39 protein-coding genes (2 of these 39 only partly in view) are annotated in these 45,893 nt (G+C 73.4%); 15 read left to right on the top strand and 24 right to left on the bottom strand.

From position 1 onward, the window contains the following. The 3 genes from ABZO31_RS24810 to thyX form a co-directional block, all read right to left on the bottom strand. Nucleotides 1-265: the 5' end (the start) of a ribonuclease J gene (locus ABZO31_RS24810; protein WP_406863483.1), read on the bottom strand. The gene continues 1,421 nt to the left of window position 1, outside the view; the window shows 265 of its 1,686 coding nt (coding positions 1-265); its start codon is at nucleotides 263-265; its stop codon lies beyond the left edge, outside the window. 120 nt (nucleotides 266-385) lie between these two features. Beyond that, nucleotides 386-1,285 carry a 4-hydroxy-tetrahydrodipicolinate synthase gene (dapA, locus tag ABZO31_RS24805; RefSeq protein WP_406863482.1) on the bottom strand — a complete coding sequence of 300 codons (900 nt, stop codon included), beginning with the start codon at nucleotides 1,283-1,285 and terminating at the stop codon, nucleotides 386-388. A gap of 208 nt (nucleotides 1,286-1,493) precedes the next feature. Beyond that, nucleotides 1,494-2,234 (bottom strand): FAD-dependent thymidylate synthase, encoded by a 741-nt coding sequence (gene thyX / locus ABZO31_RS24800; protein WP_406863481.1) that lies wholly within the window; start codon nucleotides 2,232-2,234, stop codon nucleotides 1,494-1,496. A gap of 157 nt (nucleotides 2,235-2,391) precedes the next feature. On the opposite strand from thyX, the gene ABZO31_RS24795 reads away from it, so the two are divergent. Then, a complete protein-coding gene (locus tag ABZO31_RS24795; protein ID WP_406863480.1) occupies nucleotides 2,392-2,631 on the top strand; it encodes a hypothetical protein in 240 nt (79 codons plus the stop codon). A gap of 52 nt (nucleotides 2,632-2,683) precedes the next feature. Next, nucleotides 2,684-3,232, top strand: a complete 549-nt coding sequence (locus tag ABZO31_RS24790) for a hypothetical protein (RefSeq protein ID WP_406863479.1) — start codon at nucleotides 2,684-2,686, stop codon at nucleotides 3,230-3,232. A 36-nt stretch (nucleotides 3,233-3,268) separates the two neighbouring features. Here the strand turns inward: ABZO31_RS24790 and ABZO31_RS24785 are convergent, their stop codons facing one another. From ABZO31_RS24785 to eccD, 6 genes are all read right to left on the bottom strand, one after another. Further along, on the bottom strand, nucleotides 3,269-3,715 hold the full coding sequence (locus ABZO31_RS24785; protein ID WP_406863478.1) for a hypothetical protein: 447 nt from the start codon (nucleotides 3,713-3,715) through the stop codon (nucleotides 3,269-3,271). A gap of 13 nt (nucleotides 3,716-3,728) precedes the next feature. Beyond that, a complete protein-coding gene (dapB, locus tag ABZO31_RS24780) occupies nucleotides 3,729-4,481 on the bottom strand; it encodes a 4-hydroxy-tetrahydrodipicolinate reductase (protein WP_406863477.1) in 753 nt (250 codons plus the stop codon). A gap of 40 nt (nucleotides 4,482-4,521) precedes the next feature. Beyond that, complete coding sequence (locus tag ABZO31_RS24775; protein ID WP_406863476.1) at nucleotides 4,522-5,901, bottom strand: M16 family metallopeptidase; 1,380 nt, start codon at nucleotides 5,899-5,901, stop codon at nucleotides 4,522-4,524. Further along, nucleotides 5,898-8,117 (bottom strand): polyribonucleotide nucleotidyltransferase, encoded by a 2,220-nt coding sequence (locus ABZO31_RS24770; protein ID WP_406863475.1) that lies wholly within the window; start codon nucleotides 8,115-8,117, stop codon nucleotides 5,898-5,900. Before ABZO31_RS24770 ends, ABZO31_RS24775 begins: the two co-directional genes overlap by 4 nt. A gap of 278 nt (nucleotides 8,118-8,395) precedes the next feature. Continuing rightward, on the bottom strand, nucleotides 8,396-8,686 hold the full coding sequence (gene rpsO / locus ABZO31_RS24765) for a 30S ribosomal protein S15 (protein ID WP_406863474.1): 291 nt from the start codon (nucleotides 8,684-8,686) through the stop codon (nucleotides 8,396-8,398). Between the two features lie 161 nt (nucleotides 8,687-8,847). Beyond that, a complete protein-coding gene (gene eccD, locus ABZO31_RS24760) occupies nucleotides 8,848-10,488 on the bottom strand; it encodes a type VII secretion integral membrane protein EccD (RefSeq protein ID WP_406863473.1) in 1,641 nt (546 codons plus the stop codon). A 194-nt stretch (nucleotides 10,489-10,682) separates the two neighbouring features. On the opposite strand from eccD, the gene eccCa reads away from it, so the two are divergent. Then, complete coding sequence (gene eccCa, locus ABZO31_RS24755; RefSeq protein ID WP_406863472.1) at nucleotides 10,683-14,678, top strand: type VII secretion protein EccCa; 3,996 nt, start codon at nucleotides 10,683-10,685, stop codon at nucleotides 14,676-14,678. Nucleotides 14,679-14,799: 121 nt separating this feature from the next. Then, nucleotides 14,800-15,033: a DUF397 domain-containing protein gene (locus ABZO31_RS24750; RefSeq protein WP_406863471.1), complete on the top strand. Its 234-nt coding sequence runs from the start codon at nucleotides 14,800-14,802 to the stop codon at nucleotides 15,031-15,033. A gap of 37 nt (nucleotides 15,034-15,070) precedes the next feature. Here the strand turns inward: ABZO31_RS24750 and ABZO31_RS24745 are convergent, their stop codons facing one another. The 6 genes from ABZO31_RS24745 to eccB form a co-directional block, all read right to left on the bottom strand. After that, entirely contained in the window at nucleotides 15,071-15,379 is a 309-nt protein-coding gene (locus ABZO31_RS24745) for a WXG100 family type VII secretion target (protein ID WP_406863470.1), read from the bottom strand. Between the two features lie 16 nt (nucleotides 15,380-15,395). Further along, nucleotides 15,396-15,746 (bottom strand): hypothetical protein, encoded by a 351-nt coding sequence (locus tag ABZO31_RS24740; RefSeq protein ID WP_406863469.1) that lies wholly within the window; start codon nucleotides 15,744-15,746, stop codon nucleotides 15,396-15,398. Further along, nucleotides 15,743-16,783: a S8 family serine peptidase gene (locus ABZO31_RS24735; RefSeq protein ID WP_406865462.1), complete on the bottom strand. Its 1,041-nt coding sequence runs from the start codon at nucleotides 16,781-16,783 to the stop codon at nucleotides 15,743-15,745. Before ABZO31_RS24735 ends, ABZO31_RS24740 begins: the two co-directional genes overlap by 4 nt. A gap of 1,308 nt (nucleotides 16,784-18,091) precedes the next feature. Further along, nucleotides 18,092-18,499: a hypothetical protein gene (locus tag ABZO31_RS24730; RefSeq protein ID WP_406863468.1), complete on the bottom strand. Its 408-nt coding sequence runs from the start codon at nucleotides 18,497-18,499 to the stop codon at nucleotides 18,092-18,094. Nucleotides 18,500-18,518: 19 nt separating this feature from the next. After that, nucleotides 18,519-19,685, bottom strand: coding sequence for a type VII secretion-associated serine protease mycosin (gene mycP / locus ABZO31_RS24725; RefSeq protein ID WP_406863467.1), 1,167 nt, complete (start codon nucleotides 19,683-19,685; stop codon nucleotides 18,519-18,521). Then, nucleotides 19,682-21,145 (bottom strand): type VII secretion protein EccB, encoded by a 1,464-nt coding sequence (gene eccB, locus ABZO31_RS24720; RefSeq protein ID WP_406863466.1) that lies wholly within the window; start codon nucleotides 21,143-21,145, stop codon nucleotides 19,682-19,684. The genes mycP and eccB overlap by 4 nt, the downstream gene beginning before the upstream one ends. 212 nt (nucleotides 21,146-21,357) lie before the next feature. Here eccB and eccE point away from each other — a divergent pair, with 212 nt between their 5' ends. The 8 genes from eccE (at nucleotide 21,358) to ABZO31_RS24680 (ending at nucleotide 32,770) form a co-directional block, all read left to right on the top strand. Then, the gene (eccE, locus tag ABZO31_RS24715; RefSeq protein WP_406863465.1) at nucleotides 21,358-22,698 is read left to right on the top strand and encodes a type VII secretion protein EccE; all 1,341 of its coding nucleotides are present in this window, start codon (nucleotides 21,358-21,360) and stop codon (nucleotides 22,696-22,698) included. After that, nucleotides 22,695-23,402 carry a hypothetical protein gene (locus tag ABZO31_RS24710; protein WP_406863464.1) on the top strand — a complete coding sequence of 236 codons (708 nt, stop codon included), beginning with the start codon at nucleotides 22,695-22,697 and terminating at the stop codon, nucleotides 23,400-23,402. Before eccE ends, ABZO31_RS24710 begins: the two co-directional genes overlap by 4 nt. A gap of 254 nt (nucleotides 23,403-23,656) precedes the next feature. Next, a complete protein-coding gene (locus ABZO31_RS24705) occupies nucleotides 23,657-26,851 on the top strand; it encodes an SCO5717 family growth-regulating ATPase (RefSeq protein ID WP_406863463.1) in 3,195 nt (1,064 codons plus the stop codon). Between the two features lie 172 nt (nucleotides 26,852-27,023). Continuing rightward, nucleotides 27,024-28,880, top strand: coding sequence for an ABC transporter substrate-binding protein (locus ABZO31_RS24700; RefSeq protein WP_406863462.1), 1,857 nt, complete (start codon nucleotides 27,024-27,026; stop codon nucleotides 28,878-28,880). Nucleotides 28,881-28,894: 14 nt separating this feature from the next. Continuing rightward, nucleotides 28,895-29,962 carry an ABC transporter permease gene (locus ABZO31_RS24695; protein ID WP_406863461.1) on the top strand — a complete coding sequence of 356 codons (1,068 nt, stop codon included), beginning with the start codon at nucleotides 28,895-28,897 and terminating at the stop codon, nucleotides 29,960-29,962. Next, on the top strand, nucleotides 29,959-30,843 hold the full coding sequence (locus tag ABZO31_RS24690; protein WP_406863460.1) for an ABC transporter permease: 885 nt from the start codon (nucleotides 29,959-29,961) through the stop codon (nucleotides 30,841-30,843). Before ABZO31_RS24695 ends, ABZO31_RS24690 begins: the two co-directional genes overlap by 4 nt. After that, entirely contained in the window at nucleotides 30,840-31,805 is a 966-nt protein-coding gene (locus ABZO31_RS24685) for an ABC transporter ATP-binding protein (protein WP_406863459.1), read from the top strand. Before ABZO31_RS24690 ends, ABZO31_RS24685 begins: the two co-directional genes overlap by 4 nt. Continuing rightward, the gene (locus ABZO31_RS24680; RefSeq protein WP_406863458.1) at nucleotides 31,802-32,770 is read left to right on the top strand and encodes an ABC transporter ATP-binding protein; all 969 of its coding nucleotides are present in this window, start codon (nucleotides 31,802-31,804) and stop codon (nucleotides 32,768-32,770) included. The genes ABZO31_RS24685 and ABZO31_RS24680 overlap by 4 nt, the downstream gene beginning before the upstream one ends. 7 nt (nucleotides 32,771-32,777) lie before the next feature. On the opposite strand, the gene ABZO31_RS24675 is transcribed toward ABZO31_RS24680, so the two are convergent. The 9 genes from ABZO31_RS24675 to rimP form a co-directional block, all read right to left on the bottom strand. After that, nucleotides 32,778-33,746: a bifunctional riboflavin kinase/FAD synthetase gene (locus ABZO31_RS24675; protein WP_406863457.1), complete on the bottom strand. Its 969-nt coding sequence runs from the start codon at nucleotides 33,744-33,746 to the stop codon at nucleotides 32,778-32,780. A 40-nt stretch (nucleotides 33,747-33,786) separates the two neighbouring features. Next, a complete protein-coding gene (locus ABZO31_RS24670; protein ID WP_406863456.1) occupies nucleotides 33,787-37,230 on the bottom strand; it encodes a serine protease in 3,444 nt (1,147 codons plus the stop codon). A gap of 211 nt (nucleotides 37,231-37,441) precedes the next feature. Then, a complete protein-coding gene (gene truB / locus ABZO31_RS24665) occupies nucleotides 37,442-38,341 on the bottom strand; it encodes a tRNA pseudouridine(55) synthase TruB (protein ID WP_406863455.1) in 900 nt (299 codons plus the stop codon). Then, entirely contained in the window at nucleotides 38,338-38,790 is a 453-nt protein-coding gene (rbfA, locus tag ABZO31_RS24660; RefSeq protein ID WP_406863454.1) for a 30S ribosome-binding factor RbfA, read from the bottom strand. The genes truB and rbfA overlap by 4 nt, the downstream gene beginning before the upstream one ends. 29 nt (nucleotides 38,791-38,819) lie before the next feature. Beyond that, nucleotides 38,820-39,113: a DUF503 domain-containing protein gene (locus ABZO31_RS24655; RefSeq protein ID WP_406863453.1), complete on the bottom strand. Its 294-nt coding sequence runs from the start codon at nucleotides 39,111-39,113 to the stop codon at nucleotides 38,820-38,822. A gap of 138 nt (nucleotides 39,114-39,251) precedes the next feature. Then, on the bottom strand, nucleotides 39,252-42,284 hold the full coding sequence (gene infB, locus ABZO31_RS24650; RefSeq protein WP_406863452.1) for a translation initiation factor IF-2: 3,033 nt from the start codon (nucleotides 42,282-42,284) through the stop codon (nucleotides 39,252-39,254). A gap of 163 nt (nucleotides 42,285-42,447) precedes the next feature. Beyond that, on the bottom strand, nucleotides 42,448-42,726 hold the full coding sequence (locus ABZO31_RS24645; RefSeq protein ID WP_406865461.1) for a YlxR family protein: 279 nt from the start codon (nucleotides 42,724-42,726) through the stop codon (nucleotides 42,448-42,450). Nucleotides 42,727-42,848: 122 nt separating this feature from the next. Continuing rightward, complete coding sequence (nusA, locus tag ABZO31_RS24640) at nucleotides 42,849-43,841, bottom strand: transcription termination factor NusA (RefSeq protein WP_406863451.1); 993 nt, start codon at nucleotides 43,839-43,841, stop codon at nucleotides 42,849-42,851. Between the two features lie 2 nt (nucleotides 43,842-43,843). Beyond that, nucleotides 43,844-44,341, bottom strand: coding sequence for a ribosome maturation factor RimP (gene rimP, locus ABZO31_RS24635; RefSeq protein WP_406863450.1), 498 nt, complete (start codon nucleotides 44,339-44,341; stop codon nucleotides 43,844-43,846). A gap of 147 nt (nucleotides 44,342-44,488) precedes the next feature. Between rimP and ABZO31_RS24630 the strand changes: the two genes are divergently transcribed. The 3 genes in view from ABZO31_RS24630 to ABZO31_RS24620 are tightly spaced (at most 44 nt apart) and all read left to right on the top strand, a layout consistent with a single transcriptional unit that may run on beyond the window. Further along, on the top strand, nucleotides 44,489-45,061 hold the full coding sequence (locus ABZO31_RS24630; RefSeq protein WP_406863449.1) for a hypothetical protein: 573 nt from the start codon (nucleotides 44,489-44,491) through the stop codon (nucleotides 45,059-45,061). After that, nucleotides 45,058-45,474: a DUF4439 domain-containing protein gene (locus tag ABZO31_RS24625; protein ID WP_406863448.1), complete on the top strand. Its 417-nt coding sequence runs from the start codon at nucleotides 45,058-45,060 to the stop codon at nucleotides 45,472-45,474. The genes ABZO31_RS24630 and ABZO31_RS24625 overlap by 4 nt, the downstream gene beginning before the upstream one ends. A gap of 44 nt (nucleotides 45,475-45,518) precedes the next feature. Further along, a protein-coding gene (locus ABZO31_RS24620) for an aminoglycoside phosphotransferase family protein (RefSeq protein ID WP_406863447.1) crosses the window boundary here: on the top strand, nucleotides 45,519-45,893 show its 5' portion. Its footprint extends 507 nt past the window's final position; only the first 375 of its 882 coding nucleotides appear in the window; its start codon is at nucleotides 45,519-45,521; its stop codon lies beyond the right edge, outside the window.

The following is a 45,893-nucleotide window of genomic DNA, read 5'->3' as shown; positions in this document are numbered from 1 at the left end:
GGTCCTCGTGGCCGTGGGTCAGGACGATGCCCTCGACGTCGTCGAGGCGGTCCCGGATGGTGCTGAAGTCCGGCAGGATCAGATCGATGCCGGGCTGCTCCTCCTCGGGGAAGAGCACGCCGCAGTCGACGATCAGCAGACGGCCGCCGAACTCGAAGACGGTCATGTTCCGGCCGATCTCGCCGAGCCCGCCGAGCGGGGTGACGCGCAGGCCGTTCTCGGGAAGCTTCGGCGGGGCGCCGAGTTCAGGGTGCGGATGACTCAAAAGACTCTCCTCACCACGCGCGCCACGTACCGCTCGGGCACGTGGCGCGCGTGACATTCGTGCACTTGCTTGGTGTCAGTCGTGATCCGTAGATCATTTATTCAGTTGTGAAGTCTGTACTCAGAGCTGTACCCCGCCGGCGGCCAGATCGAGCCTCAGCCGGGCGGTCTCCTCGGCGGAGAGCTCGACGAGCGGCGCGCGCAGCGGGCCGGCCGGGAGTCCCTGGAGGGCGAGGGCGGCCTTGGTGGTCATGACGCCCTGGGTGCGGAACATGCCCGTGTAGACCGGGAGCAGCTTCTGGTGGATCTCCGTGGCCTTCTGGACGTCCCCGTTGAGGTGGGCGTCGAGCAGGGCCCGGAGGTCCGGGGAGACGACGTGGCCGACCACGGAGACGAAGCCGACCGCGCCGACGGAGAGCAGCGGGAGGTTGAGCATGTCGTCGCCGGAGTACCAGGCGAGCCCGCTGCGGGCGATGGCCCAGCTGGCCTGGCCGAGGTCGCCCTTGGCGTCCTTGTTGGCGACGATCCGGGGGTGCTCGGCCAGCCGGACGAGGGTCTCGGTCTCGATCGGGACGCCGCTGCGGCCGGGGATGTCGTACAGCATCACCGGGAGCTGGGTGGCGTCGGCGATGGCCGAGAAGTGCCGGTACAGGCCCTCCTGAGGGGGCTTGTTGTAGTACGGCGTGACCGCGAGCAGGCCGTGGGCGCCGTCACGCTCGGCTGTACGGGCCAGCTCGATGCTGTGGTGGGTGTCGTTCGTGCCGATGCCGGCGACGACGTGGGCACGGTCGCCCACGGCCTCCAGGACGGCGCGTACCAGCTGCGATTTCTCCGCGTCGGTGGTCGTGGGGGACTCGCCGGTGGTGCCGTTGACGACGAGGCCGTCGTTGCCGGCCTCGACCAGATGGGCGGCGAGTCGCTGGGCACCGTCGAGGTCGAGTGCGCCGTCAGCCGTGAAGGGCGTGACCATGGCGGTGAGGACCCGCCCGAAGGGGGTCTGCGGAGTGGAGATCGGAGCCATGGGTAACACGCTACTCGCTGCTCAGCGCACGGTGTCCCCTCGGGGGACGTGTGAAGGGGAGCCCGGCACTGCCTGCTCGGGGGTTCAAGCAGTGCCGGGTCCGTTTGATCAGCCTAGATGAACTTCGTGAAACGTCGCAATCCGGACACTTCTCGTGACTGATCGGACATCTGTGCCCCAAGGGACGGGGCGTGCGGTTCGTACGGTCCTACGGAGCGACGCGGCCGTTCTTGTTGAAGGCCGCGTACGTGAGCGGCATCAGCCGGGCCCACTGCTCCTCCATCTTCTCGCCGACCATCTCGATCTCCCGCTGGGGGAACGACGGCACCGCGGCCAGCTCGTGCTGGGTGCGCAGACCCAGGAAGTGCATCAGGGAGCGCGCGTTGCAGGTGGCGTACATGGACGAGTACAGGCCCACCGGCAGCACGGCGCGGGCGACCTCGCGGGCCACGCCGGCGGCGAGCATCTCCTGGTACGTCCCGTACGCCTCGCGGTACGAGTCCTCCATGGCCCGGCCGACGAGCTCGTGCTGGGCCTGGGTGCCCTCGACGAAGACGTACTTGCCCGGGCGGCCCTCCTGGACGAGCTTGCGGGAGGCGTCGGGCACGTAGAAGACCGGCTGCAGCTCCCGGTAGCGGCCCGACTCCTCGTTGTACGACCAACCCACCCGGTGCCGCATGAACTCGCGGAACACGAAGATCGGGGCGCTGATGAAGAAGGTCATCGAGTTGTGCTCGAAGGGGCTGCCGTGACGGTCCCGCATCAGGTAGTTGATCAGGCCTTTGGAGCGCTCCGGGTCCTTCTGGAGCTCCTCCAGGGACTGCTCGCCCGCCGTGGACACCCGGGCCGCCCACAGGACGTCGGAGTCCGAGGCCGCGCTCTTGACCAGCTCGACGGTGACGTCGCTCCTCAGGTCGATCTTGACGTTCTCTGCGGGGGTGTCGGTCACCTGCGGTCCTTCCGGGCTGGCCTTTGCAGTCGCCCACTCTAGCGACGTCCTCCTCGAGGATGAGATTCGGCCGCTTTGATGAAAAAACGGCACCAACACCTCCCTTCGCTCGTCTGTACCGATGACGCCCGTACAGAGACAAGGAGAGTGGCCCACCATGCTGCGCCGCAGGGAAGCCGTACCGTTCGCGTTCGTCGCCGAGGCCGACAGCTTCCGCAGTAACGTCACTCCGCCGCCCCGGGAGCGTCTGCGGCCCTCCCAGCTACTGGGCCGTACGCTGATCGGGCTGACCGTCGTGGCGGGTCTCGTCGGCTCGCTGCTCTTCGGGATGCCGGCCCTCGAGACCGGCCAGTCCCCCGCCCGTCAGGCACAGTCCGAAGCGTCCGACGGCCGCTGAGGTAGCCTCACCGGGCACAGCCACCGAACGTGCTTGTGAGTGAGGACCTGTCGTGCCCCTGCCCTTTCTGACGGCCGACCGCGCTTTCGACGCCGACGACGACATCGCGCTGCCCTTCGACGACCACGACACCTGGCGCCGGCCGTACCGGCCCGGTCCGTGGCGGGTCGGCACGGCCGCGCTCGCGCTGCTGCTCGCCTCGTTCGTGCTGCTCGCGGCTGTGATCATCGCTGCCGCGGGGGCGGTGCCCGGCGCGGGCGTCACCTTCGGCCTCGCCACGCTCATCATCGCCGCCGCGCTGCGGCTGCTCCGGGTGGGTGCGTGGGTGAGCCGGAACGGTCTGCGGCAGGTGCGGATGCTCTCCACCTCGACCGTGCCGTGGCAGCAGGTCAGCGGTCTGCGCACCGTGCAGCAGCCGGTGCGCTGGCTGGGCCTGCCGCGCACGGTGCAGGGCCAGGCGCTGGTGTACGTACGGCCGAACGGTGAGCAGCTGCCGCTGCTCACCGACCACAACGCCGACTTCCTCTCCCGCATCGAGGCGTTCGACCGCGCCGCGGACACGATCGAGGCGTGGAACGCGGAGTACGCAGAAGCGCGCTGAGGACCCCCGTCGGGGCCCGGTGGGGCCCCGCGCTCCTTACGCCGTACCGCCCCCGTGCAGCGTGATCGCCCGCTGCATCGCCTTGCGGGCCCGAGGGGTGTCGCGGGCGTCGTGGTAGGCGACCGCGAGGCGGAACCAGCAGCGCCAGTCGTCCGGGGAGTCCTCCGTCTCAGCCTTGCGGCGGGCGAAGACCTCGTCCGCCGCGTCCCGGTCGATCCGGCCGCCCGGCGTACGGGCCAGGTCGTCGACCGGCAGCCCGCCCTCGGCCTCCAGCTCCGCCGCCAGCCGGTGCGCGCGGCGCGCGAACCGGGTGTTCTGCCAGAGGAACCACGCGCCGACCCCGGGCAGCAGGAACGCCACCGCGCCCATGCCCATCGCCGCCGGCTCCCCGGTCAGCAGGAGCAGTACGCCCTCCATCGCCACCACGCCGAAGACGAGCACCAGCACGGTGGCGAGGAAGAAGTACGTGATCTTTCCGCCCATGACGCCGTCCGCCTCAGCCCAGGTCCAGGAAGTGCTCGAGGCCGAAGGTGAGGCCCGGAGTGGTGACCACGCGGCGCGCGCCGAGCAGGATGCCCGGCATGAAGCTGCTGTGGTGCAGCGAGTCATGACGGACCGTCAGCGTCTCGCCCTCGCCGCCGAGCAGCACCTCCTGGTGGGCCAGCAGGCCCCGCAGGCGTACCGCGTGCACCGGGACGCCGTCGACGTCCGCGCCGCGCGCGCCGTCCAGGGCGGTCGCGGTGGCGTCGGGCTGGGGGCCCAGCCCGGCCTCGGCGCGGGCCTTGGCGATCAGCTGGGCGGTGCGGGTGGCGGTGCCGGAGGGGGCGTCCACCTTGTTCGGGTGGTGCAGTTCGACGACCTCGACGGACTCGAAGTACGGGGCCGCGATCTGCGCGAACTTCATGGTGAGGACCGCGCCGATGGAGAAGTTCGGGGCGATGAGCACACCGGTCTGCGGGGAGGCCGCGAGCCAGGTGTTCAGCTGCGCGAGGCGCTCCTCGTTCCAGCCGGTGGTGCCGACGACGGCGTGGATGCCGCGGCTCACGCAGTAGTCGAGGTTCGCCATCACCGAGTCCGGGGTGGTCAGCTCGACCACGACCTGGGCACCCGTCTCCGTGAGGGTCTCCAGTCCGTCGCCCCGGCCCAGGGCCGCGACCAGTTCCATGTCCTCGGCGGCCTCGACGGCCCGTACGGCCTCCGAGCCGATCCGGCCCTTGGCGCCGAGTACCGCCACGCGCAGCTTGCTCATCGCTCCGACTCTCTTCGTTCCCGCGAGGCCCCGTGAGGGCCTACGCGACCGATTCCTGCAGGCGTGCCGCCTGCTTGTCCTTCAGCGGCCCTATGACCGCCAGCGAGGGACGCTGTCCCAGGATGTCGGCCGCCACCGCCTTCACGTCGTCCGGGGTCACCGCGGCCATCCGGGCGAGCATGTCGTCCACGGACATCTGGGTGCCCCAGCACAGCTCGCTCTTGCCGATGCGGTTCATCAGCGCGCCGGTGTCCTCCAGGCCGAGGACCGTGGAGCCGGAGAGCTGGCCGATGGCGCGGGTGAGCTCCTCGTCCGTGATGCCGTGCTCGGCGACCTTGTACAGCTCCTCCCGGCAGATCCCGAGCACGTCGTGGATCTGGTTGGGGCGGCAGCCCGCGTACACGCCGAACAGGCCGCAGTCGGCGAAGCCGGAGGTGTACGAGTACACGCTGTACGCCAGGCCGCGCTTCTCGCGGATCTCCTGGAACAGCCGGGACGACATGCCGCCGCCGAGGGCGGTGTTCAGTACGCCGAGGGCCCAGCGACGGTCGTCGGTGCGGGCGAGGCCCGGCATGCCGAGGACGACGTGCGCCTGCTCGGTGCGGCGGTTCAGGTGCTCGACGCGGCCCGCGGTGCGCAGGGCACGGCGGCCGTCGCGCGGGGCGATCGGGACCGCGTCCGTACGACCGAGGGCACCGGCCTTCTCGAAGGCGCGGCGGACCTGGCGGACGACCGTGGCGTGGTCGACGTTGCCGGCGGCGGCGACGACCAGGTGCGTCGGGTCGTAGTGCTTCTTGTAGAAGCGGGCGATCCGGTCACGGTCGAGGCCCTCGACGGTGTCGACGGTGCCGAGGACCGGGCGGCCCAGCGGGGTGTCGCCGAACATCGTCTTGGCGAACAGGTCGTGGACGACGTCGCCCGGGTCGTCCTCGGTCATCGCGATCTCCTCGAGGATGACGCCGCGCTCGGCGTCCACGTCCTCGGGGAGGATCAGCGAGCCGGTGAGCATGTCGCAGACGATGTCGATCGCCAGCGGCAGGTCGGTGTCGAGGACCCGGGCGTAGTAGCAGGTGAACTCCTTCGCCGTGAAGGCGTTCATCTCGCCGCCGACCGCGTCGATCGCGGCGGAGATGTCGAGGGCGGACCGCCTGCGGGTGCCCTTGAAGAGGAGGTGCTCCAGGTAGTGCGTGGCGCCGTTGAGGACCGGGGTCTCGTCGCGCGAGCCGACGTGCGCCCAGATGCCGAAGGTGGCGGAGCGGACGGATGGCAGCGTCTCGGTGACGATCCGCAGGCCGCCGGGGAGGGTGGTGCGGCGGACGGTGCCGATGCCGTCCTTGCCCTTGAGCAGTGTTTGGGTACGGGCGACGGCCCGCCCCTCCGAAGAGGGGCGGGCCGTCGTCACGGAACTACGGGACGTCACTTGTCGGTGTCGTCCTTGTCGCCTTCAGCGGCGTCCTCGTCCGCGATCACGGGGATCAGGGAGAGCTTGCCGCGCTGGTCGATCTCGGCGATCTCGACCTGGACCTTGGAGCCGACCGGCAGCACGTCCTCGACGTTCTCCACGCGCTTGCCACCGGCGAGCTTGCGGATCTGCGAGATGTGCAGCAGGCCGTCCTTGCCCGGGAGCAGGGAGACGAACGCACCGAAGGTGGTGGTCTTGACGACCGTGCCCAGGTAGCGCTCGCCGACCTCCGGCATGGTCGGGTTGGCGATGCCGTTGATCGTGGCGCGGGCGGCCTCGGCGGCCGGGCCGTCGGCGGCACCGATGTAGATGGTGCCGTCGTCCTCGATCGTGATCTCGGCGCCGGTGTCCTCCTGGATCTGGTTGATCATCTTGCCCTTGGGGCCGATGACCTCGCCGATCTTGTCCACGGGGATCTTCACGGTGATGATCCGCGGGGCGTTGGGGGACATCTCGTCCGGGGTGTCGATCGCTTCCATCATCACGTCGAGGATGTGGAGGCGGGCGTCGCGGGCCTGCTTGAGGGCCGCGGCCAGGACGGAGGCCGGGATGCCGTCCAGCTTGGTGTCGAGCTGGAGGGCGGTGACGAACTCCTTCGTACCGGCGACCTTGAAGTCCATGTCGCCGAAGGCGTCCTCCGCACCGAGGATGTCGGTGAGGGCGACGTAGTGCGTCTGGCCGTCGATCTCCTGGGAGATCAGACCCATGGCGATACCGGCGACCGGGGCCTTCAGCGGCACACCGGCGTTCAGCAGCGACATGGTGGAGGCGCAGACGGAGCCCATGGACGTCGAGCCGTTGGAGCCGAGGGCCTCGGACACCTGGCGGATCGCGTACGGGAACTCCTCGCGGGTCGGCAGCACCGGCACGATGGCGCGCTCGGCGAGCGCACCGTGGCCGATCTCGCGGCGCTTGGGCGAGCCCACGCGGCCGGTCTCACCGACGGAGTACGGCGGGAAGTTGTAGTTGTGCATGTAGCGCTTGCGGGTCACCGGGGAGAGGGTGTCCAGCTGCTGCTCCATGCGGAGCATGTTGAGGGTGGTGATGCCCAGGATCTGGGTCTCGCCACGCTCGAACAGCGCGGAACCGTGGACCCGCGGGATCGCCTCGACCTCGGCGGCGAGGGTACGGATGTCCGTGATCCCGCGGCCGTCGATGCGGACCTTGTCCTTGATGACGCGCTCGCGCACCAGGGCCTTGGTCAGGGAGCGGTACGCGGCGGAGATCTCCTTCTCGCGGCCCTCGAAGGCCGGGAGCAGCTTCTCGGCGGCGAGCTCCTTGACGCGGTCCAGCTCGGCCTCGCGCTCCTGCTTGCCCGCGATGGTCAGCGCCTGGGACAGCTCGCCGCGGACGGCGTCGGAGAGGGCGGCGAAGACGTCGTCCTGGTAGTCCAGGAAGACCGGGAACTCGCCCTCGGGCTTGGCGGCCTTGGCGGCGAGGTCGGTCTGCGCCTTGCACAGGACCTTGATGAAGGGCTTCGCGGCCTCGAGACCGGCGGCGACGACCTCCTCGGTCGGCGCCTCGGCGCCGCCCTTGACCAGCTGGATCGTCTGCTCGGTGGCCTCGGCCTCGACCATCATGATCGCGACGTCGCCGTCCTCCAGGACACGGCCGGCGACGACCATGTCGAAGACGGCGTCCTCGAGCTCGGTGTGGGTCGGGAACGCGACCCACTGGCCGTTGATCAGCGCGACGCGGACGCCGCCGATCGGGCCGGAGAAGGGCAGACCGGCCAGCTGGGTGGACGCGGACGCGGCGTTGATCGCGATCACGTCGTACAGGTGGTCGGGGTTGAGCGCCATGACCGTCGCGACGATCTGGATCTCGTTGCGCAGGCCCTTCTTGAAGGACGGGCGCAGCGGGCGGTCGATCAGGCGGCAGGTGAGGATCGCGTCCTCGGAGGGCCGGCCCTCACGGCGGAAGAAGGAGCCGGGGATCTTGCCGGCCGCGTACATCCGCTCCTCGACGTCGACCGTCAGGGGGAAGAAGTCGAGCTGGTCCTTGGGCTTCTTCGAAGCGGTGGTGGCCGACAGCACCATGGTGTCGTCGTCCAGGTAGGCCACGGCGGAACCGGCGGCCTGACGGGCCAGGCGGCCCGTCTCGAAGCGGATGGTGCGGGTGCCGAAGGTGCCGTTGTCGATCACGGCCTCGGCGTAGTGGGTCTCGTTCTCCACTAGCGATTTCTCCTACGTCGTCTTTTTCGTCTTTCCCGTCCGCGTGCCCGTGTGGCGCGGGACGGTGCGGGAGAAGCGCTCTCATGGCGGGCCGGTCTTCGATCGAAGCACCCGGGGATGAGGGTCCGGGGGCCACTACCGAGGACCGGCGGCGTGCCGGCTGCTTCTCGCGCGAGTTGTGGCGTTGTGTGACCAGACTAATTGCCAGTGGGCACTTTGCGCACGTACAGCAAAGGGAGCGGCCCCCTGAAAGTGGGAACCGCTCCCTTCACAGCGTCTTACTTGGCGCCGCCGGCCGCACCGCGGCGGATGCCGAGGCGGTCGACCAGCGTACGGAAGCGCTGGATGTCCTTCTTGGCCAGGTACTGCAGCAGGCGGCGGCGCTGGCCGACCAGGATCAGCAGACCACGGCGGGAGTGGTGGTCGTGCTTGTGGGCCTTGAGGTGCTCGGTCAGGTCAGAGATGCGGCGGGACAGCATCGCGACCTGGACCTCGGGGGAGCCGGTGTCGCCCTCCTTGGTGCCGAACTCGGCCATGATCTGCTTCTTCGTAGCGGCGTCGAGAGCCACGCGTACTCCTCTTGAGTGATTCGATGCGCCCACGAGTGCCCCTGGTCTGCGTCTCAGGGGGGCTTCCGTGACTCGGAGGCGAAGGCGCGATGAGCGCTGCTCCCGGAGGGACCTCTGGAAGCGCGTACACAAACGGCCGTCACACAGCGTACCAGCCTGTCTCAGGTCGTCAGGGACCGGGCGGCCTCGTACAGGTCGAGGACGGCGAGGCAGAGCGGTACGAGGCTCAGCAGCACCGCGCCCTCGGCGAGGTCGGTGACCCGCCCCCAGAACGGCGAGAGGTCCCTCGCCGGGACGATCAGGCCGACGGCCGTGACCAGGGCCGCGCCGGCGGCGACGGCCGCGGTCAGCCAGACGGTACGGATCTCCGGCTGGTCGGCGGGCAGGTCCAGGGCGAGACCGGTGATCAGCAGGACGAGGACGGCGAGCCCGGCGGCGAGGGCGCAGGCGACCTGGGCGGTGCGGCGGAAGAGGCGGGCCCGCAGCAGGAGTGCGAGGCCGGCGGCCAGCGCGAGCAGCCGGGACCAGGCGCCCGCGTCGGGGGCGAGGCTCAGCAGGGCCGCAGCGCCGACGACGACGCCGGCGCAGCCGCCGAGCAGCCCGAGCAGCAGCTCGTGGCCGCGGCGGGCCCGGCGGGCGATGCGCTCGGCGTCGACGGGGAGGCCGAGCGGGGCGACGGGGGCGGTGGAGGGGACCGGGCCGTACGCGGTGCGGTCGGGGTACGGGTCGGTGCCGTGGGGGTGGGCGTACGGGTCCGGGCCGTGGATGTACGGAGGCGTGAGAGGGGTGTACGGAGGTGCGCCGGGGGCGTGCAGGGGTGCCCCGGCGTACGGGGCGGTCGCCGCGCGCGGGGAGACATGCGCGACGGGGAGGCGGGCGAAGCGGGCGGACAGGCCGGGCAGGAAGGCGACGAGGCCGATCGCGGCCGGGGCGCAGACGGCGGCGGCCGCGGTGCCGGACGCGCCGGTCAGGATCGCGGCGAAGGAGGCCAGGGTGCCGGTCGCGGCGAGCGCGACGGCCGCGACGAAGGGCGCGTCGCCGTCCGGCAGCAGCGCCACCAGGACGACGGCGGCGACGAGGACGGTCACGCAGCCCAGCAGGAACTGCAGCCGGCCCGGGCCCTCCCCCGCATGCGGTGCGACGAGTCCCGAGCCGGCGAGCAGCAGCAGCGGCAGCGCGGCCAGACCGGCCGCGACGGCGGAGCCCGGGTCCTCGTAGACGCGGGCGCGGACGCCGGCGAAGGCGGTCAGCAGGACGCCGAGGACGCCGGCGACGAGCCCGGGCAGGCCGTGCATGTCGTGCCGGACCGGCTCGGCGTACCAGAGGACCGGGGCGAGGAGGACGAGCAGCAGGACGCCCCCGCCGAGGCCGGCTGCGCGCAGCGCCCGCGGGCCCCAGAGCCGGCGGTCGCGGGTGACGGCGGAGGCGACCGCGTCGGCGACGTCGTCGAAGACCGCGGGCGGCAGGGACTGGGCGAACGGGCGGAGCGCGAGCAGCTCGCCGTCGAGGACCCGCTGCTCCGCGAGGGTGCGCGCGCCGTCGAGGACGGTGCCGTCGACGCGCACCAGCTGGTGGCCGGTGGGCGTGCCCGCGGGCTGCGGGCGGCCGACGAGGCGCAGGACCTCGGGGTACACCTCGGCGACGGCGAGGTCGGCCGGGAGCGCGACGTCGACGCGGCCGTCCGGGGCGACGACGGTGACCCGGCAGTAGCCGGAGCCGGCGTGGGAGAAGTGGCCGGAGGGATGGGCGTGGCCGGTGCGGCCGGTGCCGCCGGCGCGGCCGGTCGGTGCGGTCGTACTCACTGCGGCCCCCTGGTTCGCGGTCGTTCGCGGGCTTCCGCCGCCGTCGACGACGTCCGCTGTCGTTCACGGTCGTTCGCGGTCGCGCACGTTGCGCGCGCCACCCTACCGGGGGGCGGTGCGCGGGCCGGTCAGTAGGATCACCGTCTCGTCTCCGCACGCCAAGCACGAGGGATTCACGAGGGATTGATGCTCCGGTGAGCCAGATCGTGGTCAAGCGTCCGCCGAGGGCGTTCCCGCCCGAGATCCCCGGCGGGGAGCTGCTCCTCCAGCCGCCGCCGGAACTCCCCCGCCAGGAGCGCGAGTCGTTGCTGATGCAGCTGCTGCCGCTGCTCGGCATGGGCTCGTCCGCGGTGTTCTTCTTCCTGCCGGGCGCGCATCCGTTCATGCGGGTCATGGGTGTGCTCATGGTCGTGTCGACGGTCGCCACGGCGATCGCCCAGTGGGTGCGCCACCGGGGCGGCGCGCACGGGCAGACGGCGGAGGCGCGCCGCGACTACCTCGCGTATCTGGCGCGGCTTCGCCGTACGGTACGCGGGACGGCGCAGCGGCAGCGCGACGCCCAGCTGTATCTGCACCCGGACCCCGAGCAGTTGTGGGCGGTGGCGGCGGAGGGCACACGGCTGTGGGAACGGCGGCCCGGGGACCCGGACTTCGGGCAGGTACGGATCGGGCTGGGTGCGCAGCGGCTCGCCACGCCGCTGGTCGCGCCGGACACCGCGCCGGTGGACGAGCTGGAGCCGCTGTGCGCGGGCGCGATGCGGCAGTTCCTCGCGGTGCACGGCGCGCTGGACGGGCTGCCGGTGGCGGTGGCTCTGCGGGCGTTCCCACGGCTGACGGTGTCCGGCGAGCCGGAGGCGGCGCGGGCGGCGGTGCGGGCGCTGGTGTGCCAGCTGGCGACGCTGCACTCCCCCGACGACCTGGTGGTCGCGGTGGTGGCGGGGCGGGGCACGGCGCCGCTGTGGGACTGGGTGAAGTGGCTGCCGCACGCGCAGGCCCCCGGGCTGCTCGACGGGGCGGGCACCCGACGGCTGTTCGGGGACGACCTCGGGGAGGTGGAGGAGGTCCTGCGGTCGGCGGGACGGCTCGACGGACGTCCCCGGTTCGGCCGGGACGCGGCGCCGCTCCTCGACCGCCCCCACGTCGTGGTGGTCCTCGACGGGGCCGTGGCACCGCACGACTCGCTGTGCGCGGGCGCGGAGGGTCTGCAGGGCGTGACGGTGGTGTCCCTGGGCGAGGGCGCGGAGCCGTGGCGCTCGGGCGGGCTCGCGGCGGAGGTGCGGCCGGGGCTGCTGCGGCTCGACTCGGGGCAGGGCGTCGCGTACGAGGGCGTGCCGGACGGCATCTCGCCGACGGCCGCGGAGGCGCTGGCCCGGCGGCTCGCCCCGCTGCGGACGGGCGGCGGGGACGACGACGAACCGCTGCTCGCCGACCTGGACTTCGCCGAGCTGCTCGGCCTGGACGACGCGGGCGCCGCCGCCGACCTGGCGGCCCGTTCGCGGCGGCCGCGGGCGGCGGCGGAGCGGCTGCGGGTGCCGATCGGGGTCGGCGAGGACGGGCAGCCGGTGATGCTGGACCTGAAGGAGGCGGCGCGGGACGGCATGGGCCCGCACGGCCTGTGCGTCGGCGCGACCGGCTCGGGCAAGTCGGAGCTGCTGCGCACGCTGGTCCTCGGCCTCGCGGTGACGCATCCGTCCGAGACGCTGAACTTCGTCCTGGCGGACTTCAAGGGCGGCGCGACCTTCGCGGGCCTGGCGCGGCTGCCGCACGTCGCCGCGGTGATCACCAATCTCGCCGACGACCTGACCCTGGTCGACCGCATGGGCGACGCGATCCGCGGCGAACTGCAGCGCCGCCAGGAGCTGTTGCGCGCCGCCGGCAACTACGCCGGCATCCACGACTACGAGCGGGCGCGCGCGGCGGGCGCGGCCCTGGAGCCGCTGGCCTCGCTGGTCCTGGTGATCGACGAGTTCTCCGAACTGCTCAGCGCCAGGCCGGAGTTCATCGACATGTTCATCCAGATCGGCCGGATCGGCCGCTCGCTGGGGGTTCATCTGCTGCTGGCCTCGCAGCGCCTGGAAGAGGGCCGGCTGCGCGGCCTCGACACGTACCTGTCGTACCGGATCGGGCTGCGCACCTTCTCGGCGGCGGAGTCCCGCACGGCGCTGGGCGTGCCGGACGCGTACCACCTGCCGTCGGTGCCGGGGTCGGGATACCTGAAGCACGGCACGGACGAGCTGGTGCGGTTCAAGGCGGCGTACGTGTCGGGGCCGTACGGACCGGCGGCGCGTCGGGAGCCGGCGGCGGACGGAGGTGCGGCACGGACGGCCGCGCTGTTCACGGCGGGGACCGTGGCGGTACCGGAGCGCTCGGGGGACGTCCGGCACCCCGCTCCGGTGCCCGAGGGCGATCCCGACGCCGATGCCGATGTCGATGTCGACGACGCGTTCGCGGACACCGTGCTGGACGTGGTGGCGCGCGGCCTCGAGGGGCAGGGGGTGCCGGCTCACCAGGTGTGGCTGCCGCCGCTGGACCGCGCGCCGGCACTGGACCAGGTGCTGCCGGGGATCGCGCGGACGCAGGAGCGGGGCCTGACGGCGACGCGGTACACACGGCCGGGCGGGCTGACGGTGCCGCTGGGCCTGGTCGACAAGCCCTTCGAGCAGCGGCGCGAGGTGCTGTACCGGGACTTCTCGGGTGCGGCGGGCCACATGCTGGTGGTCGGCGGCCCGCGGTCGGGCAAGTCGACGCTGATGCGGACGCTGGTCGCGTCGTTCGCGCTGACGCACACGCCGCGCGAGGCGCAGTTCTACGCGCTCGACTTCGGCGGCGGCGCGCTGGCGGGGCTCGCGGAACTGCCGCACGTGGGCGGGGTGGCGTCGCGGCTCGACCCCGAGCGGGTACGGCGGACGGTCGCGGAGGTCGTCGGTGTACTGGACCGGCGCGAGGAGCTGTTCCGGGCGGGCGGCATCGAGTCGATGGCCGCGTACCGACGGCAGCGCGCGGCGGGGGCGCTCCAGGACGAGGCGTACGGGGACGTGTTCCTGGTCGTGGACGGCTGGGGGGCGTTCCGGAGCGAGTACGAGGCGCTGGAGCCGGTGGTCGCGGACCTGGCGGCGCGGGGGCTCGGGTACGGCGTCCATGTGGTGCTGACGGCCTCGCGGTACATGGAGGTCCGGGCCGGGATCAAGGACCAGCTGCTGGGCCGGCTTGAGCTGCGGCTCGGGGACGTCATGGACTCGGAGTTCGACCGGCGGGTCGCGGAGAACGTGCCGGCGGGGGTGCCGGGGCGGGGTCAAGTGCCGGAGAAGCTGCACTTCATGGCGGCGGCGCCGGTGACGGGCGCGGTCCCGGACGAGTGGTCGGACGAGGCCGCGGAGCTGGTGGCGGCGGTGCGGGACGCGTGGACGGGTCCGGCCGCCCCCGCGGTACGGCTGCTGCCGCAGCGGTTGCCTGCGGAACGCCTGCCGAAGGGCTTCGAGTTCCCGGCGAAGGGGGTGGCGTTCGGGCTGGCCGAGACGGACCTGGCGCCGGTCTTCGTCGACTTCGGGACGGACCCCTTCTTCCTGGTCCTCGGCGACGGCGAGTCGGGGAAGACGAACCTGCTGCGGCTGATCGCGCGGCGGATCACGGAGCGGTACGCCCCGGACGAGGCGGCGATCGTGGTCGGGGACTACCGGCGGACGCTGCTCGGGGAGGTGCCGGAGAGCCATCTGCTGGAGTACGCGCCGACGGCGGACGCGCTGCGGACGCACATGGAGGCGCTGGCCGGCGTCTTCGAGCGGCGCAGGCCGCCGGCGGACGTCACGCCGGCGCAGCTGCGGGACCGGAGCTGGTGGTCGGGCCCGCAGGTGTTCGTCCTCGTCGACGACTACGACCTGGTGGCGACCAGCGGGGGCAATCCGCTGGGCCCGCTGGCGGACTGCCTGCCGTTCGCCCGTGACGCGGGCGTCCGCTTCGTCGTCGCGCGGAGCACGGCGGGCGCGTCGCGCGCGCTGTACGAGCCGTTCCTGCAGCGGATGAAGGAGCTCGGCGCGCAGGGCGTGCTGCTTTCGGGCGATCCGTCGGAGGGCGAACTCCTCGGCTCGGCCCGGCCGCGTCCGATGCCGGCGGGGCGGGGACTGTTCGTGGCGCGGCGGGGCGGGACGCGGCTGGTGCAGACGGGATGGCAGCCGGTGGGGAGCGGATCTTAGGGGGTGTGGGGCGCCGGTGGGAGGAGTTCCGGGTGAGCGGGGATGGGGCAGGATCGGAGCGCCGATAATCGAGGCGACGCGGTGTCGCGTCGTGCGTACGACGAAGGGGACGGCTGCCGGGATGGGCACTCAGCAGGAGAAGGACGAGCTGTACGCGCTGGACATCAGCGGCGTGGAGTGGCACGGCGCGCCCGGGACCAGCCCCGAGGAGGAGCGCGTGGAGATCGCGTACCTGCCGGACGGGGCGGTGGCGATGCGGTCGTCGCTGGACCCGGAGACGGTGCTGCGGTACACGGAGGCGGAGTGGACGGCGTTCGTGCTGGGCGCGAAGGACGGCGAGTTCGACCTGAGGTGAGGGAGGGGGCCCCGGGCGGGCCCCTCCCCCTGCCCTCTCAATGAGCCTCGGTGAAGAGGCGGGACGCCTTGAGGTCGGTGGAGCGGTAACTGTCCTTGCCCTGCTCGACGATGCGGGCGACGGAGTCGAGGCGGGCCCGCATGTCCTCGGCCCGCTTCTTGTACTTGCGCTGCAGGATCTCGTACTCGCGGTACGCCTCGCCGTCCCAGGTGCCGGTGACGATGCGGAGAGCGGTGTCCATCTCCTCGAGGTCCTGGACGATGTTGCGCGAGACGGCGCGGATGCGGTTGGCGATCTCCTGGACGCTGCCGTAGCGGACGACGGTGTTCTGGTCGATGCCGGACATGGGGGCTCCCGGGGTTCTAGAGGCCGTTGAGGGCGGAGTTGCCTGCGCTGGGGCCGGCGATTCGGGCGGACGCGAAGGCGCGGCGGACGTCGTCGTCGTTGGCGTTGCTGAGGTTCTTCGTCTCGCCGACGGCGTGGAGCAGGACCCCGAGGAGGCGGCGGATGGTGTCGTGGTCGTCGTTCAGCCGCGACTGCGCCTGCTTGAAGCCGATGGCCCCGACACCGGTCCAGCCCGCGCTGCAGGTCTCGAGGATGTCGGCGAGCTCGCGGGCCTGACGGCTGACGGCGGTGCCGGTCTCCATGATCTTGTTCTTGGCCTGGACGACGGGATCGTCGGCGAGCCCGAAGCCGGCGGCGGGGGTGGTCATGGGCGCTCCTTGGGGTGGCGGTGTCGCAGGAAGAGGAGGAGGACGAGCAGGCCGCCGGCGGTGGCGACGGCGGTGAGGGCCGCGGTCCGGAGGGGGAAGCGGTCGGGGGGCTGTTCGGCGAGGGGCTTGGCGGGGGCCGCTGTCGCCGGTGCCGGCGGGGTGCTCGCGCGGGCGTCGAGCAGGGGGTGCAGGTCGGGGTCCCCCGGGTCCCCCTTGCCCTCCAGGAGGACCTGGGCGGGGCGGACGGAGCCGTACCCGATGAACCTGCTGGGCACAGGCCCGACGTGCCCGGCCGTCTGCAGCATGACGCGCAGCACTTGGTTGCCGGTCCACTCCGGGTGCGCGGACCAGATGAGCGCGGCGGAGGCGGAGGCGATGGCGGTGGCGTGGCTCGTCCCGTCGAAGGCGCAGTACTCGGCCTTGTCCGCGGTGCAGCGGCCGGGCATGTCGACGCCGGGCGCGGCGAGCGCGAGGTGGTCCCCGTGGTTCGAGAACCCCGCCCGCGTCCCGTCCCGCCCGAGCGCGCCGACGGCGACGACGCCGGGGATCGCGGCGGGGTACTGCGGGACCCCGCTCCCGTCGTTACCGGCACCGGCGAAGACGATCGCGCCTTTGCGGAGGGCGTAGTCGACGGCGGCTTGCCATGCGGGGCGGTCGGTGGGGCGGGCGGTGCCGGCCATGGAGATGTTGATGACCTTTGCGCCGTTGTCGACGGCGTAGCGAATGCCTTCCGCCGCAGGCCTCGCGATGCCGAAGTTGTGCTTGTCCCCGACCCGGATGGGGAGGATCCTCGCTCCTGGTGCGATGCCGGTGACACCACGTTCATCGACTCTGCCCGCGATGGCCAGGGCCATGTTTGTGCCGTGACGCTCTGTGTCGTCGCCATCCGTACGCCCTCGGCCCCGCCCCTCGTAGAAGTCGTGCCCCGGAAGTACCTTGCCGCGCAGCTCGGACACGGTTGAGTCGACGCCGGTGTCGACAACCGCGACGGTGATGCCGTCCCCTGTAGCGACTCTCCACACCTGTGCCGACTGCATGGCGTCGAGGTACCACTGCTGCGTGCGCATCTCGTCGGCCCGCAACGGGGGAGCTGCCGCAAGCACCAACGCAGCGATCAGGAAGGCGATCCATCGGCGAGTCACGGGGACTCTTAATCGATGACGGGCGGCACGACTTTCCGCTGGCCTTGCGTCCACGTCTCCTCGTCCTCCGTCAGATAGGCCGGGCGCCCGGCAGATGTACGTCGCTCCGCGACGCTGGACAAGGGGGCGATCGGGGGCACGAAGCCCGGACTGCCGGGGCTATGTGCCGATCGCAACTGGCTGGTTTGGCCGCCGTCCGGCAGATTCGGCAGTCGGCGACCGGCACCTGAACTCGGGAAGTTCGACGGTGCACTCGGTAGAGGGGCCGGCCCCTCTACGCCGATGACAGTGCCTATGGGCCTCCACGGCCCTCCAGGAGATGGGGCGACGGCTCGAGGGGATGAACTCGTACCGACCGCAACTCCTCTGGTCGCGGGGCGCGCAGCGCCATGCGGGTCACTGGGGCCGAGCGCCGCAGGCATGGGCCCCACCCAGTGGGATTCGCTGGGAGCCTGCCCTGCAGCGCCAATCGGCGGCGCAGCGGACTCCCAAGGTGCAGCCGCCCCTGCGGAGGCGGAGTTGAGCCTCGTCTGTCCCGCGGACGTGTACGGCTCGTTTACATGTCCCACAGGTGCCCAGGGCGCGGACCTTGTCGGGGACAATTCATCCCTGGGCGACAGCCCCGTCGATGTCGTCGACGGCGTCGCAGACCCGCTCACAGCACCATCACTCGAAGTGGTGAACGGTCGCTCCATCTCATCGACGCCGGTGTTGGCAATCGGGCGGAACCGTGGTTCCTTCGCTGCGTCCAAGTGCTCCTTCGCCACCCGGTAGTACGACGACAGGCGTTCCATCTGGCGGATGGCTTCCTGGAGTTTGGGGCCCGTCTCCGACGCGACTCTCGCCGCTTCCTGGGCCGGGTCTGCGTGGCAGTGGCCTGTGGGCTTGGGGAGGGCTGATTGGGCCTCCCGTAGGGCCTGGCCGGCTCGGGTCAGTTCGGTGGCGGCCGTCTGGGTGTAGTCGCCCAGGAGGAGGGTCTGGGTGACCAGGTCCGCGCCCCAGGTGCGGAACGCGTCGCCCGCCGCGCCGTCCCACGACACGCGGGCGATGGCGTGGCGGAGGTCCCTCGCCAGTTCCGCCAGCTTCGGCGCCGCCTTCGACAGCGCCTCGCCCGTCGTCGAGAGTTCACCCGGACGGGCGAAGGCGATCATCGCGTGCAGCGCGTCCAGCGACGCTCCGTCGAATTCCTCGCGCATCGCCCGGCTACCTGAAGCCACCCGTCGCGACCGTGTCCGTGCCTCTCGCCGGCACCGGCGGGGCTCCCTCCGCGTACTGTTCCCGCGCCCGCCGCTGGAGTTCGGCGAAGCGGCGCTTCAGGTCGTCGTCGACCTCCGCATAGCCCCGGTCCGCGATCTGGATCGCGATGCCCATCGACTCGATCGTGTCGCCGAACGTGCGGGACAGGGCCTCCATCCGCGCCCGCACCTTCGCGTACGAGCCGTGCAGTTCCGTCGCCGCCGCGAAGCCCCGGCCGTACGCGTCCCCCGCCACACGGCTGTCCGCCACGCGGTCCGGGTTCGCCGGCGAGCGGTCCAGTTCGCTGAGCAGCTGTTCGATGCGCGTCCGGAAGCCCTGCAGGGTCACCGCGCCGACCTGTAATTCGTTCACCACAGCGGTCACCGTAGCCAGGTCAGGCGGCCCTTCGTCGCCGCCTGCCGTCCGCCAGCACCTTGCACACCGACGCCACCAGGGCCACCAGCAGCCCGCCACCCGCCACCGCGTACGTGGCCAGGCGCAGCTCGCGGGACCGGCGTTCCTCGCCCGCGCCCAGCGGGGCCGGGTCCGCCAGCGGGCGCGCCTCGTCGGGGCCCCGCTCGGCGCCCCGCAGCGCGCGCACCGGGTCCACCACGCCCCAGCCCAGCGCGTCGTCCCGGCCCGTGCCCTCCCGTGTCGCCGTCTCCTGAATGCGGGCGACGACCTGCGACGCCTTCCACTGCGGGTACTTGGCGCGCAGCAGCGCCGCCACCCCGGCCACGTACGGCGCCGAGAAGCTCGTGCCGCTGTCCACGCACTGGCCGCCGCCCGGCACCGTCGAGACGATGTCGATGCCCGGCGCCGCGACCCCGACGAAGCCGCCCGCCTGCGAGAACGCGGCACGCTCGTCGTTGCGGTCCGACGCCGCCACCGCGAGCACGCCCGGGAACGCCGCCGGGTACGTGTTCCTGGCCCGGCCGTCCTTGCCGTCGTTGCCCGCCGACGCGACCACGACGACGTCCGCCGCCACCGCGCGCGCCACCGCCCGCCCCAGCGGGGAGTCCGCGGTCAGCGGGCGGGACGTGTCCTGCGAGATGTTGACGACGTCCGCGCCCTGCGCGATCGCGTGGTCGATCGCCTCCGCCATCGCGTCGGCCGCGCCGCTGCTGCGGCCGTCCGTCTGCCGGACGGGGATGATCGTCGCCTCCGGCGCCAGGCCCACGAAGCCCGTGCCCGCGTACGGGCGCGCCGCGATGATGCCGGCCACCTTGGTGCCGTGGCCCGCCTCGTCGACCGTGCCGTCCGTCGTGCCCACCAGGTCCTTGCCCGCGGACGCGTCCACCGCCAGGCGCAGTTGGGGGTTCACGTCGTCCACGCCGGTGTCGACGACCGCGATCCGCACCCCTTTGCCCTTCGTGTCCTGCCACAGCTCGTCCAGCAGGACGCGCTGGAGGGGCCACGGGGTGCCTTCCGTCAGCCGGCCGGGGAATCTGCACGTGCCGTTGCCGGTCGGGTCGGTCGTCACCGGTGCCGATGTCGTTGTCGGTGCCGGTACCAGTCCCACGATCAGCGCTGCCGCCAGCGCCCCCACCGCCCTCGTCACGAGCCCTGCTCGCGTCGTGCCGCGTCCGTGTCCAGGCGCGGGCCCTGCGACAGGAAGTCCGACCAGGCCGGCGGGACGCGGACCGGGGTCACCTCCTCGTAGCCCAGCCGGATCTGCTCGTTCCTCCGTACCGCGTACCGCAGTCCCGTGTCCGTCACCAGGAAGAGGGAACCGCCCGAGTCCGCCAGCACGCCGGTGCCCGGGGTCACGTACGTCGCCGGGCCCGCCGGGGAGATCTCGGCCGGGTAGTCCGGGCCCGCCCACACCGACAGCGTCTTCCCGCCGCGCAGGACGCTGCACACCGTGTCGCGCGCGCCTTCGCCGTCCACGGCGTTGACCTGCCGGACCCGGCTCGTCGGCCAGCGCAGCTCCGCGCCGAACGCCGTGGGGTCGGCCGGGAAGTCCGCGACGCCGGCCTCCGTCGGGCGGCCGTCCATGTCGAGGGGCTGGGCCTGCGGGGAGTTGATGAGCAGCCACGCCGTGAAGTCGCTGACCGGCCGGACCCTGCCGGGCAGCACGACGTACTGCTGCGGGCCCGCGCCGGTGCCGGAGCGCAGCACCATGCCGACGCGGTCCTCCGTCGGGCTCAGTCCGCCGCCGACGCCCGCGGGCGCACCGATCCGGCCGGGCAGTTCGGGGAAGTCGACGGGGCTGCCGGTGCGCAGGGTGGCCAGCCAGTCGTCCGTCACGGGCTGGGGCTCCCGGTTGACGCCCACCAGGACGGTGGCGAGAGGGTCGGCCCCACCAGCGGCGCCACCATCGGCGTCACCCGGGGCGCCGCGTACGAGGTACTTCGTTCCGGTGTCGTCGACCAGGTAACGCAGCGCGCCCTTCTGGCCCTTGACGTACAGCACCTCGCCCGGCGCGAGTCTGCGGTCCTTCCCCTCGGTGCGGGCGAAGTCGCGTTCCGCGAGGACGAACGCGGCCTTCTGGACGGTGCCCCGCGCGCCCCCGCCGCCGGGCTGGGCGCACACCGCCCAGCGCTTCGCGCGGCCCGCCTCGTCCGGGGTGGGCAGCCGGTCGGGGGCGTACGGGATGCCGAGGATCGGACCGCGGGGCGGGCGGCCCGCGTCGAGGACCTCGTCGTCGACGTGGACGACGTCGTAGGCGCGCGGGTCGAGCAGCAGCCGGGCCGAGGCGAGGTTGAGGACGGGGTGGAGGAGGGTGCGGCGGTTCGCGCCGCGGCCGGTCGTCAGGACGACGTACCGGGTCGTGGACTGCTTGCCGACGACCACCTTGGTGCCCGGAGTGTCCCAGCCCTTGGGGGCCTTGGGCGCGAGCATGCCCCACGCACCGAAGCCGGCGAGCAGCAGCGCGGCCGTGACGAGGCCCGGGACCACCGCGCGCAGCGGGGCGGGCGCGCCCTCGTCCGTACCGGCGGGGGAAGGGCGGAGGAATGCCGCCAGGGTGCGCTTCTTCGCAAAGGTGTACGCGCTGAGCTCGTCCCGCCGTGCCGCCATGGGTCCCCGTTCCCCGTCTCCGCCGCGTTCTCGCCGCCGCTGCGCCGCGTCCCCCTCGGCGTCGTCTCCCGCAGGTCCGTGCCGCGCCCGCCGACGGTGCCGGGCCCCTACTATGCCCTCCGACCGGCGCACCGCGCGGGGCGGGTACGGTGACCGGGCCGTCAAGGGCCCTGGCGGGCCTGGGTGATCGGGACGAAATCGGGGGATTCGGCATGGCTTTCGCGACACGGGCGCGGCCGGGCGCAACTGCGCCACGGACCGGCCCGGACACCGTGCCGCCGGTCCGGCCGGACGCCCCGCCGACCTCCCCGCGCGGCGTCGTCCCGAGTCCTGCCCGGCGACCCGGGCGGCCCGGCTCGTTCCGATTGCAACAGCTCGTCCTCGTCGAACTCGCCGCCGCCGTACTGCTGGTGGCCTGGACCGTCGGACCGCTGCTGCTCGTGCCCGCGGGCGTCGTCGCGGGGATGCTCGTCGTCCTCGCCGTGGCCCGTCGGCGGCAGCGCGCGCTGCCGGAGTGGCTGGCGACGGTCCTCGCGTTCCGGGCCCGGACCCGGCGGGCGGCGACGGCCGCCGTGCCGGCGGGGACGGACCCGGGGCTCGTCCCGGTCGTGGAACTCGAACCGGCGCTGCGCACGTACTCCTTCGGCGAGGCGGCCGGCGACTCCGCGCGCGAGCGGCGGCCGGTCGGGCTGATCGGCGACGGGACGTTCCTGACCGCCGTGGTCCGCGTGGAGGCGGACGACACCGCCCTGCGGCGGGAGCGGGCCGTCCGGCCCCTGCCCGTCGGCCTGGTGCAGGAGGCCCTGGACGCCGACGGGATCCGGCTGGAGTCGGCGCAGATCGTGCAGCACACGCAGCCCGCGCCCCTCGGCGACGAGAGCTCCGGCGGCTCCTTGGCCGCGCGCAACTACGCGCCCCTGCAGGCGCTCACGGGCGCTCCGTCCCTCCGCGTCACCTGGATCGCGCTCAAGCTCGACCCGGAGCTCTGCCCCGAGGCCGTCGCGGCGCGCGGCGGCGGACTGCCCGGGGCGCAGCGCTGCGTCGTGCGGGCCGCGGACCGGCTGGAGAGCCGCCTCGCCGGGGCGGGGTTCCGCGCCACGGTGCTCACCGAGCGGGAGCTGACGGCGGCGCTCGCGACGTCGGCCGGCGCGGACGCGCGGGCTCTGGCGGAGCCGGTACGGGGACGGGCGCGGGCCCCGCGGACCCGGGAGACCACGCGGACCTGGCACTGCGACGACAGCCGGCACACCACGTACTGGGTGGGCCGCTGGCCGCAGTTGGACGGGACGGCGACGCCGCGGCTCGCGGCCCTGCTGGCCTCGGCGCCCGCCGCCGCGACGACGTTCAGTCTCACGCTGAGCGGCGGCGACGACCGGCGGGAGGTCACCGTGGCCGGGCATGTGCGGGTCACAGGGCGCGGGGAGGCGCAGTTGCTCGCGGCGCGGCACGAACTGGAGCGGGCGGCGCGCGGGATGCGCGTCGGGCTCGTACGCCTCGACCGCGAGCAGGCGCCGGGTGTGCTGGCGACGCTGCCGCTGGGCGGTGCGCGATGAGGTGGCCGGCCGGCGGGGGGCGCGGGCTCGTCGGACCGCGGCGCGGGCGGCACGCCGTACCCGTGGACCGGCTGGACGTGCTGACGCTGCCGCTGGGCGACGACGGCGTGGTGATCGGGGTGGACCCGGACGGCGGGCCCGCGGTACTGGGCCTCAACCGGCCGTCCCCGTACGACATCACGCTCGTCGGCGGTCTGTGGACGGCGCAGGTGCTGGCGCTGCGGGCGGTCGGCGCGGGGACGCGGGTCGTCGTGGAGACGGGCCGTACGGCGGCCTGGGAGACGCTGGCGCGGGCGGGCGGCGGCGAACCGTGGGTGACGGTGCACGAGGTGGGGCGGGTGCCGCCGTCGGGCGCGTCGGCGGGGCGTCCCGTGGTCGTGGTGCGGGACTGCGGCACGCGGCCGCCGCGCGGGCGGATCGCGGCCGCGCCCTGGCAGGCGGTGCTGACGCTGCTGCCGTATGTGAGTCCCGTCGCACCGGCGTTGATGCGGAAGTCCGCACTCGTCGGGGTGCAACGGGTCGCTCCGGGCGAAGCGGAACAGATCGGTCGGATCATGGGTGTTCCGGGCGTCGAGGCCGAGGCGCTGTCGACGCTGGCCGACGGCGTGACCCTGTGGTGCACGCCGCGCGACCGGCAGCTGGTGATGACGCGGCCGACGGACGCGGAGTCCGGACTCCTGGGCGTCGCACGCCGGATGGACTGATCCCGACCGATCCCCACCGGTCCCGACCGGTCCCCTTGGCCGTCGCGGACCACGCCGAGGTCACCCGGGAGCGACGGTGTGGTCACGGTCATGTCCGGGACAGAACCCGGCGGACCGGCTGCCCTGCCGCACTGACACCCTTGACGTTTAGGGTGGAGGGGTGCGGGAGCCGGGCGGATCCGGACCGGACCGGAACATGGAACGGTCGCCCCGCTCAAGAAGCACAACGGTGCTCGACCACACCAGGAGGCAAAGTGAACGGCGATCGCGACGAGATCCGGGCGGGCTGGAACCCACCGCCCGACGGTCAGTCCGACGCGGAGCCCGGCGAGGTGTCGGGTGAGTTCACCATCGACTACACCCCGCCGGCCTGGTACACGCAGAACGCGTCGGGGGACGCCGGGGCAGCGGGCGCGGGGGCCGCTGCCGCGGCCGGTGGCGTGAACCCGCCGCCTCCGCCGCACTCGGGCGCGCCGGTGGGCGTGCCCGGTCTGCCGGCCGGCGGCGGCTTCGAGCCCAACTGGGCTCCCCCGGCGCCGCCCGCGCCGGAGGCGTCCGCCGCGCCCGTGCCCGGCGGTGAGCCGCCGCAGCCGGTGGCGCCGGAGATGCCGTCGGTGCCGGTGCTCTCGGACCCGTTCGGCTCGGGCGACGTGGAGAGCAACGCGACCATGCGTTTCTCCCCGGGCGCGCTGAAGAAGGAGATGGCCGAGCTCGAGGCCCGCGAGGCGGCCAAGGCCGCTGCCGCCGCTGAGGCCGACACCGCGGACGAGGCGGGCGACGCGCTCGTGAGGAACGACGACGACGCGTCGGCCGCGCACGAGGGCTCCGCCATAGACAACGACCGGGACGAGGACGGGTCCGGCGACACGGACGCGTCGGCCGCTGCCGACGCGGACGCCGACGCCGTGTCCGGCGAACCGGCCGACGCCCCGGTGAACGACGCGGTGCCCGCCGACGCGGAGCCGCAGGACGCCGTGCCGAACGACGCGATCCCGGCCGACGCCGTGCCCGGCGACGCCGTACCGGCCGATGCCGTACCGAACGACGCGCTGCCCGCGCTGCCGCCCGCCGGCCCGATGCCGGCCGGCGACGGAGCGCCGGGCGTGGTCGTGCCGCCGGCTCCGCCGCAGGGCGGACTGCCCGCGCTGCCGGGCGGTTTCGCGCCCGCCCCGGGGGGCGGCGGCCTGCCGCCGCTGCCGCCGGCCTTCCAGAACGCGACCCCGTCGAGCGCGCCGCAGTGGCCCGCGTCCGCCCCGAGCAGCGACCAGTCGGCGCTGCCCGTACCGGCGCAGAACCCCGCGCCGCAGGGCGGCGGTTACGGCTTCCCGCAGCCCGGGCAGCCCTCCGCCGAGGTGCCGCCGCAGGCCCCCGCGCCCGTACCGGCGTGGCCGGCGCAGCAGCCGGGCGGGGCGCCCGCTCCCGTACCTCCGCAGGGCGGCTACGGCTTCCCGCAGCCGAACGAGCCGGTGCAGCCCGGTCAGCCCGTGCCTCCCGGTCAGCCCGTGCCGCCGGTTCCGCCGCAGGGGCTGGGCGGCGCCACGCCGCTGCCGGCCCCGGCGCAGAACCCCGCGCTTCCTCCGGCCCCGGACGCCAACGCGCCCGCACCGCAGGGCGGTTACGGCTTCCCGCAGCCGCACCAGCCGGGTCAGCCCGGCCAGCCGCTGCCCCCGCAGGCCGGTCAGGTCCCGCAGCCGCCGCAGGGTCCCGAGGGCAACGCCCCGGCCCCCCAGCCCGGTTACGGCTTCCCGCAGCCCGGCGTGCCCGGTCAGCCGCAGGACCCGAACGCCCCCGCCCAGCCGATCGACCCGCGCACCGGGGCGGCCTGGCCGCAGCCGGTCACGCACGACCAGCGCGAGCGTTCCGTGCCGGGCGCGCCGCTCGGCTACACGGCCGCCGTCGAGCTGTCCTCCGACCGGCTGCTGCGCAACGCCAAGCAGAAGCCCAAGTCGAGCCGGATCCCCGGCGCGGCCGCGCGCTTCAAGCTGGGCGGCAAGAAGGAGGAGGCGGAGCGGCAGCGCAAGCTGGACCTGATCCGCACGCCGGTGCTCTCCTGCTACCGGATCGCGGTCATCTCGCTGAAGGGCGGCGTCGGCAAGACCACGACGACGACCGCGCTCGGCGCGACGCTGGCCACCGAGCGGCAGGACAAGATCCTGGCGATCGACGCCAACCCGGACGCGGGCACGCTCGGCCGCCGGGTGCGCCGCGAGACCGGCGCGACCATCCGTGACCTGGTGCAGGCGATCCCGTACCTCAACTCGTACATGGACATCCGCCGGTTCACCTCGCAGGCGCCGTCCGGTCTGGAGATCCTCGCCAACGACGTGGACCCGGCCGTCTCGACGACGTTCAACGACGAGGACTACCGGCGGGCGATCGACGTCCTGGGCAAGCAGTACCCGATCATCCTGACCGACTCCGGCACGGGTCTGCTGTACAGCGCCATGCGCGGGGTACTGGATCTCGCCGACCAGCTGATCATCATTTCGACGCCCTCGGTCGACGGCGCGTCGAGCGCGTCCACGACGCTGGACTGGCTCTCCGCGCACGGGTACGCGGAGCTGGTGCAGCGCTCGATCACGGTCATCTCCGGGGTCCGCGAGACCGGCAAGATGATCAAGGTCGAGGACATCGTGTCGCACTTCGAGACCCGCTGCCGCGGGGTCGTCGTGGTGCCGTTCGACGAGCACCTGTCGGCCGGCGCCGAGGTCGACCTCGACATGATGCGGCCGAAGACCCGCGAGGCGTACTTCCACCTGTCGGCGATGGTGGCCGAGGACTTCGCGCGGGCCCAGCAGGCGCAGGGCCTGTGGACCGGCGCGCCGCAGGGCCAGATGCCGCCGCACATGGCCCCGCCGATGCCGGGCCAGGCCGTCCCCGGACAGCCGATGCCCGGCCAGCCCGGTCAGCCCGGCCAGCCCATGCCCGGACAGCCTGGCCAGCCCGGACAGCCCGGTCAGCCGCCGATGGGGCAGGGGTACGCGCCGCAGCAGCCGGCGCCGGGTCAGCCGTACGGCGCCCCGCAGCCGCAGCCGTACGGGCAGCAGCCCGGCGTCCCCGGCCAGCCGCCGCAGGCCGCCCCGGGCCAGCCGATGCCCGGCCAGGCGCTCCCCGGCCAGCCGATGCCCGGTCAGCCGGGGCAGCCCGGTCAGCCCCCGCAGGCATGGCAGCAGCCCGCTCCGGGTGCGCAGCCGATGCCGGGTCAGCCGTACCCGGGCCAGCCCGGCCAGCAGCTCCCCGGCCAGCCTCCGGCCGCCCCCTACCAGGGCCAGCCGCCCCTGGGGCAGCCCGGACATCCCGGGCAGGCGCTTCCCGGCCAGCCCGGTCAGCCCGGCGCGCCCGCCGCCCCGCCCGCCCCCGGCGCGCAGCCGGAGTCACAGGGCCCGGTGCCGCCGGCCGGATGGCCGCAGCAGCAGCCTCCGCAGGCGCCGCCAGCCCCTCAGCAGTAGGGCTTCAAGGGTCTGGACCAATGAGGGCCCGCACCGTCTCCACGGTGCGGGCCCTTTTCGTATTACCGCAGACCACAAGGGGTCTGAGTCATCGTTGACGACGCCCGTCGTCGCTGATAGACCTTCGCATCACCGATTGGCGCCCCAAGATCCACGACGCGAGGTCAGTCCTATGGTCATGGTCAAGGTTCCATCCCGCCCGGTCCCACACCGTCCGCTGACGCGTCTGCTCCTCGCCGTCGGCGTCACCGCCACCGCCCTGGTGGCCGTCCCGGCCACCGCCGCGCAGGCCGCGCCGCCCGCCGAGGACGACGCGAAGGGCGGGGGCAAGGTGCTCACCGTCGCCGTCTCGCAGAGCGTCGACTCCCTCAGCCCGTTCCTCGCCCAGAAGCTGCTCTCGACCAGCATCCACCGGCTGGCGTACGAGTACCTCACCAACTACGACGCGAAGGACGCCAAGCCCATCCCGGGCCTGGCCACCGCCTGGCAGTCCTCGGCCGACAAGCTGACCTGGACCTACACGATCCGCAAGGACTCGAAGTGGTCGGACGGCAAGCCCGCCACCGCCGAGGACGCGGCGTGGACGTTCAACAAGATGATGACCGACCCGAACGCGGCCACCGCGAACGGCAGCTTCACCGCCAACTTCGCGAAGGTCACCGCGCCGGACCCGCAGACCCTCGTCATCACGCTGAAGAAGCCGCAGGCCACGATGACGGCGCTCGACGTGCCGATCGTGCCCAAGCACGTCTGGGAGAAGGTCGGGGACTTCTCGAAGTTCAACAACGACCAGAGCTTCCCGATCGTCGGCAACGGCCCGTTCGTCATCACGGACTTCAAGGTCGACCAGTACCTCAAGCTCAAGCCGAACAAGACCTTCTGGCGCGGGGTGCCCAAGTTCGACGAGCTGGTGTTCAAGTACTACAAGGACGGTGACGCGGCCGTCGCGGCACTGCAGAAGGGCGAGGTGTCCTTCGTCCCGAACCTCACCCCGGCGCAGGCCGACGCGCTGAAGACCCAGAAGAACATCAAGGTCAACGACGCGCCCGGCCGCCGCTTCTTCGCGCTCGCCACCAACCCCGGCGCCAAGGCCAAGGACGGCAAGAAGTTCGGCAACGGCCATCCGGCGCTCCTCGACCCGGCGGTCCGCAAGGCGCTGTTCCTCGCCGTGGACCGCACGACCATCGTCGACAAGGTGTTCCAGGGCCACGCCGTCGAGGGCGAGGGCTACATCCCGCCGCGCTTCGGCACGTACTTCTGGAAGCCCGGGGCCGCGCAGAAGCTCGGCTACGACCCGGCGAAGTCCGCGCAGCTCCTGGACCAGGCCGGGTACAGGAAGAACGCGGCCGGCAAGCGGGTGGGCAAGGACGGCAAGGCGCTGGACCTCCGGATCCTGTGCCACGCCACCGACCCGAACGACAAGGCGATCGGCAAGTACCTGCAGGAGTGGTGGGGCAAGCTCGGCGTCGGGCTGAAGGTCGACTGCCTGGACAACGTCTCCGACCCCTGGCTGAAGGGCGACTACGACCTCGCGTTCGACGGCTGGTCCGTCAACCCCGACCCGGACTACGTGCTGTCCATCCACACCTGCGGCGCCCTGCCCGCGACACCGAAGGACACCGGCGCGACGGACAACTTCATCTGCGACCCGGGCTTCGACGCGCTGTACGCGCGGCAGGCGGTGGAGTACGACGCGGCCAAGCGGGCGGATCTGGTGAAGCAGATGCAGTCCAGGCTGTACGACACGGGGTACATGAACATCATGGCCTACCCGAACGCCCTCGAGGCGTACCGCACGGACCAGATCGCGTCCCTCACGACGATGCCGGAGGCCGCGGGCAACATCTACGGCCAGGACGGCTACTGGAGCTGGTGGTCGGCGGTGCCGGCAGGCTCGTCCGCGGAGGACTCCGACGGCGGCACCTCGACCGGCGTCGTGGTCGGCATCGTCGCGGGCGTGGTGGTCGTCCTCGGCCTCGGGCTGTTCCTCGCCAAGCGCCGGCGCGCCACCGCCGACGACCGCGAGTAGAGGATCGCGTCCGGATGACGACGGCGAGCACGCCGGCCGACGTGGTGCGCCCCCCGGAAGGAACGGCGGGGCGCGCCGCGGACGGCGCGGCGCAGGGCACGGTCGGCGCGTATCTGCGGCATGCGGCGGGCAAGCTGGGCGGCGCTGCCGTCTCGCTGCTCGCCGTGCTGGTCACCAGTTTCTTCCTGTTCCGGATCATCCCGGGCGACCCGGTGAAGGCGATGACCCACGGGGTGCCGACGTCGGCGGAGCAACTGGCGACGCTGCGGAGGCAGTTCGGACTGGATCTGCCGCTGTGGCAGCAGTTCACGGACTACTGCGCGAAGGCGCTGACCGGCGATCTGGGGATGTCCTACCAGTTCCGCGCGCCGGTCGGGGAGCTGATCGCGCAGAAGCTGCCGGCGACGCTGCTGCTGACCGGCGTGGCGGTGCTGCTGTACTCGGCGCTGGGGCTGTGGCTGGGCACGCGGTCGGCGTGGCGGCACGGCAGCCTGGGCGACAAGCTGAACACGGGAGTGGCGCTGACGCTGTGGTCGGTGCCGTCGTTCTGGCTGGGCCTGCTGCTGATCATCGTGTTCTCGGTGGGCATGGGCCCGGTGCCGGGGCTGTTCCCGACCGGCGGGATGGAGTCGGGCAGCGGGGCGACCGGGTTCGCGTACGCGTTCGACGTGGCGCACCACATGGTGCTGCCGGTGATCACCCTGGTCGCCGTCGGGTACGCGCAGACGCTGCTCGTGATGCGGTCCTCGCTGCTCGACGAGATGGGCAGCGACTATCTGACGACGGCGCGGGCGAAGGGGCTGCGCGACGACGCGGTGCGCCGCCGGCACGCGGTGCCGAACGCGCTGCTGCCGACGGTGACGATGGTGTTCATCAATCTGGGCCATGTGGCGGCCGGTTCGATCCTGGTGGAGACGGTGTTCTCCTGGCCGGGTCTGGGCGGACTGTTCTACCAGGCGCTGAGCGTGCCGGACCTGCCGCTGGTGCAGGGTCTGTTCGTGGTGTTCGCGGGGGCGATGATCGTGATGAATCTGCTGGCCGATCTGCTGTATCCGCTGCTCGATCCCCGGGTGGGCCGATGACCTCTCTCGTGTGGCAGCGCCGCGGGGCCTCGGCGGCGCGCTTCTGGCAGCAGTACCGGACGCACCGGGCCGGACTGTACGGGCTCGCCGGTCTGGCGCTGATCGCGCTGCTCGCCCTTGCGGCGCCGTGGCTCGTGGGCGCGGACGTGCAGTCGGTGACCGACGCCCCCGGTACGGCGCTGGAGTCTCCGAGCGCCGAATTCCCGCTGGGCACCGACCAGTTCGGGCGGTCGCTGCTCGGGCTGCTGATCTGGGGCGCGCGGGTCTCGCTGCTCGTGGGGCTGCTCGCGGCGGCGCTGTCGGTGGCGATCGGCACCCTGGTGGGGATCGTGGCGGGGCATTACGGCGGCTGGTTCTCCACGGTCGTCATGCGGATCACGGACTGGTTCCTGGTGATGCCGGCGCTGGTGCTGGCGATCGTGCTGGCGACGGTGATGTCCCGGTCGATGTGGACGGTGATCCTGGCGATCGGGGTGACCTGCTGGCCGACCACGGCCCGGCTGGTGCGCGCCCAGACGATCGCGGTGGAGTCCCGGCCGTACATCGAGCGGGCGAGGGCGCTGGGCGGCGGGCACGGCCATGTGATGACCCGCCATGTCCTGCCGAACGTGATGCCGCTGGTCCTGGCGCAGACGACCCTGATGATCTCGGCGGCGATCCTCACCGAGGCGACGCTGGCCTTCCTGGGCCTGGGCGACCCGACGGTGGTGTCGTGGGGCGGGATGCTCCAGGACGCGCGGGAGGCGGGCGCGGTGTCGTCCGGGCACTGGTGGTACCTGGCGCCGCCGGGGATCGCGATCGCGCTGGTCGCGCTGGCGTTCACGCTGTGCGGGCGGGCGATCGAGTCGGTGCTCAACCCGAAGCTGGGGGTGGGGCGTTGAGCCTGCTCGAGATCAGGGACCTGACGGTGACGTACGGGTCGGGGGCGGACGCGGTGCCGGCCGTGCGCGGCGTGGACCTGAGCCTGGAGTCCGGGAGGAAGCTGGGCGTGGCCGGCGAGTCGGGCTGCGGGAAGTCGACGATGGCGCTGGCGCTGCTGCGGCTGCTGCCGGCGTCGGCGCGGCTGACCGGGCGGATCCTGCTCGACGGGGAGGACGTCCTCGCGATGAAGTGGGGGCGGCTGCGGGCGGTCCGGTGGGCGGGGGCGTCGATCGTCTTCCAGGGCGCGATGCACTCGCTGAACGCGGTGCGGCGGGTCGGCGAGCAGATCGCGGAGCCGCTGTTCGTGCACGGCCGGGCGACGCCCGCGGAGGCGCGGCGCAAGGTGGTGGCGCTGCTCGACCAGGTCGGGCTGCCGGCGGCGCGGGCGGACGCGTACCCGCACGAGCTGTCCGGCGGGCAGCGGCAGCGGGTGATGATCGCGATGGCCCTCGCGTGCGAGCCGCGGCTGATCGTGGCGGACGAGCCGACGACGGCGCTCGACGTGATGATCCAGGCGCAGATCCTGCGGCTGATCGAGGGTCTGGTCGCGGACCAGGACATCGCGCTGCTGATGATCAGCCACGATCTGGCGGTGCTGGCCGACACCTGCGACCGGCTCGCGGTGATGTACGCGGGGCGGATCGTGGAGGAGGGCCCGGCGCGCCAGGTGTACGAGGCGGCGGCGCACCCGTACGGGCGGGCGCTGTCCTCGGCGTTCCCGCGGATCGGCGACGCGGCGTCGCGGCGGGCGCCGCGCGGGCTGCCGGGCGATCCGCCGGACCCGGCGGCGCTGCCGGAGGGCTGCGCGTTCCGTCCGCGCTGTCCGGTGGCGGTGGAGGTGTGCGGTTCGCAGGACCAGGACTTGAGGGACGCGGGCGAGGGCCGCCGGGCGGCGTGCGTACACGTGGGGAGCGGCGCGTGAGTGGACTGTTGTCGGCGGAGGGCCTGCGGGTGGTGTTCCCGGGGCGGCGGGGCGCGCCTGCGGCGCGGGCGGTGGACGGGGTGGACCTGGAGATCGGGGCCGGGGAGATCGTGGCCCTGGTCGGCGAGTCGGGGTGCGGCAAGTCGACGCTGGCGCGGGCGCTGCTCGGGCTGGTGCGGCCGACGGAGGGGGCGGTGTCGTTCGGCGGCGCGCGCCTCGGGTACGCGTCGCGGGCGCTGAAGGAGTACCGGCGGCGGGTGCAGCTGGTGCTGCAGGACCCGAGCGGCTCGCTGAACCCGCGGCACACGGTGTACGACGCGGTCGCGGAGGGCCTGCGGATCCACGGGTACGAGGGGGACGAGCGCGCGGCGGTCGCGGAGGCGCTGGCGCGGGCGGGGCTGCGGCCGCCGGAGCGGTTCTTCCTGCGGTACCCGCACGAGCTGTCGGGCGGGCAGCGGCAGCGGGTGGTGATCGCGGGGGCGCTGGTGCTCGGCCCGGAGCTGATCGTCGCGGACGAGCCGGTGGCGTCGCTGGACGCGTCGGTGCGCGGCGAGATCCTGGCGCTGCTGCTGCGCCTGCGGGACGAGTTGGGTCTGTCGGCGCTGGTGGTCACGCACGATCTGGGGCTGGCGTGGAACATCGCGGACCGGGTGGCGGTGATGTACCTGGGCCGGATCGTGGAGACGGGCTCGGTGGAGTCCGTCCTGACGGCCCCGAAGCACCCGTACACGCAGGCGCTGCTCTCGGTCCTCCCGGAGTCCGAGGAGCCGCCGGTGGTCCTGTCGGGCGAACCCCCGGACCCGTCCCGCATCCCCGGCGGCTGCCGCTTCCACGCCCGCTGCCACGTCCTGGCGACGGGCCGGGCGGGCGCGGTGGCGGACCGCTGCCGGGGCGAGACGCTGCCGATCCTGAGCGGGGCGGCCTCGGACCAGGCCGCCTGCCACTGGGCGTCCGCCGGCGGCTGACCCCGCGCTACGCCTGGTCGGCGTGCTCCTGGTCGTACGCCTCCGTCAGCTCGCGCGACCGCTTCACGTCCGCGGCCATGGCCTCGAGGAGGTCGTCGAGGGTCTCGAACTTCAGCATGCCGCGGATGTACGCGAGGAAGTCCACGGTCACGTGCAGCCCGTACAGGTCCAGGCCGACGCGGTCGATCGCGTACGCCTCGACGGTGCGGTCGACGCCGTCGAACTGCGGGTTGGTGCCCACCGAGATCGCGGCGGGCATCCGCTCGCCGTCCGCGGTGAGCCAGCCCGCGTAGACGCCGTCGGCGGGGATCGCGGTGTGCGGCAGGGTCTCGACGTTCGCCGTCGGGAAGCCGAGCTCGCGGCCGCGCTGCGCGCCGCGCACGACGACGCCCTCGACGCGGTGCGGGCGGCCGAGGATCTCGGCGGCGCCGGCCATGTCGCCCTCGGCGACCAGGCGGCGGGTGAGGGTGGACGAGAACGGCGCGCCGCCGCCCGCGTCGCCGCTGACGAACAGGTCGACGACCTCGACCTCGTAGTCGTACGTGCCGCCGAGCTCGGTGAGGTACTCGACGGTGCCGGCGGCCTTGTGGCCGAAGCGGAAGTTGGGGCCCTCGATGACGGCCTTCGCGTGCAGCTTGTCGACGAGGACCTTCACGATGAAGTCCGCCGGGGACAGCTTCGAGAAGTCCGCGGTGAAGGGGAGGATCAGGCAGGCGTCGACGCCGAGTTCCGCCATCAGCTCCGCGCGGCGGTGGTGCGGCGCGAGCAGCGGCGGGTGGCTGCCGGGGCGGACGACCTCGCTGGGGTGCGGGTCGAAGGTGACGACGACGCAGGGCACGCCGAGCGCGCGGGCCCGGTCCACGGCCCGGCCGATGATCAGCTGGTGTCCGCGGTGCACACCGTCGTAGGAGCCGATGGTGACGACGCTGCGTCCCCAGTCCTGGGGGATGTCCTCCAAGCCACGCCAGCGCTGCACTGTGACCGCTCCTCGTCCGCCTGTTCGCCCATTACGCCGATTACGCAGGTCTAAGGGTGCCATGTCCGCGGCCGTCGGTCGGCATCGGCATGGAACTGCCGAGCGTCTCGACGGTCCGGCGGGCGCTCGGGCCCACCACGGCGGCCCATTCGCCGGGCGCGGCGGTGAGCCATCCGGCGACGAGCGGGGCGAAGCCGGGGGCCTCGCGGGCGAGGGCGACGAGCCGCTGGTCGAAGCGGGTGGCCCCCTCGGGGGTACGGACGAGGAGCAGCCCGACGCGGTGGACCAGGGCCCTGGTGCGGGGCTCGCCGCGGTGGGCGGCGGAGCGAGCGGCGGCGTCGAGGAGAGCGTCGAGAACAGCGGGCTCGGGCGTCCGGTCGAGCCGCTGGAGCAGCACGTCGAGCAGCTCGCCGCGCAGGTAGCGGGAGGCGGCGGTGCCGGGGGCCGCGAGGACGGGGCCGAGGGCGAGCCGGAGCGGCGGCGGGCCGTCGAGGAGCCGAGCCACCAGCGGGTGCAGCACGGAGCGGCCGACGGGGCCGTCCTCGAACCTCCGGTCGACGAACGCGGCGACGTGCGGGGCGCCGTCGGGGCGGCGGTCGGCGTAGGCGAGGACGAGTTCGGCGACGCGGCGGGCGAGGGCGGGCGCGGACACCTCGGCGAGCGCGTCGAGCACGCCGGCGTCGCCGTCGCCGGCCGAGCCGCCGAGCAGCCACTCGCGCAGCGCGTCGAGCACCGGCTCCTGCTCGACGGCCAGCGCGTCGAGCAGCGCTGCGAGGCCCACGGCTCCCTCGGTGAGCGCCTGCGGCAGGTACCGGGCGCGGGTGTGCGGATCCCGTACGAGGATGCCGAGCGCGGCGGCGTGCACCCCCTGGTCCCCGGGCCGGGCGAGCAGCGCGAGCGCGGCGTAGCGCAGCAGGGCCCGGTCGGCGGGGCTGAGTTCCCGCCGGGCGACGAGCCCCCCGTACACGGCCGCGGCCGTCCGCCGCGCGGCCCGCCCGTCGTCGTGCGCCCACCGGTCGACGGCCCGGCAGACGGCGGCGGGCTCGTCCTGAACGAGCGCGGCGAGGAGCTCGTCGGCCCGCCGGTGCGCGGTCGCCACCAGCGCCTCGCAGAGATCGTCGACGGCCGGCCCCCGATGCGTGTACAACAACCGCTGCGCGGCACCCGCCACCTGCTCGTCCCCGAACCACCGGCACAGCAGCGGCTGCACGCCCCGGGGATCGGCGACGAGCCGCTCGACGACGGCCTCGATATACGGCTCACCGGCGGGGACGAGACGACGCAGAAGGTCGAGCCGGTCGTCCTCGGGCAGCACGAGCCCCGTCCAGAAGCCGGGCCCGAAGGGCTCGGCGCTGAGCGCGCCCGCGCCGATCCGATCGGCGAGATCCCGAAGCACCCCCAGGTACGCCCGCGCGTTCGGCACCCGCGACAACGCGTCGCGGACGAGCCGGCCGGCCCACCACCGCGCATCCTCCAGCCGAGCTGCGGGGTTCCAAGGGCCGTCGGGGGCGGGGGTGGGGGTGGGGGTGGGGGTGGGGTCCGCCTCCCCGTCCCCGGGATCCCGGCGCTCCGCGCCTGGGTTCCCCAGGCGTTCGGAGGCGTCCAGCAAGGCCGTCAGGTGCGGGGACAGAGACTCCGGGCCCTGGAGGTGGTCGGTGTGGAGGAGGGACTCCAGGACCGGGCCGATGCGGTGGCGGGGGACGGGGTGGGAGGTCGAGGGGGGCGGGTCCGAGGGCCGGGGGGCCTCGGTGTAGCGGTGGACCAGGGAGTGGAGGGCCGCTTCCACCTCCAGGTGGGTGCCCTGGAGCCAGTCGGCCACCTCCTCGTGGGCGAAGCGGTAGCCCGGGCCCGCCGGGACGAGGATGCCTTCCGTGAGGACGGCGTTGGCCCAGCCGGTGCGCCAGGGGAACAGGGACTCGAAGGACGCGCGGTCCAGTTCGCCCTGGCCGGGGCCCAGGCAGCGGCGGGCCGCCTCGTGGACCTGGCCGGCCACCCGGGCCGCCAGGCGGCGGACCTCCGGGCCGCCGGGCACGGGGCGCCGGGCCGCAGCGATACGGACTGCCACGCGCAGGCACATCAGGTCCAGGTGGGCGGTGAAGATCTCCTCCCGGGTCGGGCTGCCCGGCGCGTCCTCCGGCAGCGCGGCCCGCACCTCGGCCAGCAGGCGCAGCGCCAGGGGGTGTCCGGCCGCCCCCGGGGCCACCTGCGACTCGTCCAGGCCGTGGCGTTCGCGCGCCAGCTTCGCGTCGGGGCCGGTCAGGGGCCCCAGGAACACCGCCCGCGCGGCCCGGCCGTACCCGGGGGCCGCCTGCTCCCAGTGCTCCGGGCGACAGCCAAGGGCGAGACGGGTCTCACGGGCGCGCAGCCACTCCCCCGTGGCCCGCGTCCAGGCGGGCAGCCGGTGCGCCAGGGCCGGGGGCATCTCCTCGGGGGCGTCCAGGACGACGAGCAGGGGCCGCCCGGCCTCGTGCGCGAGGCGCGCGGCCTCCTCGGGGGTCGTGGCCGCCGGATCGCCGGCCGCCCCGGACGCGGCGACGACGCGCCCGGCCCGCGCCAGCGCCCGTCCGACCGCGTCGGCCACGGACGCGTCGTCGGCCCGCAGGTCCGCCCCGCGCAGCCACACCGTCGGCGCGGGCTCGGCGCCGCGTGCCCGGCGCGCGCACAGGGCGGCGAGTTCGGTCGTACGGCCGGTGCCGGGCGCGCCGACGAGTGCCAGGACACGCATGGTCCCGTCGGCGGGAAACGCAGAGAACTCCCTTGTGCAGTCCGCCCGTTCGACCGGTTCGGGAAGCTCCCCGGCCGTCCCGCCGCCCGGCAGCGCGAGGCCGGTCGCGGTGAGTTCCAGCACGCCCGCGAGGTTGAGGTCGGCGCCGTAGCACGGCACCGTCGCCGCGTTGCGCCGCAGCACCGCGCCGAGCGCCCCCGTGGCGGCCAGCGGCAGCGCGTGGCCGCCGGCCCGGCGCCGGCCGTGCAGCGCGGTGCCGAGGACCGCGAGCACCGCCCCGGTGACCGCGTCGAGCACCGGCCCGCCCGCCGCCTCGCCGCTGCGCCGCAGCGCCTCGCGGCCGTCGGTGCCGATGGCGAGTTCGAGGACGCCGTCGATGGCATGGCTCTGTTCCGTCGCCGTGTACGTGACCGGCCCCGTCCCCAGCACCCGCGCCTCGCGCCAGCCGCCGGCCGGGAGCCGTACGTACGTACCGGGCTCGACGGACTCCGTGCCGCGGGCCGCGACCGGCAGGGGCCGCACGCCGAGGCCCTCGCTGCGGATGAGCGCGAGTCCGGCCTCGGGCAGCACGGTGACATCGGCCGGCGCGGCGACCCAGCTGCGCTCCCCGGGTGCCTTCAGGACGACGCGGCCGAGGCCGTCGACGGTCTCGTGCCCGGTGACGACGGTGCCGCGGTCGTCCGCGACGAAGCCGCTCCCCCGCGCCCTCCCCGCGGGATCGCAGATCCGCACCAGCGTCGCCCGGTCCCCGCGTCCCATGGCTCGACGGTAGTTCGGGGGTGATCACCGGCAAAAGCTCGTCGGCGGAAAGCGCCCCCGCGCGCTCCCCGTCTCACTCCGAGCGCCCGCCCGAAGGGGTGAAGGAATGGCACTCGGTGGACAGACACTCCCCGGAGGGGGGTCGTGGGGCGGGTGCGCATGCGCACCCGCCCCACGAGACACACCGCCCGACGAGACACGAAGGAACGCCTCAGCCGAAGACGGCCAGGCTCTTCGCCTTGCCCTTCTGGTTCTCCACCAGCGCGAGCAGCCGGTTTCCCGGCCCGAAGACCGCGACCGGCCCCGGCCCGGTGTCCGGCATGTCCAGACGGACGCCGTTCAGCAGCAGCCGGGCCCGCCTCTCGTCGACCTCCCAGCGCTCGAACGCCGCCTCGGCCGCCTCGGCGACCGGCATGACCGTCAGCTCCTCCTGGAGCTGGTCCAGCGTGCGCGCCGCGTCCAGCTTGTACGGGCCGACCCGGGTGCGCCGCAGCGCGGTGAGGTGGCCGCCCACGCCGAGCCCGGCGCCCAGGTCGCGGGCGAGGGCGCGGATGTACGTACCGGAGGAGCAGACGACGGAGACGACCAGGTCGACGACGGGCGTGCCGTCCTCGGCGACGGCCTCGCGGACGTCGTACACCTGGAACGACGAGACGGTGACCGGCCGGGCCGGGATCTCGAAGTCCTCGCCGCCGCGCACCCGCGCGTACGACCGCTTGCCGTCGATCTTGATCGCGGAGACCTTCGACGGCACCTGCATGATGGCGCCGGTCAGCTCCGCCACACCCGCGTCGATCTGCTCGCGGGTGACCTTCGACGCGTCGACCGACGCCGTGATCTCGCCCTCGGCGTCGTCGGTGATCGTGGTCTGCCCGAGCCGGACGGTGCCCAGGTACTCCTTCTCGGTCAGCGCGAGGTGACCGAGGAGCTTGGTGGCGCGCTCGACGCCGAGGACCAGCACGCCGGTCGCCATCGGGTCGAGGGTTCCGGCGTGGCCGACGCGGCGGGTCTTCGCGATCCCGCGCATCTTGGCCACGACGTCGTGCGAAGTGAAGCCCGACGGCTTGTCGACGATGACAAGGCCGTCGGGCGTCCTGTGCTGCTGGCTCATTCGGCGGTGGTGCCCTCTTCGTCCTCGTCCTCGGGCTTGCGGTACGGGTCCGCCTCGCCGGCGTACGTGGCGCCGGAGGACGCCTCGCGCACCTTGGCGTCGGAGGCCCGTGCCTTGTCGAGGAGGTCCTCGATGGTCCGGGCGTTCTCCGGGAGGGCGTCCGCGACGAAGGCCAGGGTCGGGGTGAACTTGGTGCCCGCGGCCCGGCCGACGGCCGAGCGCAGGATGCCCTTGGCGCTCTCCAGGCCGGCCGCGGCGCTCGCCCGGTCCTCGTCGTCGCCGTAGACCGTGTAGAAGACCGTGGCCTCCCGCAGGTCGCCGGTGACGCGGGTGTCCGTGATCGTCACGTGCGTACCCAGCCGCGGGTCCTTGATGCCCCGCTGCAGCTTCTCGGCGACCACCTCCCGGATGAGGTCCGCCAGCTTCTTCGCCCGCGCGTTGTCGGCCACTGGTCCGTCTCCTTCTTTGCCTTGCACATTCAGTCTTCATCAGTGTGGAGCCGCCGTCGCACCGACAGCAGTTCCACCTCGGGCCGGGCGGCGACCAGCCGCTCGCACCGGTCCAGCACGTCCGACACGAACCCCGCGTCCCCGGCCACCAGCGCGACCCCGATGCGGGCCCTGCGATGGAGGTCCTGGTCGCCCACCTCGGCCGCGCTCACGGAGAACTTGCGTTGGAGCTCGGCGACGACGGGCCGGACGACGGAGCGCTTCTCCTTCAGCGAGCGCACGTCGCCGAGGAGCAGATCGAAGGACAGAGTCCCCACGTACATGTATGTCCGGATGTCCCGCCGGTTCGGGGTCAGTGGCCCCGCCAACCACTTGGCAGGGACACCAGAACCGTACACGCAACGGCCGGGGCCGATCGACGGAATTCCTTCCGCCGACCGGCCCCGTCCGGTACCTGACGATCAGACGCGCGGCTTCTCGCGCATCTCGTAGGTGGCGATGACATCGTCGATCTTGATGTCGTTGTAGTTGCCGAGGTTGATACCGCCCTCGAAGCCCTCGCGGATCTCGGTGACGTCGTCCTTGAAGCGACGCAGACCCGAGATGGTGAGGTTCTCCGCCACGACCTTGCCGTCGCGGATGAGGCGCGCCTTGGTGTTGCGTCGCACCTCGCCCGAGCGGACCAGGACACCGGCGATGTTGCCCAGCTTGGACGAGCGGAAGACCTCGCGGATCTCCGCCGTACCGAGCTCGACCTCTTCGAACTCCGGCTTGAGCAGACCCTTCAGGGCCGCCTCGATCTCCTCGATCGCCTGGTAGATGACCGAGTAGTACCGGACCTCGACGCCCTCGCGCTCGGCCATCTGCGTGGCACGGCCGGCCGCGCGGACGTTGTAGCCGATGACGATCGCGTCGGAGCCCATCGCCAGGTTGATGTCCGACTCCGTGACCTCACCGACGCCGCGGTGGAGAACCCGGATGTCGACCTCTTCGCCGACGTCGAGCTGGAGCAGCGAGGACTCGAGAGCCTCGACCGCACCGGACGCGTCGCCCTTGATGATGAGGTTGAGCTGCTGGATCTCGCCGGCCGCGAGCACCTTGTCGAGGTCCTCGATGGACACCCGGCGGGTGCGCTTGGCGAAGGCCGCGTTGCGCTCGCGCGCCGCACGCTTCTCGGCGATCTGGCGGGCCGTACGGTCCTCGTCGACGACCAGGAGGTTGTCGCCGGCACCCGGCACGTTGGTGAGACCGAGCACCAGGACGGGAGTCGACGGGGTCGCCTCCTCGACGTTGTTGCCCTTGTCGTCGAGCATCGCCCGGACGCGGCCGTACGCGTCGCCGACCACCACGGTGTCGCCGATGCGCAGCGTTCCGCGCTGGACCAGGACGGTCGAGACCGCACCGCGACCACGGTCGAGGTGGGACTCGATCGCGATGCCCTGCGCGTCCTGGTCGGGGTTGGCCCGCAGGTCGAGCGAGGCGTCCGCGGTCAGGACCACGGCCTCGAGCAGCTGGTCGATGTGCAGACCCTGCTTGGCGGAGATGTCGACGAACATCGTGTCGCCGCCGTACTCCTCGGCCACCAGGCCGAACTCGGTCAGCTGACCGCGCACCTTGGTCGGGTCCGCGCCCTCGACGTCGATCTTGTTGACCGCGACCACGATCGGCACGTCGGCCGCCTTGGCGTGGTTCAGCGCCTCGATCGTCTGGGGCATCACACCGTCGTTGGCCGCCACCACGAGGATCGCGATGTCGGTCGACTTGGCACCACGGGCACGCATGGCGGTGAACGCCTCGTGACCCGGGGTGTCGATGAAGGTGATGCGGCGCTCTTCACCGTTGACCTCGGTACCCACCTGGTAGGCACCGATGTGCTGGGTGATGCCGCCGGCCTCGCCCGCCACCACGTTGGTCTTGCGGATGGCGTCGAGAAGGCGGGTCTTACCGTGGTCGACGTGACCCATGACGGTCACGACCGGCGGACGGGAGACCAGAGCCTCTTCGCCGCCCTCGTCCTCGCCGAACTCGATGTCGAAGGACTCGAGCAGCTCACGGTCCTCCTCCTCGGGGCTGACGATCTGAACCGTGTAGTTCATCTCGTCGCCGAGGAGCTGCAGCGTCTCGTCGGAGACGGACTGCGTGGCCGTGACCATCTCGCCGAGGTTCATCATGACCGCGACGAGCGACGCCGGGTTGGCGCCGATCTTCTCGGCGAAGTCGGTGAGGGACGCACCGCGCGACAGGCGAATGGTCTCGCCGCCGCCGCGAGGCAGCATCACACCGCCCACGGACGGGGCCTGCATGGCCTCGTACTCCTGGCGCCTCTGCCGCTTCGACTTGCGACCACGACGCGCCGGACCGCCGGGACGGCCGAACGCACCCTGCGTGCCACCACGGCCGCCGGGGCCGCCGGGACGACCACCGAAGCCGGGACGACCGCCGAAGCCGCCGCCACCGCCACCGGGACCGCCGGGACGACCGCCGCCGCCACCGCCACCGGGACGGCCGGCGAAGCCGCCGCCACCACCGGGACCGGCCGGACGACCGGTGAAGCCGGGACGACCGCCGCCGCCACCGGCACCGCCGGGACGACCGCCGCCGCCGGGGCCGCGACCGCCGGGGCCCGGACGCGGGCCGGCAGCGGGACGCTGCGGCATCATGCCCGGGTTCGGACGGTTGCCGCCGGGGCCGCCGCCGGGACGCGGGGCCTGCGGACGGGGCATGCTGCCCGGGGTCGGACGCGCGGCGCCGCCCTGGGGACGCGGAGCACCGCCGGGACCGCCCTGCGGACGCGGAGCGCCCGGAACGGCACCGGGGCCGCCGGGACGCGGGGCGCCGCCGCCGGGACGGGGCGCCTGCGGGCGCGCCATACCGGTGGAGCCGCCGGAGGTGAACGGGTTGTTGCCCGGACGCGGGCCGGCCGGACGACCGCCCGGACGCGGGGCCTGCTGGCCGGGACGAGCGCCCTGGCCACCGGGACGGGGGGCACGCTCGCCCGGACGCGCGCCGGTCGGGCGCGGACCGGGGGTCGCACCCGGGCGCGGACCGGCGGCCGGGGCCGACGGAGGCGCGGTGAACTCCGGGGCGGCCGGAGCCGGGGCGGCGGGCGCCGGCTTGGGCGCAGCCGCGGGCTTCGGACCCGGGGTCGGACGCGGGCCGGGGGCCGGCGCCGCGGAGGGCTTCTCTGCGGCCGCGGGCTTGGGCGCCGGGGTGGGCGCGCCAGGCTTCGGGGCAGCCGGACGGGCCGCCTGCGCCGGGGACGGCGCGGCGGGCTTGGGGGACGGCGCAGCCTTGCGGGGCGCGCCGGGCTTCGCTGCGGCCTTGCCGGCGGAGCCGGGACCCTGCAGCGCGTCAGTCAACTTGCGCACAACCGGCGCCTCGATCGTCGAGGACGCCGAACGGACGAATTCACCGAGTTCTTGGAGCTTGGCCATGACGACCTTGCTCTCCACGCCGAACTCCTTGGCGAGTTCGTATACCCGGACCTTAGCCACTTCGCTCCTTTTAGGTCCGGTTACCGCCGGACCGTCGCTACTTCATGGGCGTACTCATCGCGTACTCATCGAGTGCTCATCGCAATCTCGACCTACTTCCAACTCGCGAGGTACCTGACCGCACGGGGTTCCGTGCCGTACTTCTTTACTGGTGCTGCCGGTGCTACTGGTTTTGCTGGTCGAACAGCTCTGCCAGCTCCGCCGTCTCCAGCGGGCCCGGGACCTTGAAGGCCCGCGGGAACGCCCGGCGGCGGACCGCCAGGCCGAGACAGACCGAGGCGGGATGCAGATACGCACCCCGGCCGGGCAGCGTACCGCGATGATCGGGGACGCAGGCGCCCTCGACCGCCACGATGCGCAGCAGATCGCTCTTGGCCGCTCGCTCCCGGCAGCCCACACAGGTTCGTTCAGGGCACGCCCGGGCAGGCGTCCGGCCAGACACAATCAAGTCTACCTCCCCGTACCGACCTCACCCGTTTGGGGCAAAAATCGAACGGTCGTCTGTCGTGATCTCGCCGTAGCAGAACGTCACCACGGCAAGACGTATTCCTGCCGCCCCCGCGCCTACTCGGCGGCGGGCTGCTCCGTGTCGGGACGGATGTCGATGCGCCAGCCGGTCAGACGGGCGGCGAGGCGGGCGTTCTGCCCCTCCTTGCCGATCGCCAGCGACAGCTGGTAGTCGGGCACGGTCACCCGGGCGGACCGGGCGGCGAGGTCCACGACCTCCACCTTGGAGACCCGGGCCGGGGAGAGCGCGTTGGCGACCATCTCCGCCGGGTCGTCCGACCAGTCGACGATATCGATCTTCTCACCGAGCAGCTCGGCCATCACGTTGCGGACCCGGCTGCCCATGGGGCCGATGCAGGCGCCCTTGGCGTTCAGGCCCGGACGGGTGGCCCGGACGGCGATCTTGGTGCGGTGACCGGCCTCGCGGGCGATGGCCGAGATCTCCACGGAACCGTCCGCGATCTCCGGCACCTCCAGGGCGAAGAGCTTCTTCACCAGATTGGGGTGCGTACGCGAAAGGGTGACCGACGGACCGCGGACGCCCTTCGCCACGCGGACGACGTACGTGCGCAGCCGCAGACCGTGCTTGTAGTCCTCGCCCGGCACCTGCTCCTGCACCGGAAGGATGGCTTCCAGCTTGTCGTCCAGCTTGACGAGGACGTTCTTCGGGTCCTTGCCCTGCTGCACCTGGCCGGCCACGATGTCGCCCTCGCGCCGGGCGTACTCGCCGAAGGTGACGTCGTTCTCGGCGTCCCGCAGCCGCTGCTGGATGACCTGGCGGGCGGTGCTGGCGGCGATCCGGCCGAAGTCCGACGGGGTGTCGTCGAACTCCTTGGGCTCCTGGCCCTCCTCCAGCTCGGCGGGGTCTTCCTTCGCCCACACCGTCACGTGACCGGTCTGCCGGTTCAGCTCCACGCGCGCGTGGCGGCGGGCGTCGGGAGTGCGGTGGTAGGCGATGAGGAGGGCCGACTCGATCGCCTCGACCAGCATCTCGAAGGAGATCTCCTTCTCCTGTGCCAAGCCCTTCAGGAGCTTCACGTCGATGTCCACGGCTACGCCTCCTCTTCCTTCTTGTCCTTGCGGTTGAACTCGATCTCCACGCGCGCCTTGGCGATGTCGGCGAACTCGATCCGGCGGGCGGTGGGCTTGCGCCCCTTCACGCCCGGCACCTCCATGTCCATGCCGTCGTCGTCCACGGTCAGGATCCGGGCGACCAGCTCCCCGCCCTCGTGCAGCTGCAGCTTGACCAGTCGGCCGGTGGCGCGCACATAGTGGCGGTGGTGGGTGAGCGGGCGGTCGGCGCCCGGCGAGGTGACCTCGAGGTTGTACTCGCCCTCGCCCATCACGTCCGACTCGTCGAGCTTCAGGGAGATGGCCCGGCTCAGGTCGGCACAGGCGTCCAGATCCACGCCCTCGTCGGAATCGACGATGATCCTCAGCATTCCGCGGCGGCCCGCCCGGGACAGCTCGATGTCCTCGAGCTGGAGGTCCTGCGCGAGGACCAGCGGCTCCACGAGCTCGCGCAGCCTGTCGCTCTGGGTGGTGCTCATCCGGGTGACTCCTCGGCCGCGTGTGCTGTTGTGGGTTCGTCGCGTGTCAGACCAAAGGGTATCCGGTCCGGAGGGGTGTTGCCGTCCACCGGCGCGGTGGCCGCGGGTACGCTCGCCTGCGGTGATCTTCGATCGAGGGAGTGGCGCGTGGGGCGCACGGGGATGATCGGCAGACGCGCGCTCCTGGCGGCCGGCGCGGCGACGCTCGCGGCCTGTTCCGCCCCCGCGGAGGAGGCCGCGCCGAAGCCGCTGTCGGCCGCGGAGCGGGCGGCGCGGGCCGAGCTGGCGCTGCGCCGCCGCGCGGTCGCGACGAGCACGGCGCTGCGGGACCGCTACGACGCGGCCCTGACCGCCCATCCCGCGCTGAAGGCCCGTCTGACACCGCTGCGGACGTCGGCGGCGGCGCATGCGAAGGCGCTGGCGGAGGGCCTGCCGGAGGCCGGTGGCGCACAGAGAGCGACGGGCGGTTCGGCCGGGCGGGTGACCGCCGCGCCCTCCGGCACGCCGTCCGCCACCCCTGCTGCGGCCGTCCCCGCCGATCCCGCGGCGGCGGTGCGGGAACTCGCGGCCCTGGCACGGCGGACCGCCGACGCACACGGCGCGGCCCTGCTCGACGCGCCGCCGGAGTACGCGCGGCTGCTCGCCTCCGTCGCGGCGGCGGCCGCGACCCACGCGTATCTGCTGACCGCCCCCGACGCCCCGGCAAGGAGCACCCGATGACCGCCCTCGACGCCGCCCGGGCCGCGCTGGCCGCGGAGCACGCCGCCGTGTACGGGTACGGGGTCGTCGGCGGCCGGATCGGCGCCGCCCGGCGGGCCGAGGCGACGGCCGCGTACGACGCGCACCGCGCCCGCCGCGACGTGCTGGGCCGGACCGTGCGCGAGCTCGGCGGCGAGCCGGTGGCGGCGGCCGCCGCGTACGCGCTGCCCTTCGCGGTGCCGGACGCGGCCGCGGCGGTGCGGCTCGCGGCGGAGCTGGAGGACCGGGTGGCCGGGGTCTACTCCGACCTGGTGCGCGCCGCGGCCGGTCCGCTGCGCGCGGACGCGGCGGCCGCGCTGCGCGAGGCCGCGGTGCGCGCCGCCCGGTGGCGCGGCGGCGACGTAACCTTTCCTGGGCTCGCCGAGCGGGTGTGAGCCGCGCAGGACCAGGCCGTACTTCAGAAGGAACGACTGCACGCATGGGTTTCGAACCGCCGCAGCGGCTGACGCGGGCGCTCGGCGCGACGTACGGGGAAGCGGCGGCGGCCGAGTGGCTGGGGAAGCTGCCGGCCCTGGCCGAGGACGCGCTGGACCGGGCGTCGCTGACGGCCGAACGGGTGGTGGCGCCCGGCGGCCGCAGCAGCCTGGTGATCCTGGCGCACCGGTCCGACGGCACCCCCGCGGCGCTGAAGCTCGCGCCCGCTTTCACCCGTCCGGACCTGGAGCGGGCCGCGCTGGCGCACTGGAACGGCTGGGGCACGGTCCAGCTGCTGCAGCCGGAGGACGGCGCCGCGCTGGTCCTGGAGCGGCTGCACCCCGAGGTCTCGCTGCGCTCGCTGCCGGACGCCAAGGCG

This window comes from Streptomyces solicamelliae (genome assembly GCF_045348655.1).
Lineage (GTDB): Bacteria > Actinomycetota > Actinomycetes > Streptomycetales > Streptomycetaceae > Streptomyces > Streptomyces solicamelliae.
Note: the sequence above shows the minus strand (reverse complement) of the source record. Positions and strands in the feature narration are given on the sequence as shown.

Excerpts from the sequence above, each read along its gene's own strand:
- dapA (WP_406863482.1), bottom strand. The coding sequence starts at position 1,285 with ATGGCTCCGATCTCCACTCCGCAGACCCCCTTCGGGCGGGTCCTCACC.
- ABZO31_RS24795 (WP_406863480.1), top strand. The coding sequence starts at position 2,392 with ATGCTGCGCCGCAGGGAAGCCGTACCGTTCGCGTTCGTCGCCGAGGCC.
- ABZO31_RS24785 (WP_406863478.1), bottom strand. The coding sequence starts at position 3,715 with ATGGGCGGAAAGATCACGTACTTCTTCCTCGCCACCGTGCTGGTGCTC.
- dapB (WP_406863477.1), bottom strand. The coding sequence starts at position 4,481 with ATGAGCAAGCTGCGCGTGGCGGTACTCGGCGCCAAGGGCCGGATCGGC.
- ABZO31_RS24750 (WP_406863471.1), top strand. The coding sequence starts at position 14,800 with ATGGGCACTCAGCAGGAGAAGGACGAGCTGTACGCGCTGGACATCAGC.
- ABZO31_RS24745 (WP_406863470.1), bottom strand. The coding sequence starts at position 15,379 with ATGTCCGGCATCGACCAGAACACCGTCGTCCGCTACGGCAGCGTCCAG.
- ABZO31_RS24740 (WP_406863469.1), bottom strand. The coding sequence starts at position 15,746 with ATGACCACCCCCGCCGCCGGCTTCGGGCTCGCCGACGATCCCGTCGTC.
- ABZO31_RS24735 (WP_406865462.1), bottom strand. The coding sequence starts at position 16,783 with ATGCAGTCGGCACAGGTGTGGAGAGTCGCTACAGGGGACGGCATCACC.
- eccB (WP_406863466.1), bottom strand. The coding sequence starts at position 21,145 with ATGGCGGCACGGCGGGACGAGCTCAGCGCGTACACCTTTGCGAAGAAG.
- eccE (WP_406863465.1), top strand. The coding sequence starts at position 21,358 with ATGGCTTTCGCGACACGGGCGCGGCCGGGCGCAACTGCGCCACGGACC.
- ABZO31_RS24710 (WP_406863464.1), top strand. The coding sequence starts at position 22,695 with ATGAGGTGGCCGGCCGGCGGGGGGCGCGGGCTCGTCGGACCGCGGCGC.
- ABZO31_RS24700 (WP_406863462.1), top strand. The coding sequence starts at position 27,024 with ATGGTCATGGTCAAGGTTCCATCCCGCCCGGTCCCACACCGTCCGCTG.
- ABZO31_RS24695 (WP_406863461.1), top strand. The coding sequence starts at position 28,895 with ATGACGACGGCGAGCACGCCGGCCGACGTGGTGCGCCCCCCGGAAGGA.
- ABZO31_RS24690 (WP_406863460.1), top strand. The coding sequence starts at position 29,959 with ATGACCTCTCTCGTGTGGCAGCGCCGCGGGGCCTCGGCGGCGCGCTTC.
- ABZO31_RS24670 (WP_406863456.1), bottom strand. The coding sequence starts at position 37,230 with ATGGGACGCGGGGACCGGGCGACGCTGGTGCGGATCTGCGATCCCGCG.
- truB (WP_406863455.1), bottom strand. The coding sequence starts at position 38,341 with ATGAGCCAGCAGCACAGGACGCCCGACGGCCTTGTCATCGTCGACAAG.
- ABZO31_RS24655 (WP_406863453.1), bottom strand. The coding sequence starts at position 39,113 with ATGTACGTGGGGACTCTGTCCTTCGATCTGCTCCTCGGCGACGTGCGC.
- rimP (WP_406863450.1), bottom strand. The coding sequence starts at position 44,341 with ATGAGCACCACCCAGAGCGACAGGCTGCGCGAGCTCGTGGAGCCGCTG.
- ABZO31_RS24625 (WP_406863448.1), top strand. The coding sequence starts at position 45,058 with ATGACCGCCCTCGACGCCGCCCGGGCCGCGCTGGCCGCGGAGCACGCC.